General features: G+C 45.3%; 60 protein-coding genes (1 of these 60 only partly in view). 7 read left to right on the forward strand and 53 right to left on the reverse strand.

Going from position 1 to position 56,826, the window contains the following annotated elements:
- Nucleotides 1-209: 209 nt before the first annotated feature.
- Nucleotides 210-1,511: a restriction endonuclease subunit S gene (locus C5O23_RS09170; RefSeq protein WP_107032648.1), complete on the forward strand. Its 1,302-nt coding sequence runs from the start codon at nucleotides 210-212 to the stop codon at nucleotides 1,509-1,511.
- On the opposite strand, the gene C5O23_RS09175 is transcribed toward C5O23_RS09170, so the two are convergent.
- The 3 genes from C5O23_RS09175 to C5O23_RS09185 form a co-directional block, all read right to left on the reverse strand.
- Nucleotides 1,471-2,043 carry a restriction endonuclease subunit S gene (locus tag C5O23_RS09175; protein WP_107032649.1) on the reverse strand — a complete coding sequence of 191 codons (573 nt, stop codon included), beginning with the start codon at nucleotides 2,041-2,043 and terminating at the stop codon, nucleotides 1,471-1,473. The two genes, C5O23_RS09170 and C5O23_RS09175, sit on opposite strands and share 41 nt — an antisense overlap.
- Nucleotides 2,044-2,096: 53 nt before the next feature.
- Nucleotides 2,097-3,089 carry a site-specific tyrosine recombinase/integron integrase gene (xerA, locus tag C5O23_RS09180; RefSeq protein ID WP_107032650.1) on the reverse strand — a complete coding sequence of 331 codons (993 nt, stop codon included), beginning with the start codon at nucleotides 3,087-3,089 and terminating at the stop codon, nucleotides 2,097-2,099.
- A gap of 73 nt (nucleotides 3,090-3,162) precedes the next feature.
- Nucleotides 3,163-4,053, reverse strand: a complete 891-nt coding sequence (locus C5O23_RS09185) for a DUF2971 domain-containing protein (protein ID WP_107032651.1) — start codon at nucleotides 4,051-4,053, stop codon at nucleotides 3,163-3,165.
- A gap of 55 nt (nucleotides 4,054-4,108) precedes the next feature.
- On the opposite strand from C5O23_RS09185, the gene C5O23_RS14315 reads away from it, so the two are divergent.
- A complete protein-coding gene (locus tag C5O23_RS14315; RefSeq protein WP_161553584.1) occupies nucleotides 4,109-4,870 on the forward strand; it encodes a restriction endonuclease subunit S in 762 nt (253 codons plus the stop codon).
- Here C5O23_RS14315 and C5O23_RS09195 read toward each other — a convergent pair.
- The 11 genes from C5O23_RS09195 to C5O23_RS09245 all read right to left on the reverse strand — a co-directional run bounded on the left by C5O23_RS09195 (nucleotide 4,799) and on the right by C5O23_RS09245 (nucleotide 14,846).
- On the reverse strand, nucleotides 4,799-6,394 hold the full coding sequence (locus C5O23_RS09195; protein ID WP_161553585.1) for a DUF6119 family protein: 1,596 nt from the start codon (nucleotides 6,392-6,394) through the stop codon (nucleotides 4,799-4,801). The two genes, C5O23_RS14315 and C5O23_RS09195, sit on opposite strands and share 72 nt — an antisense overlap.
- A gap of 344 nt (nucleotides 6,395-6,738) precedes the next feature.
- Nucleotides 6,739-7,140, reverse strand: a complete 402-nt coding sequence (locus C5O23_RS09200) for a hypothetical protein (RefSeq protein ID WP_107032653.1) — start codon at nucleotides 7,138-7,140, stop codon at nucleotides 6,739-6,741.
- 14 nt (nucleotides 7,141-7,154) lie between these two features.
- Nucleotides 7,155-7,574, reverse strand: coding sequence for a hypothetical protein (locus tag C5O23_RS09205; protein WP_107032654.1), 420 nt, complete (start codon nucleotides 7,572-7,574; stop codon nucleotides 7,155-7,157).
- 25 nt (nucleotides 7,575-7,599) lie between these two features.
- The gene (locus C5O23_RS09210; protein ID WP_107032655.1) at nucleotides 7,600-8,391 is read right to left on the reverse strand and encodes a hypothetical protein; all 792 of its coding nucleotides are present in this window, start codon (nucleotides 8,389-8,391) and stop codon (nucleotides 7,600-7,602) included.
- Nucleotides 8,391-9,338, reverse strand: a complete 948-nt coding sequence (locus C5O23_RS09215; RefSeq protein WP_107032656.1) for a relaxase/mobilization nuclease domain-containing protein — start codon at nucleotides 9,336-9,338, stop codon at nucleotides 8,391-8,393. Before C5O23_RS09215 ends, C5O23_RS09210 begins: the two co-directional genes overlap by 1 nt.
- Nucleotides 9,335-9,721, reverse strand: a complete 387-nt coding sequence (locus C5O23_RS09220) for a plasmid mobilization protein (protein WP_107032657.1) — start codon at nucleotides 9,719-9,721, stop codon at nucleotides 9,335-9,337. The genes C5O23_RS09215 and C5O23_RS09220 overlap by 4 nt, the downstream gene beginning before the upstream one ends.
- Nucleotides 9,722-10,020: 299 nt before the next feature.
- The gene (locus C5O23_RS09225; RefSeq protein WP_161553586.1) at nucleotides 10,021-10,383 is read right to left on the reverse strand and encodes a DUF3408 domain-containing protein; all 363 of its coding nucleotides are present in this window, start codon (nucleotides 10,381-10,383) and stop codon (nucleotides 10,021-10,023) included.
- A 95-nt stretch (nucleotides 10,384-10,478) separates the two neighbouring features.
- Nucleotides 10,479-11,561 carry a DUF6371 domain-containing protein gene (locus C5O23_RS09230; protein WP_107032659.1) on the reverse strand — a complete coding sequence of 361 codons (1,083 nt, stop codon included), beginning with the start codon at nucleotides 11,559-11,561 and terminating at the stop codon, nucleotides 10,479-10,481.
- Between the two features lie 89 nt (nucleotides 11,562-11,650).
- Nucleotides 11,651-13,018 (reverse strand): DUF3987 domain-containing protein, encoded by a 1,368-nt coding sequence (locus tag C5O23_RS09235; RefSeq protein WP_107032660.1) that lies wholly within the window; start codon nucleotides 13,016-13,018, stop codon nucleotides 11,651-11,653.
- Nucleotides 13,019-13,021: 3 nt separating this feature from the next.
- Complete coding sequence (locus C5O23_RS09240) at nucleotides 13,022-13,405, reverse strand: helix-turn-helix domain-containing protein (protein WP_107032661.1); 384 nt, start codon at nucleotides 13,403-13,405, stop codon at nucleotides 13,022-13,024.
- A gap of 187 nt (nucleotides 13,406-13,592) precedes the next feature.
- Entirely contained in the window at nucleotides 13,593-14,846 is a 1,254-nt protein-coding gene (locus C5O23_RS09245) for a hypothetical protein (RefSeq protein WP_107032662.1), read from the reverse strand.
- Between the two features lie 162 nt (nucleotides 14,847-15,008).
- On the opposite strand from C5O23_RS09245, the gene C5O23_RS14170 reads away from it, so the two are divergent.
- Nucleotides 15,009-15,263 (forward strand): toxin-antitoxin system protein, encoded by a 255-nt coding sequence (locus tag C5O23_RS14170; RefSeq protein ID WP_205743441.1) that lies wholly within the window; start codon nucleotides 15,009-15,011, stop codon nucleotides 15,261-15,263.
- Nucleotides 15,264-15,334: 71 nt separating this feature from the next.
- Here the strand turns inward: C5O23_RS14170 and C5O23_RS09255 are convergent, their stop codons facing one another.
- The 25 genes from C5O23_RS09255 to C5O23_RS09375 all read right to left on the reverse strand — a co-directional run bounded on the left by C5O23_RS09255 (nucleotide 15,335) and on the right by C5O23_RS09375 (nucleotide 40,908).
- Nucleotides 15,335-16,447, reverse strand: a complete 1,113-nt coding sequence (locus tag C5O23_RS09255; RefSeq protein WP_107032663.1) for a site-specific integrase — start codon at nucleotides 16,445-16,447, stop codon at nucleotides 15,335-15,337.
- Between the two features lie 112 nt (nucleotides 16,448-16,559).
- Complete coding sequence (locus tag C5O23_RS09260) at nucleotides 16,560-17,459, reverse strand: helix-turn-helix domain-containing protein (protein ID WP_107032664.1); 900 nt, start codon at nucleotides 17,457-17,459, stop codon at nucleotides 16,560-16,562.
- A 664-nt stretch (nucleotides 17,460-18,123) separates the two neighbouring features.
- Entirely contained in the window at nucleotides 18,124-19,620 is a 1,497-nt protein-coding gene (locus tag C5O23_RS09265) for a type II toxin-antitoxin system HipA family toxin (RefSeq protein ID WP_107032665.1), read from the reverse strand.
- Nucleotides 19,621-19,628: 8 nt separating this feature from the next.
- The gene (locus C5O23_RS09270) at nucleotides 19,629-19,949 is read right to left on the reverse strand and encodes a helix-turn-helix domain-containing protein (RefSeq protein WP_107032666.1); all 321 of its coding nucleotides are present in this window, start codon (nucleotides 19,947-19,949) and stop codon (nucleotides 19,629-19,631) included.
- 199 nt (nucleotides 19,950-20,148) lie between these two features.
- Nucleotides 20,149-21,402, reverse strand: a complete 1,254-nt coding sequence (locus tag C5O23_RS09275; RefSeq protein ID WP_107032667.1) for a type II toxin-antitoxin system HipA family toxin — start codon at nucleotides 21,400-21,402, stop codon at nucleotides 20,149-20,151.
- Nucleotides 21,403-21,405: 3 nt separating this feature from the next.
- The gene (locus C5O23_RS09280) at nucleotides 21,406-21,726 is read right to left on the reverse strand and encodes a helix-turn-helix transcriptional regulator (RefSeq protein WP_016411820.1); all 321 of its coding nucleotides are present in this window, start codon (nucleotides 21,724-21,726) and stop codon (nucleotides 21,406-21,408) included.
- Between the two features lie 154 nt (nucleotides 21,727-21,880).
- Nucleotides 21,881-22,924, reverse strand: a complete 1,044-nt coding sequence (locus tag C5O23_RS09285; RefSeq protein WP_107032668.1) for a Fic family protein — start codon at nucleotides 22,922-22,924, stop codon at nucleotides 21,881-21,883.
- Nucleotides 22,908-24,011 carry a Fic family protein gene (locus C5O23_RS09290; protein ID WP_107032669.1) on the reverse strand — a complete coding sequence of 368 codons (1,104 nt, stop codon included), beginning with the start codon at nucleotides 24,009-24,011 and terminating at the stop codon, nucleotides 22,908-22,910. The genes C5O23_RS09285 and C5O23_RS09290 overlap by 17 nt, the downstream gene beginning before the upstream one ends.
- A gap of 39 nt (nucleotides 24,012-24,050) precedes the next feature.
- A complete protein-coding gene (locus C5O23_RS09295; protein ID WP_107032670.1) occupies nucleotides 24,051-24,407 on the reverse strand; it encodes a hypothetical protein in 357 nt (118 codons plus the stop codon).
- On the reverse strand, nucleotides 24,404-24,754 hold the full coding sequence (locus C5O23_RS09300) for a hypothetical protein (protein ID WP_107032671.1): 351 nt from the start codon (nucleotides 24,752-24,754) through the stop codon (nucleotides 24,404-24,406). Before C5O23_RS09300 ends, C5O23_RS09295 begins: the two co-directional genes overlap by 4 nt.
- Nucleotide 24,755: 1 nt before the next feature.
- A complete protein-coding gene (locus tag C5O23_RS09305; protein WP_133166539.1) occupies nucleotides 24,756-24,986 on the reverse strand; it encodes a hypothetical protein in 231 nt (76 codons plus the stop codon).
- Between the two features lie 8 nt (nucleotides 24,987-24,994).
- Nucleotides 24,995-26,362 (reverse strand): hypothetical protein, encoded by a 1,368-nt coding sequence (locus C5O23_RS09310; protein WP_107032673.1) that lies wholly within the window; start codon nucleotides 26,360-26,362, stop codon nucleotides 24,995-24,997.
- A 9-nt stretch (nucleotides 26,363-26,371) separates the two neighbouring features.
- On the reverse strand, nucleotides 26,372-29,506 hold the full coding sequence (locus C5O23_RS09315) for a type I restriction endonuclease subunit R (protein WP_107032674.1): 3,135 nt from the start codon (nucleotides 29,504-29,506) through the stop codon (nucleotides 26,372-26,374).
- Between the two features lie 3 nt (nucleotides 29,507-29,509).
- Nucleotides 29,510-30,730, reverse strand: a complete 1,221-nt coding sequence (locus C5O23_RS09320; protein WP_107032675.1) for a restriction endonuclease subunit S — start codon at nucleotides 30,728-30,730, stop codon at nucleotides 29,510-29,512.
- Complete coding sequence (locus C5O23_RS09325) at nucleotides 30,720-33,323, reverse strand: type I restriction-modification system subunit M (RefSeq protein WP_107032676.1); 2,604 nt, start codon at nucleotides 33,321-33,323, stop codon at nucleotides 30,720-30,722. The genes C5O23_RS09320 and C5O23_RS09325 overlap by 11 nt, the downstream gene beginning before the upstream one ends.
- 3 nt (nucleotides 33,324-33,326) lie before the next feature.
- Complete coding sequence (locus C5O23_RS09330) at nucleotides 33,327-34,409, reverse strand: ImmA/IrrE family metallo-endopeptidase (protein WP_107032677.1); 1,083 nt, start codon at nucleotides 34,407-34,409, stop codon at nucleotides 33,327-33,329.
- A gap of 6 nt (nucleotides 34,410-34,415) precedes the next feature.
- On the reverse strand, nucleotides 34,416-35,009 hold the full coding sequence (locus C5O23_RS09335; RefSeq protein WP_133166540.1) for a hypothetical protein: 594 nt from the start codon (nucleotides 35,007-35,009) through the stop codon (nucleotides 34,416-34,418).
- 197 nt (nucleotides 35,010-35,206) lie between these two features.
- A complete protein-coding gene (locus C5O23_RS09340; RefSeq protein WP_107032679.1) occupies nucleotides 35,207-35,719 on the reverse strand; it encodes a hypothetical protein in 513 nt (170 codons plus the stop codon).
- Nucleotides 35,716-36,396 carry a hypothetical protein gene (locus C5O23_RS09345; RefSeq protein WP_107032680.1) on the reverse strand — a complete coding sequence of 227 codons (681 nt, stop codon included), beginning with the start codon at nucleotides 36,394-36,396 and terminating at the stop codon, nucleotides 35,716-35,718. Before C5O23_RS09345 ends, C5O23_RS09340 begins: the two co-directional genes overlap by 4 nt.
- 18 nt (nucleotides 36,397-36,414) lie before the next feature.
- Nucleotides 36,415-37,389: a relaxase/mobilization nuclease domain-containing protein gene (locus tag C5O23_RS09350; protein WP_107032681.1), complete on the reverse strand. Its 975-nt coding sequence runs from the start codon at nucleotides 37,387-37,389 to the stop codon at nucleotides 36,415-36,417.
- Nucleotides 37,370-37,735: a plasmid mobilization protein gene (locus tag C5O23_RS09355; protein ID WP_107032682.1), complete on the reverse strand. Its 366-nt coding sequence runs from the start codon at nucleotides 37,733-37,735 to the stop codon at nucleotides 37,370-37,372. The genes C5O23_RS09350 and C5O23_RS09355 overlap by 20 nt, the downstream gene beginning before the upstream one ends.
- A gap of 185 nt (nucleotides 37,736-37,920) precedes the next feature.
- Nucleotides 37,921-38,331, reverse strand: a complete 411-nt coding sequence (locus C5O23_RS09360) for a DUF3408 domain-containing protein (protein WP_107032683.1) — start codon at nucleotides 38,329-38,331, stop codon at nucleotides 37,921-37,923.
- Nucleotide 38,332: 1 nt separating this feature from the next.
- Nucleotides 38,333-39,118 carry a DUF6371 domain-containing protein gene (locus C5O23_RS09365; protein ID WP_107032684.1) on the reverse strand — a complete coding sequence of 262 codons (786 nt, stop codon included), beginning with the start codon at nucleotides 39,116-39,118 and terminating at the stop codon, nucleotides 38,333-38,335.
- On the reverse strand, nucleotides 39,105-40,517 hold the full coding sequence (locus tag C5O23_RS09370) for a DUF3987 domain-containing protein (protein ID WP_107032685.1): 1,413 nt from the start codon (nucleotides 40,515-40,517) through the stop codon (nucleotides 39,105-39,107). Before C5O23_RS09370 ends, C5O23_RS09365 begins: the two co-directional genes overlap by 14 nt.
- 4 nt (nucleotides 40,518-40,521) lie before the next feature.
- Nucleotides 40,522-40,908, reverse strand: coding sequence for a helix-turn-helix transcriptional regulator (locus C5O23_RS09375; protein WP_107032686.1), 387 nt, complete (start codon nucleotides 40,906-40,908; stop codon nucleotides 40,522-40,524).
- 272 nt (nucleotides 40,909-41,180) lie between these two features.
- Between C5O23_RS09375 and C5O23_RS09380 the strand changes: the two genes are divergently transcribed.
- Nucleotides 41,181-41,597, forward strand: a complete 417-nt coding sequence (locus tag C5O23_RS09380) for a hypothetical protein (RefSeq protein ID WP_107032687.1) — start codon at nucleotides 41,181-41,183, stop codon at nucleotides 41,595-41,597.
- Nucleotides 41,598-41,667: 70 nt separating this feature from the next.
- On the opposite strand, the gene C5O23_RS09385 is transcribed toward C5O23_RS09380, so the two are convergent.
- From C5O23_RS09385 to C5O23_RS09445, 14 genes are all read right to left on the reverse strand, one after another.
- On the reverse strand, nucleotides 41,668-42,816 hold the full coding sequence (locus tag C5O23_RS09385; protein ID WP_161553587.1) for a hypothetical protein: 1,149 nt from the start codon (nucleotides 42,814-42,816) through the stop codon (nucleotides 41,668-41,670).
- Between the two features lie 378 nt (nucleotides 42,817-43,194).
- Entirely contained in the window at nucleotides 43,195-43,860 is a 666-nt protein-coding gene (locus tag C5O23_RS09390) for a CatB-related O-acetyltransferase (RefSeq protein ID WP_107032689.1), read from the reverse strand.
- A gap of 31 nt (nucleotides 43,861-43,891) precedes the next feature.
- A complete protein-coding gene (locus C5O23_RS09395; RefSeq protein ID WP_107032690.1) occupies nucleotides 43,892-45,172 on the reverse strand; it encodes a type II toxin-antitoxin system HipA family toxin in 1,281 nt (426 codons plus the stop codon).
- A complete protein-coding gene (locus C5O23_RS09400) occupies nucleotides 45,166-45,504 on the reverse strand; it encodes a helix-turn-helix domain-containing protein (protein WP_161553588.1) in 339 nt (112 codons plus the stop codon). Before C5O23_RS09400 ends, C5O23_RS09395 begins: the two co-directional genes overlap by 7 nt.
- A gap of 119 nt (nucleotides 45,505-45,623) precedes the next feature.
- Nucleotides 45,624-45,800, reverse strand: coding sequence for a helix-turn-helix domain-containing protein (locus C5O23_RS14550; protein WP_240597777.1), 177 nt, complete (start codon nucleotides 45,798-45,800; stop codon nucleotides 45,624-45,626).
- 401 nt (nucleotides 45,801-46,201) lie between these two features.
- The gene (locus tag C5O23_RS14585; RefSeq protein ID WP_262497263.1) at nucleotides 46,202-46,333 is read right to left on the reverse strand and encodes a hypothetical protein; all 132 of its coding nucleotides are present in this window, start codon (nucleotides 46,331-46,333) and stop codon (nucleotides 46,202-46,204) included.
- Nucleotides 46,334-46,391: 58 nt separating this feature from the next.
- Complete coding sequence (locus C5O23_RS09410) at nucleotides 46,392-46,766, reverse strand: hypothetical protein (protein WP_107032693.1); 375 nt, start codon at nucleotides 46,764-46,766, stop codon at nucleotides 46,392-46,394.
- A complete protein-coding gene (locus C5O23_RS09415; RefSeq protein WP_107032694.1) occupies nucleotides 46,766-47,158 on the reverse strand; it encodes a hypothetical protein in 393 nt (130 codons plus the stop codon). The genes C5O23_RS09410 and C5O23_RS09415 overlap by 1 nt, the downstream gene beginning before the upstream one ends.
- Nucleotides 47,159-47,337: 179 nt before the next feature.
- Complete coding sequence (locus tag C5O23_RS09420; RefSeq protein WP_107032695.1) at nucleotides 47,338-47,649, reverse strand: helix-turn-helix domain-containing protein; 312 nt, start codon at nucleotides 47,647-47,649, stop codon at nucleotides 47,338-47,340.
- A complete protein-coding gene (locus C5O23_RS09425) occupies nucleotides 47,642-47,986 on the reverse strand; it encodes a type II toxin-antitoxin system RelE/ParE family toxin (RefSeq protein WP_107032696.1) in 345 nt (114 codons plus the stop codon). The genes C5O23_RS09420 and C5O23_RS09425 overlap by 8 nt, the downstream gene beginning before the upstream one ends.
- A gap of 199 nt (nucleotides 47,987-48,185) precedes the next feature.
- On the reverse strand, nucleotides 48,186-49,292 hold the full coding sequence (locus C5O23_RS09430; RefSeq protein ID WP_107032697.1) for a tyrosine-type recombinase/integrase: 1,107 nt from the start codon (nucleotides 49,290-49,292) through the stop codon (nucleotides 48,186-48,188).
- Between the two features lie 68 nt (nucleotides 49,293-49,360).
- Nucleotides 49,361-50,272 (reverse strand): helix-turn-helix domain-containing protein, encoded by a 912-nt coding sequence (locus tag C5O23_RS09435; RefSeq protein ID WP_107032698.1) that lies wholly within the window; start codon nucleotides 50,270-50,272, stop codon nucleotides 49,361-49,363.
- A 248-nt stretch (nucleotides 50,273-50,520) separates the two neighbouring features.
- Nucleotides 50,521-51,993: a tRNA uridine-5-carboxymethylaminomethyl(34) synthesis GTPase MnmE gene (mnmE, locus tag C5O23_RS09440; protein WP_240597779.1), complete on the reverse strand. Its 1,473-nt coding sequence runs from the start codon at nucleotides 51,991-51,993 to the stop codon at nucleotides 50,521-50,523.
- A gap of 185 nt (nucleotides 51,994-52,178) precedes the next feature.
- Nucleotides 52,179-54,338 carry an elongation factor G gene (locus C5O23_RS09445; RefSeq protein ID WP_107032699.1) on the reverse strand — a complete coding sequence of 720 codons (2,160 nt, stop codon included), beginning with the start codon at nucleotides 54,336-54,338 and terminating at the stop codon, nucleotides 52,179-52,181.
- 180 nt (nucleotides 54,339-54,518) lie between these two features.
- Between C5O23_RS09445 and C5O23_RS09450 the strand changes: the two genes are divergently transcribed.
- The 3 genes from C5O23_RS09450 to C5O23_RS09460 form a co-directional block, all read left to right on the forward strand.
- A complete protein-coding gene (locus C5O23_RS09450; protein WP_107032700.1) occupies nucleotides 54,519-54,944 on the forward strand; it encodes a sugar 3,4-ketoisomerase in 426 nt (141 codons plus the stop codon).
- A complete protein-coding gene (locus C5O23_RS09455; protein ID WP_107032701.1) occupies nucleotides 54,941-56,080 on the forward strand; it encodes a DegT/DnrJ/EryC1/StrS family aminotransferase in 1,140 nt (379 codons plus the stop codon). The genes C5O23_RS09450 and C5O23_RS09455 overlap by 4 nt, the downstream gene beginning before the upstream one ends.
- A gap of 74 nt (nucleotides 56,081-56,154) precedes the next feature.
- Nucleotides 56,155-56,826 carry the 5' portion of a DNA/RNA non-specific endonuclease gene (locus C5O23_RS09460; RefSeq protein ID WP_160630640.1) on the forward strand. Its footprint extends 138 nt past the window's final position, so only the first 672 of its 810 coding nucleotides appear in the window; the start codon lies at nucleotides 56,155-56,157; its stop codon lies beyond the right edge, outside the window.

The following is a 56,826-nucleotide window of genomic DNA, read 5'->3' on the forward strand; positions in this document are numbered from 1 at the left end:
TGTCAGATACATAATTCTTTGGTTTTGTTTCTGGTTATTCATTTATTTAAACAATCACCAAAGCATAAATGCCTGAAATATTGACTGATGCTTATTTATTATTCACATTTGTTTTTAAACAAGCTCTTAATCGACTATTGGCAAAACGTAAAGAAGTAGAGATTAATATTACTCTTATTCAAGATTATATAAACAAGGCAACACGATAAATGGATCTAAAGAAATATAAACTTGGCGATGTTGGCAAAATAATTACAGGCAAAACCCCTCCAACAAATAATTCAAATAATTATGGAGGAGAGATTCCTTTTTTGACACCATCTGACGACCTTTCAACTGTTTATGTTGAATCGACAGCCAAAATGTTATCTAATCTCGGTGTAAGGAGTGTAAAAAAATGCTTACTGCCACCACGATCAGTATGTGTTAGCTGTATTGGTTCTGATTTAGGGCGTGTAATTCTAACAAAAGTGGAAACAGTAACAAATCAGCAGTTTAATGCAATAATTCCTCATAGTGAATTTAATTCCGAATATCTCTACTATTATCTTACATCACTGGAAAAATATTTCAAGGAATTGAGTGCATCCTCCACATCTGTACCAATAATAAACAAGTCTCAATTTTCTCAGATAGAGATTTCGCTACCCAAATTATCGGAGCAGGAAGTAATAGCACAGTGCCTTTCAGTGATAGATCGAAAGATTGCACTTAATCGTGAGATAAATCGCAATTTAGAAGCTATGGCACGTCAGCTTTACGACTATTGGTTCGTGCAGTTCGACTTCCCCGACGAGAATGGACGGCCCTACAAGGCTTCCGGTGGCAGGATGGTATTCAATGAATCTTTAGGTATTAATATTCCATTAGATTGGGATGTCAAACGCTTGGATTATTATATTGAATCCAATAATACAGGCGATTGGGGCTATGATGAGCCCTCCGAAAATAGAGTTCCAGTAGGATGCGTCAGAGGTGCTGATATTGTTAAACTGAACGATGTTCCACTAAGGTACGTCAAGAAATCGAATACTCATAAACTTCTAACCCCGTACGATATTGTTATAGAAGTATCAGGTGGTAGCCCTGTTCAAGCAACGGGAAGATGTGCCTATATTACTCCCGGAGTCATTGAGAGAAACTATGGCAGGATGACGTGTTCAAACTTCTGTCATGCTTTCCGATTGAAAAATATTGAAGACTCCGCGTATTTCTATTTCTTATGGAAGACTCTGTACGACAACAATATTATGTTTAATTTTGAAGGTAAGACGAGTGGCATAAAAAACTTTATGACTGAGACGTTCCTTGCCAATAAGTGGTATTTTGCGCCAAAAGATATTCAAAAATTATTCTTTGATAGAGTGTCAAATATTTATAGTATTATTGATTCTAACGTAAGTGAAATCAATTTGCTCGTGAAGCAACGCGACGAATTGCTCCTACTTCTGATGAACGGACAGGTATCGGTCATGCCGACAGCGGTAAATTGCGATTTATCTCACGATTAAGAGCAATTTTGGTTTCTATTTTCGATAGGGTTTCCACAATACTATCCTGCATAGTTTTCGGGAAGTCTGGAATCTCTATCGAATTTAGAGCGTTGTCCAGTTGCAGATTCTTCAACCCGGATGTTTTGCCTTCAAAGTTGAAGAAAACACCCACACTATATGTGTATTTCCAAAAATAGTATACGAATTTAGGGTTCCATACCTTTTTTATTCGAATGGCACAACAAAAGTTTGAACAAAGTACATGTGATTTGCACTTGATCAAAGCTTCAGATATATAAGAAACTCTTCCAGTGGATTGTGTGGGACTACCTCCAGATTTCTCAATAACAATATCTCCGACTTCTAATGCGCGTGATTTCAATGATTTCTCGGACACATATCGTTTGGGAATGCCGTCAAAATTACTATTCTCAATAGGCACAATATCAGCACCCCGTACACAACATATGGCACAGGGCGTTTCATCTAAATATTGCTCATTTCCCCAGTCTCCGGAAATTGTCTTTTCAATTATGTCTTTGAGTTTCATTCTTTGCAGGCGTTTTTAGACTGCAAAGTTAATGAAAATCGCTGATATTCGGGTTATCCGAGGAACTTGCGATGGGCGATTTTAACGTTGTTCTGATTGACCATAGCATAATGAAGCGTCGTGTCAATCTTGCAATGACCGAGAAGCCGTTGCACCTGCTCTATTGGCATACCCTTGTCGATTGCCATTGTCGCCAGTGTGCGACGAAACTTATGAGGATGTAATCTGCCGACCTTTGCCATTTTGCCTAATTCTCTGAGACGATTCTCCACCCCGCTTATAGTCAGTCTATTGTTCGGACGAGACAACGAGACGAAAAGGGCGGCATCGGAATCAGTGCGAGTGGCAAGATAGTTTTGCAGATGCACCTTGGCACGGGCGTTGAAATAAACCGTTCGCTCCTTATTACCTTTGCCGAGGACAACGCATTGACGCTCATTGAAATTGATGTCGGAGATATTGATATTGACCAACTCGCCGACACGCACTCCGGTTGAGACAAGAAAATCTATCATCGCCAAGTCGCGAAGTTCAGTGCATGAGTCGCGGAGTGTCTCTAACTGCTCATCGCTGATTGTTTCCTTTACTGTAATTTCCGACCGCACTTTATGGATGCGTCTTACGGGGCTTTTTACTATATAATCCTCATCTTCAAGCCATGAGAAGAAACTGGAGAAAATACGACGGATATTATCAATCGTTGTTTTGCTCGAATTGTTTTTAGCCTGAAATTCCGAAAGATAACGACGTATGTCGTTAGTAGTAACTTCCCTAAGCTCCATGTTGATAGTCACCAGCCAAGCACTGATTGTATTCTGATAGTAATTCAACGTTTTCTCCGAGCAGCCTTCGATTCTTTTGGCTGAGATAAAGCTGCCGAGCAGTTCCTCATTAGCCTGTTTAGTGCGCTCCTTCTGACAAGGAGCCACCACAATCTCATAGCCGCTCAACTCCTGTTCAAGCGTCCTGCGCAGCTCATACAACTGCGCAGGTGTCAAACTATCGCTCATCTTAGCGATAGTATTATCCAATAGTTTGCCTTTCATCTTATTTAAGTTTTTAACAAACTATTATACTCAAAAAACTCTATATAGAGTCTAACGTCACAGAATTCTAACTCTAAGCCATTACTTCTATCGGGATATGACTCAATCCTCTTTTTCTTAAAATGTCTTCTACCTCGTGCTTTTGTTTGTCTCCTTTGACATATATCCGCTTTAACACAGAGATGGGCATAAAGATTTCACGGAAGAAATTTTTGTTATCCGGTCGCTGTTTTTCACAATCAACAAATTTCTTTACCTCAGTTACGATATTTTCGATTACAGCCGGACACTGCGCATTGTCCAATAGATTGTTATATTCTTTCTTGGGAGAAGAAATAATAATTCGGGTCTCCTCTTCTTCTATAAATTCATCTTTCTTGAATCGTGGAGCGACGAATGCCAAAAGATACATGGCAATAAACCGAACGAATACTGAAGGATTATCTCTCAAAAGAGTGATAGCGAGTTCTTTGTTGCTTTTCAGCATTATACCGGCCATCTCAAAATATTTATCCTTAACAAGTTGATATAGCTCTTCATTGGTTATTTTAGAATCATATATACATGATTCAATTGAAAACATTGCTGCATCATAAGTTCCTTGGGGATTATTAAACCCAAGCTCCATTACAACACCATGGCTGTTATCCGCATAATGTTTCCACATATATTCGTTGTCTTTGCGAGCCGAAATCGAAATGACATATGGTACTGGCAATCCTAATGCTCGTTCAACATCTGTTGGATCGAAAAATGGAGCAATTTTTCTATCATCTTGAATGCTTGACTGAACTTCAAAATTGTCAAGAGCGGGATATATTTTTGCGATACCATGTTTATATTCTGTCTTATCTCTAAAACAGTCATAACGAGTAGCCCAAAAGCAAATCTCTTTGTCCTTAGTCGGATTCTCTTGAAGAATACCTGAAAAAGCCTTCAGCGTTGTATAATGATAGTATATCATACCCAAAGTTAGTAAAATTTCTGCTGATAGCCAAATAAATCGCAATTTAGAGGCGATGGCCCGTCAGCTCTACGACTACTGGTTCGTTCAGTTTGACTTCCCGGACGAAAACGGACGGCCATACAAGTCTTCCGGTGGCAATATGGTATGGAATGAGAAGTTAAAACGAGCAATTCCTGAGAAATGGGGTGCTGCTTTGATGAAAGATTTCCTTGTTATAGGAAATGGCAGAGACCACAAGGATTTAAAGACTGGAATTTATCCTGTATATGGATCTGGCGGACTCATGCGCTATGTAAACGATTTCCTATTCTCTGGAGAATCAGTATTGTTACCACGTAAAGGAAGTCTATCAAATTTTATGTATGTCAATGAGTCTTTTTGGACTGTTGACACAATGTTTTATACTAAAGAGAAACTAAAAGGCGCAGCAAAGTTTATATTTTATTCATTACGATATGTAGACATTACTCGTTATGATTCGGGAACTGGTGTGCCGAGCATGACATCCATATCATATTATGCGATGCCTTTTATTAAACCGACAAATGACATTATCAAATTATTTGATGAAAATATATCGCCGTGGCTTGTACAGATAAAGCGCAATGAAGCTGAAATAAAGGTTTTAACTATACAACGTGACGAATTACTTCCGTTGCTGATGAATGGTCAGGTGTCGGTCATGCCGACAGCGGTAAATTGCGATTTATATTCCTCCAAAACCGCAATCAAATGCGTTCAATTAGTCGTCATTCAGATGCTTTCGATCTACATTATCTTTGATGAGATATACAGAAACAGGTACTCTCATTAACTTTAGATTCCTTACACAGCGCAAAAGACTTATGCGGGAGAAAATGGGCAGGGCATCTGACTTCATATCTCGTCGTTTATTTGAAATAATTCCATATGTGACGTGAAAGTTGTCTCGATTAATACGTTCTCTCAAATTTTCACTTTCAACTAAGTCGTTGAGCTTTACTTTCGACTCGTTGTTTTGCATTAGTAGGATTACAGAGTTCACGCCTTGATTAAATAAGTGGCTTAGCATAGAAGAACGAGTAGATATTTTATTATGCATCAATTCTGCATTTTCCCCATTCAACGCGATTAAATCACATGGTTCCACATCTTTCTGCCCCTGTGGTGCTATGGATGTTTTATCTAAACAGCAAACTTCTAGTTCTGCTGAAGCTAAATTTGAGGCTTCTATGTTATAATCTCCTTCTAACTTCTTATTACATTCGCACAGGACATCATGATGGTCAATAAAAACTGGATCCAATTCTGCTTTAAGTTTGGCCATAAAGTCAGAACTAATCTCATACCATGAACCTTCACAGAGGTGATAAGTTTTCCCATTTAGAGTACAATCGAATAATAGAGATTTATATATTGAATATGACCGTAAGAGTTGGCCATTTTCATCAAACACATTCAATGTGTGTTTATTGAATAATGACACGTCATTTACTTCAACGCCTCGCTCAGTGAGGTAATTTCGATAGTTCCCAATAAAAACATCATCGTATTCTTCTGACATACGTGATGCTCCACGATACTTAAATTTGTAATTAGTTGTATAGTCAACGATTTCAGGGATTGCTAACGTCAGATTGGGAGTACAATCCCGATACTCTTCAAGAAGCTTTGTTTCAAGTGAGGCTATTAAATCCGGATCTTTAATTGGTGTAATATTCTGTAGATCGGGGAAAGATTCTTCGTAGTCTGTTCGGGAGTAAATTTCAAGAAGACGCGAACACAAGTCAATAAGTTCATCAGGTTCGCATACTGTAGCAAAACGAAGATTACTCGAACCAGTAGCATTACGAATTAAATCGGCGTACTCATCTTTTACCGCACCTGTTAACCTCTTAACTATGGACTCATCTTTATTGAAATCAAAATACGTTAAGTTTGACGCGTTCGGAATTTGAATCCGTTGCCTCTTCGCCGTCTCGGGTATAAGTAAATCTGTGGATTTGATTTTTTCAGGATCCAAGCTATTTAATGTCGTTCTTATACCGAAGTCATATTCATAGGCTTTTTCCTTGAGGTTATGATAACTTGCGCCGAAAGTTATAGCAAACCAGCGGTCATTAACGGGCAGAAAAACTATAGCGCTAGCTGATGACTGTTTAAGTTCTTGGTTAATCCCCCAATATTCTTTCCACCATGGTTGTTTAATTGGACTTTGCCCAACGTACATCACTCCGCCTTCAGGAATTTTTGTATCATTTTCTGTAAGGCGTGTAAGGTTGATTTCGTCCTTCAATGCGTTATCAGCATTGAATTCTCGCTTCAAAAGATAGACTGAAAAATTTCTGCTTTTTGCCATGATTGAAGTATGAATAAGAAAAGGGGTTAGAACATGCTTTGAACTAAGCAAATAGCGTGCCAAATATGGTATAGATGTCAATTTGTCAGTTTGATGTATCCCTCTTGAACGAACCATTATGCCTAGCTTGAGAGGGAGCACTATAGTCCTTCATTATTTCGTAATCAAAATTAGCCGAAGTATACTTTCATAGTTGATATCTTCTCCAATATCTAACATTGCAGAAAATTAAATTGGCTATTGCTTAGTATAAAAGGTAATAAGAACAAAAAGACACCCTGGCAAGAGGGTTAGTCTTGTCGGGGTGCCGGGGATGGGATTATAGGGGCTTTAGCGGAGTGGTATCAGAGGCGGTAGCAGGCGATGCGGCAGCCGAGGACTTGATCGGTGGCGAGGGGACCGTGGTTTTCGTCGGCGAAATGGCGGAAGCCGTTGATTTTGGAGGTCTGCTGGAGCCAGTGGACGAAGGCTGTCATCTCAGAGTGGATGGTATCGGCTGAGCCTCGGAAGCTGATGTTGATGATGATAAGGGTCATGTCAGGGATTCCGAGGTGACCGTCAGAGTGTTCCCACAGACGGAACTGGATGTTGCAGCGGTTGTCGAAGTAGTGGATACAGGCTCCGACTGCGTTCCAGTCAAGGGTTACGTCATCGTGGTTGCCGCCGAATACATCGGCGATATAGGCACGCACGTTAAGGTAAATATCCAAGATGGCGTTGCGGGTTGAAAACTTCAGTTCTTTCATTGGCGTATAGGGCGTTAAAGGGTTAAACATGCGATTTTGCATTCGGGCACCTGATTGTCGGCGGCTTCGGGTCGTTCATCGGGATTGGCGATATGACGAAAGCCGTTGGCTTTAGCTGTATCGCGTAACCAGAGCGATACGGCCACTGCTTCCGATTCCGCATCAGGAATCAGTCCGGAGATGTGGAAGACATGGATGATAACGGTCATGTTGGGAATCCCAAGATAACCGTCAGAGCGTTCCCAGAGACGGACCTCAAAAGCACGGTTCTGTCCGTGGTAACGGGCGGTGGCGCCGACACAGTTCCAGTCGAGTGTGAGCTCGTCGGGAGTTGCAGAATAGTTCTCTACCATAAATTCACAAAAATCATAGTAGAAGGCCTTTATGCTCATTTGAGCACCTGCCGAGATTGGGTTGATGCAATTTGCTTTCATTTGTTCTGAATTTGAAATTTGAAAATTACCAAAGTAGATTGCCTGATTCCGGTGTCCATGAGTCAGAGGGCCGGAAATAGACGTGGGTACGCTCGGCGTGTTTGCGGCGTTCAAGCTGGATTGTCATAGTCTTGATGCTATCCTGTTCCTGCTTGTCGCCGACCATCATGGCTTCTTCTCGGAGCATCATGTTACGGATGCCGTCAGCGTCATAGCTGACTCGCTCGAAGCGGTAGAGCCATTCGACTTTCTGAAGATGGGCGTTCTCCTGATTGAGATTGTAGCACCAGATACCAAGCCCGACGGCAATGCCGAGAATGGCTATGACTGCGGCATACGCCCACTTGGGTATTGCCGCCCATACAGCACCGTTGACGATGCTATACATTCGGTCTGCAAGTCTCTTTGCAGATTCATTAAGTCCATTTATCTGACTTGTGAACTCATTGCGTACACCGGCATGAAGAGCCTTTGTAACGTTCTTGTCAAGTCCATCCTTGAACAGTTCGGCAAAGGCGGAAGCTATGTCTTTTGACATACCAGAGAAATCGAGTGTTTTGCCAACATCGATTTTCTGCTGCTTGAGGGCCGCTTCAACAACGGTTTTTACAGACTCATTGGTGGCGACATTACTGGGCAACTCAACCTGAATCTTCTGAGGCGCAGAGGTGTCGGACGTTGCCGATTGCGTCGGAGCTGGAGCTGATGCCAATCGGGTATCAATCCCCACAAGCATATCCTTATTCTCTTTCGTGATTTTGAGAATATCGTCAATCTTCTCATCTTGTTTCTTGACGATGGAATACATATCTGCCATTACTGTGATATTCCTTTCTTCTTTTTGGGTTTTCTTTTCATTCTGCGTTCAAACTCCGCTTCATCGGGATTATAGCCAGGCCCGACTTGGAACAGCCCGCCCAGAGCCTGACATCCAGTTTCGATTACATTCTCGACCACATTCGCAATCGGGGACTCCTTGATCTTTGCGGTGACTGAAATCGGAGTCGGTTGCTGTGGCTGCGCTTCTCTGATTCCGGCGTTCTTGGCAAAGAATTTGTCAAGACGACCGTATGAGAACGCACGGTCAATCTTCGAGCCGTTGAAGGTAAATTCTCCGTCTGAGAACCGTATGCCCTGCGGCTTGCCGGTGTCTCGGTCGTTGTAAAACTGAACGGTTATTCCTGCCGGAGCAAGGCGACGCTTGAACTCGTCCCACGATTTGCAGCGGTACATCGCCGCCTGAATCCTGGGCTTCATCTCGGCGATTGCATCTTCATACAGCTTCTTTTTCGGCGAAAAAGTAAGCCCATATTTTAGTTTTATGGCCTTGGTCGCCTTATGGCTCTTGTCGAAATTGTTGCTTTCGTCAATGGCCTTGCCATGAAGATTCACGCGGTTATACACGATATGGAAGTGTGGGCTGTCGGTTTCGAGGTGGCGCACAACTAAATATTGTGTGTCCTTGATACCCATTCGTTCCATATATTCTTTTGCCAGAAGTACCATGAAATCATCGGTCAGACGTGGCAAATCAGCCTTGTCGAAACTCACCGAAATGTGTCCGATGGGTTTGCTGATTTTCCTGTTTAGGCTTGTGCCGATGTCGAAACTGTCCACAATTCGTCGGTAGTCGTTGCCGAGAATCCCGTCGGAATCTATCACTCGCCAAGTGTCGGCGGTGTACTTTTCCTTGTCATGGAACTCTCGCATAACATAGCCTACAATGTCGGAGGCGAAGCCTTTTGCGAGTATTTTTGCTATCATAATAATGTAGAATTTTGAGTTTTCAACTTACCAAGAATCGCTAAAATCCCATCGAGACAAGCCTCGGCTTTGCGCTTTGTCGAGGGCCATGCGTTAGCCTGACAAGCCCTGACTTGGTCATTGAGATTCTTTCCTTGATACATTAGTTCGCGTATCGCCTCACGCTCGAAGTCGGTGAGACGTTCAACAATCGAGAGTCTGAAAGCACTGATGCGGAGCAACTCGGTAATGCTGATGCCGGCTGCTGATGCCTTTGCTTTCACCTCGCGTTCCTCGTCCTCCGTGAAATTCACGGAGACTTTCCGGTCGCGCTTATCACTCGATTCTTTCTTTGGACGCCCACGGAGTTTTACGCCGGGTGCGTCAGAATTGTACTTCCTCATGTTGCTTGTTGGGGATGGTGACCGCAGGGAACAGAGAGCGTCCCGGCGGGGATGCGAGGGGTTTCGGTGTGGTAATTATTTACCTCCCGAAACATACCCTTGCATCCCCAACTAATCCACTGTCGTTTCTTAGTTGTGCGCTGACGATAACCGCTCCCTGCGGTCGGGTTAATACTTACGTTATATGGTACTGAATGAGGTACCGAAGTACCAAAGTACCTTAGGTCGAAAGACCGAACTACCTGACGGTCTAAGGGTGAAACGGACATTCGACCTATGTGATGTCGGGACTAAATTCTTCATAGCTTACGCCAGATTTCGATGTCGTTGGCATAGAGATTGAGATGCTCCAAGAGGACGGCGTTGATGTAACTGCCGACGGTGGTGTCTCGGTCGCCGAGGATACGGGCGATGCGTTCGAGCTTCTCCCATACGCTGTCCTCGATGTTGACCGGGTGACGCTTCATCAGCTTGGACGGAGTGAGATAGGTAGCCTTGAAATCAGCGTAATCCGATTTGCGCTGCTGCTTGCCGACGCGCTGTTGTCTCGGCTGCTCGGTAGTGTTGGTTGCCGTCTGCTCGTTGTCAAACAGATTATCCGTGTTGGCAGCTTTGTCGCTGTTTACTGCATTGGTGGAGTTGATTGAGTTATCTGATTTCATAGAGTTATCAGGATTAAAGGTTGATACTATTGTTTGGGGTACATCAGTCAACTGAGTTGACTTGGATGCGGTTGTTGACGGAGTTTTCTTCGCTGTCATTGTTTTTCGGTTTTTGAGGGTTTGTGAATAGTGTCAGTATCCGGGTTATACCGTTCAACTGATACGAGAGTAAGTTGTAGTTCATCGATGAGCGTCTGTAAAATCGGGTTACGGCGTATCATGGCTTGCAGTATTGCTTGGTTGGGCTCGATTTGCAGCAGATAATCCGCTATGTCAAGTCCTGCTGTTCGCTCGTCATCGGTGGCAACTTCTTCAAGGAAGTTGAATAGGATTGCTTCGATGCCGAGACTGCGTAACAAACTCAGTTTCTGCCGCCACTGGTCGGTCGCGCCAATGTCGGGATACAGGATAACCTGACAGCCACGGAGAACACGAAGTGCGTCGGCATTGATGCATCCGTTTTTACCACCTGTTGCCAGCCACACATATTCCGGCAGGTAATATGCCGCTACAAGAGCGGTCTTCTCGCTCTCGACAATGGCAACCGGTTTGCCTCGGTTCATCGGCAAGAGGTGTTCGCCGAAAAAGCACTGACGCAGATTGAAGTCGGGCATCTTTAACAGCGAGTGAACCCATGTCACATGATTGAATGGCTCTTTGATACGCTTGCCGTTTTCGGCATTGTAGAGCATGACCTTTCCTGTGCAGGTGTCTCCATTGGCATCGGTCTGCCAGAACACGCATGACCCCGGCCAGTGCTTCGATGTGCCTACTCGGTAATCCTTCATCAGACGGAGCGCGTCCTCGGCTCCAAACTTGGAGCGGAGGAACAGATAGAGATTGTTCTTCTCATATCCGTGCAGAGTCTGTGAAACAGTCTCTGTCGCAACAAAGGATGTCAGCTTTCGCTGCTCGGTCGGTTTGGCTCGCCATGCTGACGGAGTTGCGAAATCACAGTGCAAGGGCTTCGCCTGTGGATTACGCTCGAAATATTCCTTCGGCGAAAGATGATAGCCGCAGCTCAGTTCGTGGTCACACCTGCCGACATCATCAGGAAACGATATTTGTTTCTCAGTGTCAATATACCGGCTAAAACAACGTTTCTTGTGACAGGCGGGGCAACAGTGACGGCTTCCAACCCCTTTATAGGGCTGGAGAATGAATCTATGATTACTCATTGTCGAATTATGGGATTAAGATGGTGCAGTTCTTGCAGTTTCCGCAGTTTGCTGATTGAAACTGCGGAAACTGCGGATAATGCACGGTGTCAAAGTTTGATGTATTTGCCATGCGAGGACTTCTGGAACAGTTTACCGAGATTATTTTTCAGAAATTCCATAAATGTGCGTTCTGCCATCCCGTTCTCCATAGCTACGGCGATACCTCCCCCTGTCTCAAATTCTTGGGGCAATGCGGAGACGATGGCCAACTGCTGGGCAGTGAGCGACAACTCCTTCAGGATTGTCTGTACCTTTACTGCGGATTCCTTGAAATACTCGGCGAGACTGATAGCACGTTCTACCGATATGAGGTCAATCATATCTTTGCCGGCATCATTGCATGCCCAGCGTGCCATCTGAATTATCAGACAGAATCGTATGGCGTAGATCTGTAGTTTGCAGTATATACCGACAAGGGTCTCGTTAGGCTCGCAGTCGCAGATGTCCGACAGCTTATGTTGCCACTCGAACAGTCGGCTCATGGCTTCATCAGAGAACGGTATGGAGACAGGCATAATATCGTTATTCTGGTCAACTGCGCATTCCAGCTCCATAAGTCGGGAGAGTATGCACTGCCATTCTGCGGCCACATCGAATGTCGGTTGCTTCATCGACCACCGGGTAGATTTTTCGTGGCGGAGCAGGACAAACAGAATGCGGTCAATAAAACCGTTGGCGGAGCGTTCCCCTTTGGCAAGTTCGGAAAGAATGCGTTTCTGCATTGTGCCGATTACCGATATAAACGGACGCTTGATGAAGATAGAGTTGCGCGAGCTTTTGCGGTCGGACATGGTGGGCTTTGCGCTGAACACCGACAGCCAGAATTGTTCCTCAGAGCCGTTGTTGTAACGGTTGAAGTTCTTGACCCATGCCGACAGTTCATCGGACAGCAGACACAGACCACGGCGATTCTGCGAATGAACGAGGCTCAGACCTTCCGGAGTAATATCAGACACAAGAAAACGGCGGCGGACAGGTTCACGGGGACAGACCTCAATACCTTTTTCTGCACGTTCCTTCCGGCTCATTTCAAGTTGCTCCAGATATTCCAGATACTGTTTCTCGTAAATCCGGTTCTGTTCGTAGTCGTGTTCCACAAACGGACGCATTGCAAAACTCAACGGATGGCTCTTGTTGGCGCCGGGTCTTCCGATGAGAGCCATATATAGAATGGCGCTCTCGTCCCAGCCTTCTTTCATCCGCGCGAGATGCGTGTTGCCTATCGCTACCGATACCGCCGCCAGCATTGCCGCCGCCACATAATCGACAGGAAATCCATAGCAGTCGTTCACCTCCCTGATGATACGTTGTATTTTGGAGGGATAGAGGCTAATGGGAAAACCGCCGCCTGTGATTGCGGTGCAATGGTCAATGGCCTTGTCGAGCACGAGCTGAGGAGTAATCTTATCGCTCATAGGCTAACGGCTCAAAAAGTTTCGTCCGCCTGGGCGCAGACCTTTGTTCATCTCGGCAACCATTTCATCATACTTCTCCTGCTGAGATTTGGGCTTGCCGGATGCCATGTATTCGAGAAGCTCGCTCTTAATGAACCTCCACGACTTGCCGCCGGGATTCTTGTATGCCGGTATGATTCCGGCGCGAGCCTTTTCATAGAGAGTGTTCTTGCACTCTCCGAGTAGTTGACAGGCCTCCTTTGTGGTGATGAAAGGAGAACTGTCTTTTGATGGTGGAGCAAGCGCGTTGCGCAGCTCCCGTAGCTCATCTTGCAAGGCTGAGACTCGCTCGATGAGATAGACAACCGCTTCGGGCAGTCTGTCGAAAGTCACGGGTGTTGTGAACATGATGCAACCGAAACCTTAGGAAACCGTCATGCCAACGCGGCACGTCCGGGCTAAGATTTCGGTTGCAAATGTATAAGGAGAAAAAACAGAGAACAATGAGGTCTAATCCCTCTCAAAACGTTCTCCAAAACGTCTCCAAAGCCTCTCCTACTGGAGATATATGATTCTCCAATAGGAGATTGAAGTTTTATCCGGCAATAAGGTCGCCACAGTCAAGACTTCTTGAATCCTTACCACGTTCCATAGAGCGTTGAACGAACGCTGCCCACTCTTCGTCATCCATAGGCTCATCGTTGTCATTATCCATATCTCTATCCTCATCGTAGTCGTTAAGATCATCGTAATCGTCGCGTTCTTCATCTGCTGGTTCTTGGGCCTCCTCTGATTCGTCAATTTTCGATTTTTCTTCGGTAGAGATTGGAGGATTGGGTTTATAAGATATGGGAGCAGCCGTTTTAGGGATTGTTTCCTTAACGACCTTTTCAGTGGCAGGCTCAATATTTGATGCTTCTGTATTTGCGGAAGTGGTTGTATACTCCTCGATATTATAATCCGCTATTGTTAGACCTTTGTCAAAACGTTCCTCAATTTTGATTACGCCTTGAAGAGGATTTTGCTTGAGCTTCTTTGGTAGTTGATTATCTGAAAGACCATCAAGGTGGTAATGGAACGTGGTCTTTAGAAAATGGTTAATAAAATTATTAGGTTTGCCAAATAGTCTTCCCATGTTCCAGCCAAAATGCAATAATGCCCACTTCTCTATCGGTGATGCGACCTCGATTCTTGCAGCCGGTATATTAGCCTCGATTTCCTCCGGAGTACGTGAATCCCAGTTTGGAGACGATGCTCTTTGAAACAATCCCAAACGGAAAAACAGCTTTTCCAAATCACAAGGTTTGACATATGGACCTAGTTTCTCGGCGGTGTATTCGCAGGCAAACCGATATTTGGCGTCTTCCTGCGACTGTACCAGAGATGCGGCTGATTCCTTCATGTCATTTATGTTGAAGGATACGACTCCGGTCTCATCATGTTTCTTTAATGATGCTTCCGGCGGGATTGCCGTTTCTTGCCGCAATTTAGTTACAACATTAAGCATCATATCCTCAAAATCACCACGAGATAAGGGCCTTTCTTTGGACTGTGGAGTGGATGAATTGATGTCAATAACCGGTTGCGATACAGGAATCTGCTGTACAATCTTCGCTTCCTTTTCTTCTGTTTCGCCGATTAGCGGCATATCTTTGCCTGAAAGAAATTCGACGAGCAAAGCATATAGTGCAAGTCCGGCGACAATGACAATTAAAAAGAAAACGTTAGCATTGAACTCTGATTCTCCTTTTGATAAAATAGAGTGGCGGATGGTCAGTGCTGAAAAAATATCAACAGCAATCACCAGCACAAGCAACCATGGATGATGGCCTTTGAATAGGTCTTTCATTCGCGTAATTGTTTAATCGTATAGCCTTAAAAAATGATGAGTTATGCAAACAAGGTTAAAACACGGGAACACTTTCGATTGTTCATTCTCCGAAAATTGAATCAGCATTGTTGGTTGGAGATATGCTTGATTCGTTGTACCTTTGCACTCAAAAATAACATAATGGCGACATCAGCTCAAAAGAAAATAATTACGTTCTCTCTGAGAGTAGATCTCATAGAACGTCTTAAAGATATGGCTAAACAAGAGCATTGTAGCCTTGACAATTTGGTTGAGAGCATATTGTTTGAAGCTGCTTATAATGAGCCTAATGAGATAACAAAGGCCGCTCTTGAGGAAGCTATTAGTGGAAAATTGAGGACTAAACCTCCCATTGATACATCATCTGTAGAGGCTATGTTTAAGTCAATCGATTAGACACTATAATAGCAATATAATTATAGACCGAGACAATGCTGACAAGGCAATCATCCCGGTCTATCTTATTATTATTTCAGAGAGATGGCGTTGGATGCCTCGCGCTTTTTCTCACTGACCACGTCGGCGTAAATTTGAGTAGTTCTTACGCTACGATGGGTTAACATCTTTGATACCACGTATACGTCGATGCCCAACGAGATAAGGAGTGTGGCAAACGAGTGACGAAGACAATGGAACGACAGTTTTTTCTCGATTCCGGCTGCCTTTACCCATTTCTTGAATGGCTGTTGTGCCATTGAGCGGCGGAAGCCTTTGAAGATAAGTCCTTCACCACGCTCCCCACAATATTTCAGAGCCTCTTCACTTACCGGTAATGTCGCTTCTGTCTCGGTTTTCTCGGTACATAGGCGTATGCAGTGGCCACCGTCCGGGCTTCGCTCAATATTATCCCATCGGAGCTGCAATAGGTCGCTAAGTCGTAGTCCGGTAAACAGCCCGAACATAGATGCTTGTTTGAGGATAGGCACCTCACACTCGGTAGCATCAAGGATTTTCATCTCGTCGAGCGTCAGATACTCCTTCTTTACCTCCTGCCATTTGATGCCTTCAAGAAAGTCGTTGACGTTCTCGGTGATATATTTTTCCTTATATGCCATTTTTAGCAGACAGCGGAATGTTGACCAATAGCCTGACGCAGAGTTGTTGGATAATGGCATCTTTTTGTCAGGGTGGCGCAGACTATGTGCATAGAGAAGATACTCCCGGAATTCTTCGCACAGTTCCGTAGTAATATCGCCGAATGTGCATCGGCCACCGCAGAATTTTTTGAAATGGAGATAGACGCTCATCCATTTGTCATACTTGCTTTTCGCCTTCTTCTCGAAGTAGGCAAGAAAGTCCATCTTCTGTTTAGTCTTGTCAAGGAATCCGAACTGTTCGTTTATGAGGCTCTGATAACGGATGCAACGGATGGCCTCGGCTTTCTCCTCCATTTCCTGATTGAAACGGCGTTGTATCTCGTTGGCTGGTTCGGCAAAGATGACTATGCCGAGAGTTTCGCGGCGGGTCATCTTGTTTGTGTGGGGATTGCGTATCGCGGGATAATAATCTAGATAGAGCGATACCTTACCTCCGGCATACGGGCGACGACGGAGGAACACTTTGGTGCAGGTGTTTGTCATTGCTTTATGGGGTTTGAGGGTTTGAAAATCAGATACAAAAGTAGCGGGAGAAGCATGAGAGAACAATGAGTTCTCCAGCAGTCCCAAGGCTTCTCCAAAGTCTCTCTGGAGATTAAATCTCCGGAGAACCGAGGAGAGAATCAAGTTCCGAGCAGAGTATGAGAGTGTATTTTCCTTTCTTCACACGAGTGATGTTGTGGTATTTCAGATAGTGGTGGAGTTGGTCGCGTGTCAGCCCATACTTCTCCATTGCCTCTGGATAGGTGTAATATTCCGGCTCCTTTGGCGCGGTCGTACCCTTCGCCAAATCGAAGTGATACTTTGAATACATCACATAGTTGCCATGCTTTTTTTTCGGGATTCCCTCCTTTGATACGAGAGTATAGATTGCCGATAGCGTCATTCCATAGGCGGCTTGAATATCAGCCGCGGTGTACCACTCGTTGATTTCCTCTTTCGGCTGCTGATTGGCAAAGTAGCGGTCAACATGGCTTCGGCTCCAAAGAGTCTTTCCTCGGCTCTGAGTCTTCGGCCAGCCCTCACGTTCCGCAATCTTATACATCCCGGAGTTTGACACGCCATATTTCTCCTGAACCTCTTTCGAGGTGTAGAACTCGGTGATTGGTTCTCGTGCCGGCTTCTCTCGTTTGAGATACTTATGACCATTCTCAAATAATTGGTCAATGTCCTGCCGACGTACCAGTGTCTTTCCTTTGAACTGCACAGTTGCTATAGCGTTGTCGGCAAAGTATCGGTATACAGTAGCCCGGCTGACTCCAAGCAATCGGCATACCTGAGAGGGGGAAAGGAACTCAAGTTTCTCAATTTCTATCTTACCTTCAATCTGGGTTGAGTATTCCGCCTTGAACTCGCTGAGTTTCGCTTGCCGTTTTCTCTCCTTATAGGCGAGCCCGGAACATCTGTGGCTACAGTATTCCGTGGTAGTCTTTCGTGCGACAAATTCTTTGCCACACCACTTACATTTTTTGATGATTTCAATATTACTGCTCATATTCGCTTTTATTGGTGGTTATTTCGCCAGTTATTTCGCCGAAAGTGTCTCATCGCGTCTCACAGCGTCTCATGGTGTCTCAAAAGTCCACGACCTTGCGACACGATGTGACGGGATTGACCGACTTGCTACAAATCGGGTACAAAAACACAGGTAAAAAGGGGTGAAAAGCGGTTATATTGCGGTATGAAGACGAAAAAAGCCGCCCGATAACGAGCGACTTTTCAATATTTTACACCAAATGGCACCAGTTGTCACCAATAGGCTACTTTCCGATGCAGAAGCGGTTAATTTATTGATACACAGATGGATACAAACCTAATCCGTACAAGTGACGTGAATTTTCTACGTTTGTAAGTGGTTAACCGTCTGCTATTTAATTCCTTACAAGCCGCATTTGCCAAACCGACAACAGTGACTCAACGCAAAGGTAACTATAATATCCCGATTATCAAAGGAATATAGCATCTTTAACTTTTGGCGGCATACAGATGCGCGTACAAATCCACTGATTTTTACTCTGTCGATATGTGTCTGCCGCAGTCTTATCCATAGAAGAGTTTTATCCTGTTTATCGGCTCAAATTTTAAGCTATATCCATGAAAAATGGTTTCAGATTGAGCCGATTTCCCCAATGTTTTAGCCGGATTTGAGCCGATAGGCTCTATTTCGGAGGGAACAGGATTTCAGCCAATCGGATTTTCTCATCGGCTGGAAGATTATAAATGTCCTGTTTTGTCAGGTCGGTATAGAGGTCCATATTGGGTCTGACGAATCGTCGATGACGCTGTCCGTCAATTATCACAACTACTTCATAATGCCCTTTGGAATTGACTGATACCGAAAAATCAGTGATAGTTCTTCCGTGCATATCGCACAAGGATTTTTCGATACCATCGTCTTTGGAGATATAACCGAAAGCGATAAGATTGTCGTTCAGTGTCTTTTGGATTATACCACGCCATGGTTGAGTGATATGGCACCGCTCGGCGTATTCGCCGAATTTTGAAATTACCTCTGCTACACGGTTTATGATTGCGTTGGCATTCTTTATATCATGCTGTTTTGCAAAATCGAGTAGGTCTGTCTTGGAAATCTCACTTATTTCTCCTCCAATACTCAATCTACGCTCGATATTGGGGCCTGTGCCTTTTGTGTTGAATATAAATGTCGTATCGTATGACGGTGACATCCGCCATTTCCCATCCTCTTCAAGTAGGAATGAGAAGTTTTTGTTATGGTCATCAGTATTGTTGGCCATGACATTAAAAACCATCCGTGCGAAGAGCTGCTCAATCTCAGACTCGGAGATTGACAGTTCGCGACAGGTCGCAACGAGGTCTTCATAGCTTCGTGCCTCGGGGTTTATGGCAGCCAAAGTCTGAACATGAACCTTTTGGCCGTTTTTCCTATCGAAACGTTTGGTGAGAAAATGGTTGATGCCGTCTATGGGCAATAACCGACATTCCTCCATTTCGATTCCGGCTGCAACTGCCATGTTGTAATATGCAGTTTCAATTTCGGCAATAGGCATGGATTTGTCACCAAACTTCAAGATATAATATTCATAACCGTCAAGTCCATCTGTCTGACCCGACCGGATTTCTCCGGTCGCTTTGTCAATGGCGATAATCGCCTTCATCTGGCGACCTCCGGCTGACGTACCCACGGCAAGCAATGCCTGCAGCGTCAGTTCCTCGTTGGCATTCAGTACAATGTCGTCTCGGTCTTCAAGAATTTTGAGAGAAATATCGTATAGCGATTTGATGTCGATTGTGCGAGTATGGGTAAGGTCTGCAGCGTAAGGCTCATATTCCAAAGCTCCCATACCTCGTGTGCCAATGAACATCAGTTTATACAGTGGCGTAACTTTATTGCGTGGTATTTTATTGTCCTTTGCCCATTTGTCAAATAGAGTGTTACCCCAGGAATCCGGCAACGAATCAGCTATAAACGGAGGAAGCCCCTGGTAGATAGGCCGATCATCCCCATATATAGGCAAAAGAAAGTTCCGGTTCTTCGCAGGAGAAATTAGCGGAGCAATGTCAGGAATCCTGTCTTTCAGCTTAGGGTTATATGTAAAATATGTACGTCTCGTGGCTGAGTCCCACACGAGCCGTCCGATTTCCTGTCCCCATAGATTGACTTTCAAGTATTTCATGCCCGTAATTATTTTTTCGCGGAATGGCGAACACGTTGTGCCTTTTTCTCATTGTCGTTATACATATAAGGTGATTCGGGCAATTCTGGCAGCAGTGTATCCCAGTTCTCTCCAAGACCAATTGTCTTTAATAGTCTCAGAAGAGTACTGAACGAAATGTCAGTCATATTGCCGGACTCAAATCTATAGAGTGTGGTCATGCCGATAGATGCCGCTTCGGAAACCTCCTTACGGGTCATGCGCAACCGCAACCTGTAATCACGAAACCTCATGCCGAGATTCCTGATTACATCAGGCGTAGCCAATGATTTGTTCGTAAATGTCACCATAATGATATTTATACCTAATATATTAGTATAACACTCCGCAGAATGATATTTACAAAGTTAGGCATAAAATCCCATACGACCAAATTTATTGCGCTTTATTGCGGATTTCCGGATTGATGGAGAGTGGTAAAATTGGTATATTTAAAGTTCATCCTAATGCACTGACGATGTGATTTGAACCGATGTATATCATTACAGGCTATTCAATCCATTTATCAAATCGGGGTGCAAACATGTCTATGTCGCGCTGTGGTAGTCCTAGTCTGCTGGCTTCTGTGCGCCACGATTTCATGGCAGATTTTACTTTGTTGATAATACACTTGGCTTTGTCAGCTGAAAGCATATATTCTCCAGCGGATGCCAATAGGATAGTGAGGTCGGATTCGCTTGTGGAGCGGTTAATCAGCAGGCTTTGATTATTGGCGAGGGTCGGGTTGATGTCGTATGCCGGGGAAAGTTCCCAGCCTTTGCGTGTCAGGAGAAATCCGTGATTGCGGAAATGGTCGTCGGAGTTACCAACAATGATGTAGAATGCCACACGACGATATAGTTCCTCTAAGTTTCGCTCTACATTGCTGCCGTGCTGAACTATGAAATCGACAATGTCAGTGTAGCCATATCCGGTTGAAGCGTTGTCGCCGTCGGTCAATCCGAGCAATGTCAATGCGGAAGCGAAATGCATTCGTCTGCCGTCGCTGTTTCTATCGAAACGCTTTGAGAGAAGGGTGTGGTAATCTTCGCCGTTGATTGTTCGTGTCTCGGCAACATTCAGTCCGGCTTTGCGCCCCATTATATGGCAGAAATGCTCCCATTGGGCGACGTCATAATCATCCTTGCGCGATGGAAATTTCGCGACTGTCAGACTGCCATCCTCATCAATGACAGAAGCCTTCGGTCTGGCACCACCGAGGGACGTTCCAGGATGCAACAGTTGCGCCAGCCATTTCTTTGACGGCAATAGATGTTTCTCCTCGCTAAGTTCAATTTCATGTGCTGCCCGCATCAATTCCCTGACATTCGCCAATGGCGGCACACGGAGACTTTCCTCACAGTTGATGAACTTTCCCCCGGGCGTTTCGGCAAATCGGAAACCACCCATGCGTGAAGCATCATCAATTCCCATCAGATAATCAAAAGAAGTCAATCTGCGCACGGCTCTCTTTTCATCGGCGGCTGCAATCTGCTCCCGACGGTTCAGCAATGTGCGTCCCCATCGGTCGGGTAGAGCATCCGAGAAACAAGCGAAAATATCGCGCTCCGGTCGGGTGTATTGGATGCCGGTATAATTCTGCAAATCCTCACTGAGAAAAACATCGCCATATTTGGCAAGCCACTCTTTATCATACGAAAAGCCGTATGTCTCGCTGCCGCGCACCGAGTCGCAGGAAAGCTCGCCGATCAGTTGGGGCGTATCAAGCCAATCAAAGTCGGCATAAATACATAATTTCTTCATGGCTTATTCCTTTTTTGATGCTCGTTGGCGATGTTTAAGGCTTAAATCTTGTAGGTTTCTGCCAAGTGTGTCTTCTTTGGCAATCAAAAGAAGATCGTCATCAAGTTGCAAGGCATAAAGAACACGTGCATAGATGCCGATCGAAACTGTCGGAGAGCCTTTCTCAATGCGATTCACAGTGAGAGGCGAACAAGTCGCACGTTCCGCAACCTGCGCAATCGAGAGGTTACGACGCAACCTAGCGAGCTTAATCTGCTCACCCATAAGAGCCATTTTCTGCTCCAGTTTCCGGGGCAACTTTGTCCCCATAGTGTTCTTTGCCATACTCAATCTATCTTATGATACCGCAAAGATAGTAAAAATATTTATTATATGATATATTGAATGACGAATAATGTACCTGTCTTAGTCACTTATCTCTCTAACTATGACTTTAATACCGTGTTACTATGCCGACAAAGTTACTTGAGAACAGGTATTATTTCATGATAACCCACCTGCCGGTTTTGTCAGACCCTTCTCTCGCAATGTAGCCAAGTTTTTTAAGGTCTCTGGTAGCTCGTTTAGCTGTGGATTCTGAAATATGAAGAGTCTCCATTATTTCAGAATGTGTAATCTCCGGATTGTTTAGAATGACCGTATAAACTTTTTGCAAGGATTTCTTTAGTCCTTTTACAGTGTCATTATTTGCGTTTGCGGTATCATTTACAGTGTCACTTTGGGCATTTACAGTGTCATTTTCTTGATACTGCAAAATTCGGCGGTTGATATTCGCGATATGGTGACGGAGCATAACGTCCTGTGCGATTGTCGAATCGTCATTCTCACGGCTGTCAACTAATGACTGGATATATTCTCCTTTGTCTTCCTTTCTGACGATGGAAGGAATTAGTCCTAACTGACGCTGAATCATATTCATGACCAATCGGGTCGTTCTACCATTACCGTCAACCCACGGATGAATGGTTACCAGCAGGAAGTGTGCTTCAAAACTCAGACGATAACATGCCACGATGTTTTCCCTATCCGCAGTGGCAATTTCTTCATTTAGCCAACTACAGAAATCGTCCACGGCGCGTGAAACCTTATTATATGCAAGATAACTCCTGCCGCCAATACCGGCACTGACATTACATAGGCGAAACTCTCCCTTCGATGAATCGAAATGTCCGGCAATAGTAGAGTATTCGCTTCCGGTACGGCGCATAACGAGGGCTGACAGTTGTTGCAATAATTGAGGCGTATATGTAGGATTATCAGTCGCTAACTTGAAAGCATAAAGATAAGCGTCCTTCAGGTCGACATTCATCATCTGCTCGGTCAGTGATCTTCCTTTTGCGGCAATTCCCTCATCGAAAAGAAGCTGGTTTTCTATTTCGGTGACAGTAGAGCCCTCAATCGCCGTGGAGTGGGTCACGATGGAATAGAGGTAGAACTTCTGATAGTCCACCTGCTCCTCGACTCCCGAAGCCCGATAAGCCTTCAGAGTCTTCTCTATCTGTTTGTCAAGATTCTGAGCCATAATTTATTACCCATTTGGCGTTATTTTTAGCACCGACGCGGGTCAGCAATCCTTTCTCTTTGAGTGCGCGGATTATGCGATCGATTGTGCTTTTGGAGAGACGAGTGTTGGCTGCTATGACTGTAATGGATATGTTTGGATTGTCCTGAATTTGACGTATCACAGCCATCTCTTTCAGCGAAAGCAGTGCGGATAGTGACGTTTTCAAAACGTCATTTTGAGGTTTAGAGACTTCGTTTTGAGGTTTAGCCCCATCCCAACGGATATGCAACGTGCGGTTGCGGAGATCAGCGGGGATACCGAAAACTGCGAAATTCATAAATCGCTCCAGCGGCTCGAAAGTGCGGTGAATACCTTTGGGGATATTCTCGTATTGTGAGCGGACGAGAGCATTGCGGAAGAACCAGGAATGTTTCTCAAAACTCTCGTTATTTACCTCAAAGCCAAAACTTCTTAGATACTTGATAAGGAACACCGCAGTCGTGCGGGTGTTGCCTTCGCTAAATGCATGAATCTGCCAGATTCCTGAAATGAACCGTACGATATGCCCGATGGCCTCGGAAGAAGAAACAGTACTGTAATCAAACTTTTTCTCCTCGCCGAAGTCATAATTAAGAAGTTCCGACAAAGACCCTGCACTACCATAACTGATTGTATCTCCATCAAGAATCCACTGATTCTTAGTGATGTTATATGTGCGGAACTGCCCGGCATGAGACAGTACATCTTTGAAAAGAAATCCATGAATACGCGACAGTTCCATCGGAGAGAATGTAAAAGCCTTCTCTGCCAAAAGAAGATTGATGCGGTCGGCCACTCTGTCAGCCTCAAAAGTACCGTCAGTTTCCGCTTTCTCTCGAACCGACCTCTGGCTATAATACTCCTCCAGACGCTTGCCGACCTCCTCGCTAGAAATTCTTCCCTCGATATTGGCTTTAGCCTGTTCAAGCAGAAACTCCGACGGCTTCAACCGGTCAACATCCTGCAAACCGATAGCCATCGACCAGTTACGCGCACGCTCCTCCACTCCCGGTTCCACGGAAGCAAGGTACTGCTCAAACTCCTTATATCTGTCTTCGTATGCCATAATCCCAAGACTATTGAATTTTAATAATAGATTGGGAAATTATTTGGAGAAATCCGGTCGTACCATTCTGTCAGTATATATGTGATACCTATTGTAATAATTCTCAATAGCCCCAGCGTATTGAGACATCAGTAATAAGGCATCGCTTGTAGATGGGATAGTCTCTTCATCTATAAGATCAAGGAAATCTGATGTCGCCTCATTTTTGAGAAATGTTTTAACTCTCTCTAATATCCGATTTAACATTCTAACTTTCATCAGGCTCAGGGAGTCTTTGGGCGACTTCTTAGACATATCGCGTAGCTCAACATAAGCAGATTTAAGCATAGCGAAGAGAAGATTATACTCATCCTTAATGTCTAAAGATGAAGCCGAAACTTTTTTAGGTTGTTTCATTTCTTTTTAGATTTGGTTATTTTCCACTCTCGTTCTAGGTCCCAGTTACCATGTGTAGTATTATTTAACCAGTACCGTTTGAACGCTTCAAGATAAAGTTCAAGAATTAGCAGTGCATCACTATTGGATGGTAGTTCATCCTCTGCAAAAGTGTCAAAATCACTATATGGCTTGACATCCTGAAGTAAGGAATTTGCTTGCTGCAAAAGTATGTTGATGCGCCGAATCTTAAAAAGATTAAGATGTTCATCCGGTTTTTTTGATGAGAGCACTTTAACTGTGTCTCGGACTGATGTGATTTTGGGCTTCAGTTCTTCGTAAATGTCAATTTCTTTTTGTGTAGGCATATTAAAAACAGTCTTGGTATAATGCTAAAACAAAAAGTACATCACTATTTGTTGGCAATGTGTCTGTATTGAATTGAGAGAAACCTTCTATTGGAGATCGTCCCAATTCTTTATTCGCTTCAGCCAATATTTTGTTTACGATATTCAGTTTGAATTCATTTACTGCGTCGTTCGGTTTCTTCTCCGAAAGGCGACGAAACTCAAATGTGAGTGTTGCTAAAGTTTTATCCATAGACATAATTATTGAGGGCATAAACGATGAAACTCTACCAGAAGTTTTTTTATTACTTCATAAGGTTTACGCTGTTTGTTTTCGTATAAATCTACCATCAATTGAAGTTCTTCATCAGTTATAATCAAGATACATTTTCTTTGGCCAGACCATAAATCTATCAGATGGCGTTTTATTTTTGATGATGGTCGATTTCGAGTTACAATCACGCCGAATTTACCAAAGTTCTCATTAAGATACCTATTGACCTGTGCAATATGTTCGCGTGAGATTTCCTTTACATTTTTGAGCTCAAAAACTAATTGATAAGATGAATACTTATCAAATATTTCTTTAAAAATCGGTTCCGAACAGTTATTGTAAAAAACGAGATCTCTAATCTGACATCCGCTCTCAGTTCGACTTTGTGTTTGGGCAAAATCTAACTGAGGATAAAGCAATGTTGCTAATAAGCGACATACTTTTTCCTCATAAATCTTATCAGATTTATCCTGATTTCCTGTGGATAGCTTTTTTATATCCGCAATGGTTCGTTTTGCGCTTGCTACAGGTATTTGCTTGAACAAAGGATCGCTCTTTAGCTCTTCTGCCGATGCTTCCTTTTGCTTGGTGTAACCTTCGACCTGCAGATAATTCAATCTATTATAGTCGATTATTTCTGGACGCGACAGTTTTATTTGGGGATTTGCAGATGGTAAGTACCTATTGAAGAAATCATCTGGATTCATCCAAGGCATTTGGCGCAGCCAGCGTTTTGGAATTAGCCAAATCGGGCAGTTCGTTTTAGGGTTTATAGGCAATTCTTTAGATAGCCTAATAAATTTTTTCTTTTGGGTACTAAATATTTCTGTTTCAACCATTGTCATTGGAATGCCATGACGAACACACTGGTCTTGAGTATAATCTACTAAAAAGCTAGATAACAAAGAACATGAGATGTCGCTAATTCTGTCTTTTGATATTCCCTCTACTAAAAGTTGTATCTCCTCAAAATGCGTAAAACCACATTCTTTTAGTTGAGGTATGTCTGTAAATAGATTAAGAATTTGGGTTGCTGATGTTTTCCCAATCCTTTTACCCATTTTGTTTGAAGATGTACCTAACCCAACTTCACTGCACTCTGATGCGGAAATAAGAATATCGGTAGCCTGAGCTTCTTTTCCTTGAGAATAAAGCGCTCCCAAATAATTGAAAGAATCAACCAAAGCTCCGTGAAGACTTGTATCAAGAGATATGTCGGATTTCCAAAGTAAGAACGGGTCCACATATAATGGAAGATCTTCATCTAGAAATGGAATGAAGAAATCGGTTCTCCCTTGATTAAGGAGAATTTTATGATAGTCATTTAAGCGGGGTCTTAAAATTAGATCTTCCATATTTCTTGATTATTCGATTTCGCCATGTAGAATGAAATTACGCAGGAGAGCGTCGAGTTTCATTCTTATTTTGGGCGGGGTTAATATTGCGCCTTCGCGCTGTTGGAAATAAGCTTTGGCAAGCACTGGGCTGACGGATGCTTTCAGCCGAGTGTATCGTCCAAACTCATCGATGTTGTTCTCATTGAGGCGAGCATTGGCCATCTCTTTCAGCAACTCGGCATCTAATCCGAAATTCTGAGCAAGAGTACGGATTTTGCCCTCCTGCGCCTTATTCATATAATCAATGATGTAGTCGTGGAATGACTTGCAGATGTTATATTTAAGATTGCCCGACTGAACATCTATTAGGAATTGATTGGCATAGCGTTGCTCTTCTTGCGATAGGAAGGCAAACGATTTATGCACTTCGTCAAGCAACTTCTGAAGTCTTTCCTCGTCTAAAACATCTTTGCGCAATTCCTTGAGATATTTCTCAAAGCGACTATTCATATAGTCATAGTCGATTGCTCCGGTCTCAATTTCTGTGAGATGGGTATCTATCTCATAAGGCAGATTCCCGGGAGAAGAACTACCAGAGCTATCTTCATACAATTCCCGATAACGGGCTTGAAGTGTCTGGAAATCTTCTTGAGTCAGTACAAGGGAAATTACATCACCATCTTCCGTCTCGTAATTTGATTTATCCCAAGAAAAACCTTGCAATCTTGCTGCGCTAATATGATCAGATAGAGCCTTGAACAACTTGGCGAATCGTCCTTTTTCGGCATCAATAGAAGGCAGGTGGCTAAAGTTCGCGATATCGGCTGATTCAAACAGCTCTTTTATCTCTATGAAAATGTCGTTTATTCGATGAAGATTGTGTGGTAGCCTGTCAACGAACACACCGAACGGTCTACCTCCGGAATACATCCTGATAGCATCATCTATGTTACGCTTCATTGAATGCACCTTTCGATAGTAACGTATCGTACCGAAGGGTTTCTCCCGCTTGTCCTGCGGACGATTGGTCCGGGATATTGCCTGAATCAAGTCATGAGCCTGTTCCGGCTTGTAATATTTATCGAGATATAGTGTATTTACCCATTTCGAGTCAAAGCCCGTAAGCATCTGGTTGACCACTATCAGAATGTCTATCTGCTGGCCCGGTTCAAGATGCTTATAAGCCTCTTTATGAGCAAGACGGTTAGACATATCCTTTTTCATGGCAGCATAGATAGCCACTTCATATTTTTTGCCAAATGTGGTATTGTATTCGCCAATTATCAATTTAAGCGCAGCCTCTTTATCAAAGCCGTTTCCACTTTCATCAATATTTGGGTCAAAAAGTGAAGTGACATTGAGTTGGGGAGCCTTTGCACGAAGTAGTTTGAAATACTCCACAGCTTCCTCTATGCGGCTTGTGGCAAGAATAGCATGGTACTTGCGATTGCGGCTTAATAGAGTAAATCTCTTTATGATGTTATCAACGACTTTCTCTCGATGCTCCGGTCGATCATACTGAGTGCGCGAAAGATAGTCTTCGATACCTTTGCTTAACTCTCCATTGGATTGCATCTCACCGGCCATCGGAACATCGTCCATGTATTTCAAATAAATCGTCTTCTTGTCATCATCACCTAGTGCTTCTTCCTCTGTATGTGCCTTTGCTTTTTCAAGAGCAACAGCTTTTCGCAAATCTATGTCATCATAAGTGGGACACATCACTGGATTAAATCCCAGCACATTGCCGTCCCTGATACCGTCGGGCATAACATATCGGTGCAGTTCGTCGCCGAATAGAGAGACAGTGGTGTTCATGTTCTTTTCATATTCCGGCATAATCGGTGTACCGGTAAATCCGAAGAACAGTGCCATCGGGAAAGTTTCTCTGATGGTTGGATACATCTCTCCGAAAACAGAGCGGTGTGCTTCGTCAACGATAAACACAATCTTCTTAGCCCGAATCTGCTCCAGCTCGTTTTTTCGCTGTTGCATATTCTCCTCATTGACACGGCTCATCTTCTGAATGGACGTGACAATAAGTTTATCCTTTGAATCGGAGCTTTTCAGTTTGGCGATTAGCTTGTTGGTGTTGCTGGTGTCCTGAACGGTATCTTCCTCGGCAAAGCCCGAATATTCTTTGTAGCTTTGGTCTCCGAGTTCAATGCGGTCAACGAGGAACACCACTTTTTCAGCGTCATCATTAGATTGGGCTATCAGCTGAGCACTCTTGAAACTGGTCAATGTCTTGCCGCTGCCTGTGGTATGCCATATATGTCCGCCAAGCTGGTCTGACACCTTCCAGTTATGTTGCTGAACCTTTTGAAATATGCTTCTTGCGGCGTAATACTGGTAACTGCGCATGACCTTCAATATGCCGTCGCCTTTGTCCGGGACAGTGTAATATCCTATGAGCTGATGTGCCATAGGAATAGACAACAGAGTCTCTGCAATATCGGGCCAATCATTTATCAATTCGTTATTGAAGTCTGCCCAATGAAAGAAGAAATCTGGATTGAATTTGCCATCTGGTCCGGGATTTGCAAAATACAGTGTCTCTTCCGGATTCATCGCGACAAATATCTGGACGAGAGAGAATATACCATCGAATACGCCCGTCCGCATATATCTTTCAATCTGGTTGCAAGCATTTCTGACTGGAACTCCTGAGCGTTTCAACTCCACATGGATTAACGGCATACCGTTTATGAGCAGCGTGAAATCGCCCCGTCGTTCGCCCAATATCTGGGAATTGGTTGTAAACTTAGGCTGACGGGCTATTTGATAAACCGTATCATTAGAACCGATTTTTTGCTTATCATATACGATAAGGCTGACAGTTTTACCATTATGTAGTGTATCATTGGCGTTATCGCGGATAATCGACACGCTTTTGCCATTGATAAATTCGCTATTCAGACGCAATGGTGTACGGAGGTCCATCACTTGCTGAAGAACCTGCTGCATCTCTCCATCAGTTAAAGGACAGCCATTCAGACAGTCTATGCCATTATTTATTTTTGAGAGTATCTGCCGCCAGTTCTCAATAAGATCTGCTTCCGTGGGGTACATCAATACGGGTTGTTGCCCCCAACCCTTACGGCGGAGAGCCTCAACCAATGCCACCTCAAATGGGGTCTCTTTATTAAATTTCTCTGCCATAACTTATACAAACATTTTATCGAGCATAGCTTGTTTCAAATTTCGCAACTTATCCAACTTTTGCTCGTTAAGCTGGATAAGTCGGTCATATCCTGATAAGATGTCTGAAATTGCTTTTTGCTCTTTCTCGGCTGGAACAAGCATTTTATATTCGAGCATCTTGTCAATTTTTAGCACTCTGTTACGTCCGGCACTTCCTGGAGATGCCAGTGTTAGATGCTTCCTAAATCGATTGTTAATTAAGGCATAGCGAAAGAATATCGGCACATTCTTCTCTTTAAATGAAAATTGTGGGAAACGATGGGACACTAATTTCCCCTCATCGGATGGTTCCGTTATGGCAACGGCTAACTCCCATCCGAAAGTAATGTTTACAATCAGATTGTTAGGACGTACTACACCCATCTGTGCAGTTTCAAGTTCTGCTCCTTTCGGTACGTAACTGTGAAATGTACCTTTGCCATGACTCCTTATGCCTAACCGGTCATAACCATCATGAGGGGTTTCTACAATTTCTTTATAAGGAGTAATGATTTCATCAAGACTTTTTTCTGTCCATGCTTCAGTAAATCCATCTAATCTAACACGAGGCTTAGTTTCTTCTCCTTGAGGTAAAAGAGATGTGAGCAATGCAGCTCTTAAGTTGCGTAATTTTTCACAAACATCCACTTGATGAGAAATCAGCGCATCAATATTTTTGAATGATTCCGTTATCTTAACCTGTTCATCTCTCTTCGGGAAAATTACATTCCCTAATATTGCCTCATCATCTCCGACATTGAGAGTATTCTTAGCTCCTTTGTGAACAAGTGGGCGAAGATAATCATTCAGACGTTTATCTTTATCAAAGAATGTCTGAATGAAATCAGGCTCAATATTGTCGTTTGGATGATATATAGCATAGAGCGCAGACACAATTCCAGGAACACCTTTGTTGGTTTTAATAATTCCGTATGGTTGATCTCTCAAGGGTGATTTGGTATATATAATGTCATTTGTTTCCGCAATACCATAGCCAGTTACGGAAGCACCGGCAAATGAACGTCCTTGGTATTCTATCTGGTTGATAACACCAAATTCACGAGATACAGACAACACATCTTCTTTACCAAACGTATTGTCTCGGTTTTTAGCTTTGGACGTTGTCAGATATTCGGACAAAGGCAATTTGTCCCAATCCCCTTCAAATCCGGCAAAACGTATTTCAGGAACTTTACTTGCCATGATTAAGGAGATTTTTAAATGATTCCAATGCCTTCATGTCAAAGTCGTTTCCCCGCAAAGAGACTACCATATCCGAAAGTTTTGATTCCGATTCAGATATTGATTTTTCTACATCATTGAGAGTAACAGCATATTTGACAACGAGAGCCTCAACCTTATCAATGAGGGAAGTGATGACGTTGGTGTGCTCTGCCTTAACCGCATCAACCACGGGCATAATCCATTTTAGGCGAAGAAGTTCGCGTATTTGCTCTTCCGTGAGTGACTCGATTGTAAATATCGTCTTTTCTTCAAGCTCTCGTAAAGCATCCTTTACTTCTGCCTTCAGCCTCTTTTGCTCATCTGCATTTTTGGTAAGAGTTACAACGTGAGCCTCTATGCTCCCTTCCGGAAAGTCTGGTAAATCAGTATATTTCCGCTTCTTATACTCTTTGAGCATGAGTTTGAGTTGGACTTTAACCTTTTTATTATCAAATGCATCTCCGTCTTCATTGAGGATTTCAGCATCATCTTCTCCTGTTTCTTCTAACAGGGCTGATACTTCACCAACGGTCTCTGCAAGTTGTTCCTGCAATTCATTGACTCTATCGAGATATTCGGGGAGAAGAGTCTTCTGTACAAGTTTAAAGGGCATGATGCGTCCTTTCCACCCTTTCTGGATCTCGTCCTCATCTTCGCCATTCTTGACCATGACCATGTTGGGTTCAATCTTTCTAAGGACTTCTCGCCCTTCTGTCTGGATGATTTCAATATCTGTTGCCGTCTGTTCCCAGCAATCGCTAAGTGCCTGAAATGCCGCATAGCGGTCGAGCAACGGAACGGAGGAAAGACGATTGAAAAGGTCCTCGCCGAGAATGTCAACCTCTTTGGCAACATTGAGTGTCATCATCCCATAAATGAGTTGGGCGATGAGATATTGTTCGTAATCGCCAAAAGCAGAATTATACGCTGCTTGGAATTTCTTTATATCATCATGATTCCGAATGGTGTCACCAACATTGTCTGACAGACATTCCACATATTCACCTTCAGGGAACAAAGTGGATTTCAAGGCAGGCATTACCTCCCAATAATCTTTGAGTAGTTCGATTTCAGTACGAGGCACACCGCCGAGAAGCGAAGAGTATAAATCCCATTTCTCAACAGCGTCAGAGGAATCGACATATTTGGGTATATTGAGGTCGTATTCGTTTTCGAGAATCTCTTTCAGGCTCACGAGACGTGCGAATTTATCAATGGAGGCAGGGCGGGTGGTTACGGCATCAAAAATTCGCTTAATATCAGAAGCTTGGAGTTTCTTTTTCTTACCATCCTTAGAAGCATATTTTGAGGCATCAATAAAAAGCACGTCTGTGTTATCACGATTGGCTTTCAGCACCATAACAATAGTGGCAATCGGAGTCCCGAAGAAAATATCAGCCGGGAGTCCAATTATTGCCTCAATTTTGTTCTGCTCAATTAGATTCCTTCGGATTTCGGCTTCATCACCGGGTCTGAACAGTACACCATGAGGCAACACGATAGCCATAATACCATCGGATTTTAGGTGGTAGAGATCGTGAAGCAGAAAAGCATAGTCTGCTTTCTTTTTCGGGGCTAATCCATAATCCTTATATCTGGGGTCGGAATCCTTATCGGATGGCCTATCCCATTCCTGAGAATAAGGCGGATTGCTGACCACGGCATCCATCGGACGGTATTCGTAAGAGGTTTCCTTGTCATCGTCCTCAAACATAGGCCAATCACTACCATGCTCCAGAGTGTCGCCGTTGCGGGTGATGATGTTGTTTGGTTTAATGCCGCGCATCACCAAGTTCATGCGCGTGAGGTTGTAGGTGTTGCGCTTCAACTCCTGTGCGTAATATTTGATATTGTCCGGACTGTCGTTGTGTTTCGCAACGGCACGTCCAATTGTAATGAGCAGGGAGCCGGAACCACTTGTTGGGTCATAAATCTCAATCTTCTCTCTGTCGCGCAGATGATGAGCCACAATCTCGGCCATGAGTACAGATACCTCGTGTGGAGTATAGAACTCTCCAGCTTTCTTACCGGCCGAAGCCGCGAAATTGCTGATGAGATATTCGTATATGTAACCAAGGACATCATATCCCTGATTGCCATCCATCGGAATGTCTTTAATAAGCTGTATCAGTTTGCTGATTGCCGAGGAACGGGTAGTATCGGAATCACCAAGATTTTTCAGCCCTGTCTCAAGAGTGTCGAAAATGCCGGAGAATACTTTCTTGTGTGTCGGATAAATCAGACGGTTGAAAGCAGACAAGGCTTCCGAAACATCCTTCACGCCAAAGTCATTTCCCTTATTCAGCCATGTGCTGAACAGATTCTTGTAGCCGATGAAATATCCACGATTCTTGCGGACATACTCCGTATATTCCGGGTCAATATCTTCTTCGAGTGACGGCATATCTTCGTCGCTCCAGCCTTCAGTGCGATAGAAATTTTCAATCTCAGTGCTCAGATAGCGATAGAAAATGAAGCCCAGAATATAGTCCTTATATTCGTTGGCCTCAATCTTCGAGCGCATCTTGTTGGCCGAAGCCCATATTTTAGAAGCGAGTTGCTGCTTATTCATGATTTAGTCTCTTCTGAAAGTTTGAAAAGAAGGATTGAAGGCGAAGATTGGTGAATTGTTAAGTATAAACCAGCGTTTGAAGTCCTCAGGTAAAAGCTTGGCTATTGTGGACAAATCTTCTTCTGAATATCCTAGTTCCGTTTTGTATAATTCTACCACATCATGAACCATATTACTCCTTTCGTAAGGGAGATTTATTGGTTCACGCTTGTTGTAACCTTTTTTTGAGAAAATGATTTGATAATTACGATATACCTTATCGTCTATCATTTGTAGGTCTCTCGCTCTTCTGATTAATGCTCGCATGGAGACCCCCCATTGTTGTTTGAGGGTTCCGAGTATAGGCAAGGTTAGTCGCTTTAACAGAGGTTTTATTTCTTTTTCAGGCATTAAAAACTCTGATGCAAATTCATTTGCTTCATCTTCTACATCTGCGGCTTCTGACGGGATGAAATAATAGTGCATTATAAGATGTCCTAATTCATGAGCCAGTGAAAAACGCATTCGGTCGTTTGGCATCCGAGTATTTAAGAAAATGACCTTCCGACCATTATCTGTAACAGAAGTAAGACCGTCCATTTTCTCCGTGCCGAAATCCATTTTCTGTACAATTATACCATGGTCTTCTAAAAGCACAGTTAAATTGGGTATAGCGCCACGGTGTATGCCTAATACATATTTGATTTGTCTTGCAATATCGGCAGGAGAATTTGTTTCAGTTGGTTGAATTCTAGGCCAATCAAAATCCGGCAATTCTATGGCTTCGAACATCTGGTCTATAGCCATTTTCTGTACTCGAATCTGTGCGTCGAGCGCATCTTGTAACTTAGCTGGAACAGAAACTTGCTTTCTGTAATACAGATGGCCTATCTGAGATTTATCAGTCTGCTGATGGAAGAATGATAAGGGTAAGTTATATACGTCGGGTAAGCGTAAAATGATTTCAGAGGGGAGAGGTTGGAGTCCTTTTTCCGCTTTGGATAATTTGCCCTGAGACACACCTAAGAGTTCTGCAGCTTCTTTCTGCGTAAACTGTCTTAAGTGGCGAGCCAATTCCAAAAATTGCGGATTCAAAATCTCACTCATATCTCATTATATTGCATCATTTTTCTTAATTTTGAGTTTCGGCTTAACGTGCTCGCCTTCGGTAGGAAGAATAGTAGAAGGAGTGTGCGAAATACCCCACCCATCTTCAGGTGTGATAGTAAAACTGTATTCTACGGCATTCCCACGAAGATATTGCACGAATATTCGTGCCACCTCTATTCCCAGAGGATCTGTTTCATAGGAAATGGTGATAACGTGTTTAGAGACGTTCTGCTCTCTAATATTTCTGCTTATCCCTGTTGGATTAGTCGGAGCATCTTTCTTTTTTAAGATGAATATGTAGTCTCCTTTCGTGAAGAATGACCTTTTATTGCCTGCTGAATCTGAGACGAATTCAAACCCTAATGGAGAAAGTTCGGATTCTAAGTAGTAGTATGTACAGTCATGCGTAATACCCGCCGTCGTGATGGACGTACATTTCCCCTTCAATTGAAGTGCATCACCAAACCCCTTTTGATGTGCAACAAAGATTCCCCTCTGGAATTCAGGAGAGATAATCTCGTCTTGAAAATCAGATGCTTCAAAAGGCGGCTTGAACTCGTCAAAGAGAGAATTCGATAAAATATCTGTTCTTACCATAGTTGAAACGGTGTTAATTATGACAACAAAGGTATGAAAAATATTCCTATTCACAAAACAAAATTGGCTAAAAATATTCTTGATCATTAGTCTGATGGAATCGAATTTTGCGTAATATTCAAAAGCACAGTATCATACAAGAATAAACGCCCCGGCAAGAGGGTGAAGCTTGTCGGGGCGTTGGGAGGGAGCAGGGATTAGTAGAGGCGGATGCAGGTTACATCGGCTTCTTTAACGATGGCTGGGTTGTCAGGTTTGTCCTTGGAGAAGGCGAAGGCGAGGTGCTGGATGCGGTGTGTTGTGCCGAGTTCTCTTAGGAACACGATGAGTTTGCCGAGCTCTTCGGTGAGCCAGTCTGTGTCGTTGGTCGAAGTGACTGCCACGAGTAGCATCACGTTGTCGGGGAGGTTGTAGAGTCCATCCGGCTCTGTGAGGATGGCGAGCGACAGGGCGAATATCGAGTCTTCCGAGATGAGGGTGGCACCGTTGGTGTAGTCCTGATAGCGTAGTTTGGCTACTGGAGTGCCGTAATTGTCGGTGAGATATTTCTCGATGTCGGCGAAGGCTGCTCTGAGGCGAGGGTCGCTTACGGATGCGATGCCGGTGGGCGGCTCTGCCTCAAGTGGGCTGTTGGCTGCCGAGGTCGCCTTGCGGCCAAAGATGGTTTTTACACGCGAGAGAAGTTGGTTGAGGTTGTTGGATGCTTTCATTTTCTGTTGGGTTTGGGATTTGTTTTTGAGTTGAGTTCGTTGATTTTTTCTTCGAGGCGGTGTTTCTGGTCGAGGGCGCGGGCGGTTTCCTGCACACGGTCTTCGTAGTCTTTCACCTCTTTTTCGATTTGCTTGACACGTTCAGGGTCGCGGAACCAGCTCTGAATGCTGTCAAGTCCTTCGGAGTTGACTCCTCCGTGCATCAGGATGTAGTGATACTTGATGTCGGAGATGCGGGCCTTTTCGATGCGAGCTTCCTGCCATATCGTAGTTGCGCCAAAGAAGATGAACGTGAATACCGCGATGAACATGGCGAGATAGACCTGCCATGATTCCGGGGCGATACGGATTGTCTTTTCAATCTTCTGCACCGGCGGATTGGCGGTGAAGTCATCAATTCTATTGGTGATTTCGGTCTTCAGGTCGTTGACTTCGGTTGTCAGATTACTTCCTATTTCGCTGACCGTCTGCGTCTGGGTTTCGATGGATGTCTGCATCTCATCGACTTTCTCGGTGACGGCTGACGTTATGGTTGTACCCATATTGTTCAGGTCGTCGGAGGTGGCGCAGTTGAGCTGCGACTCCTTGATTTCGGTACAGGTACCGCTGATGCTGCTGAGGTCATCAGCGATGTTCTGGAGATAGTTCTCCTGAGAATTTTCAAAATTTTCTTTCATGCTTTTTCGTTTTTGAAATTACAGACTTCTGCCTCTTTTTCTCTTTTGACGGCGTTTCATCTCGTTGATGAACGCTTCTTCTTCCGGATCGTAGGCAGGTCCGACTTGGAAGATGCCGCCGATTGCAGTGCCGATTCCTTCGGTAAGGTCGGCTCCGGCTTCAAGCACTTTGCTGATTGCACTCGGTTCCTGTTTCGACTGCTGTCGCATCGGTTTCGGTGCCGGCGATGCGGGTTGTGACTGTCGATTCTTGTTACGGTCGAGAGCCTTGCAGATATTGTCGTAGGAACATCTGCCGTCTCGGTCAACCTGCGAAGCCTTGAACTTCTGACCATCCTTGATGAAGGATAATCCATCGACTTCGGTAGTGCCGCGTCGGAATTTCTTCCTTACCGTGACACCTTTCTGAGCTAGTTCTCGCTGAAAAGTGATCCAGTCTTTTGCCGATTTCTTGGCGGCTTGAACGGCGAGATAAATCTCCTGACGGGTCTTTGCGCGACCTTTAAGACGGTCGACTTTCACCTTGTCTTTGTTCTCGCCGAAGGTCAGACCATACTTCTTTTTTAGCTCCTTGCAGATGGCATTACTGCGGTAATACTCGAAACTGTCGCTCACACATTTGCCATTATTGTCGACACGGTTATACACGATATGACAGTGCGGATGCTCCTTATCAAGGTGCCGGACGATAATGAACTGGGTATTCTTGATGCCCATTTTCTCCATATATTCCAGCGCGAGTTCCACCATTGCTGCATCTGAAAGCCGTGCCGAATCCTCCGGCGAATAGGATAGAGAAATGTGTCCACACCAGTGCTGGACGCGACTGTTGAGATGCCGCTGACACTCAAATCCGTCGACAATATCCTTTGGCGTATCGGTCAACAGACCCTCTGAGTGGAGCAGACGGGCCTCTTTGTTTTTCTCTTTCAGAGCGAGAGCATACTCCACGCAGCCCGAAAAACCGCTTCCTTTAGTGATGCTTCCAATCATGCGACAGTTTGGAATAAAGTGATTTTATCTCCTTGCTCAGCGAGTCGAGCGACCATTGCACGAGCTTGAATCCCGCTTCGTTGGCTTTCTTGGCAAGCTGATTGAGATTATTTGCCATGCTCCCGATCTGGCGCAGAAGTGCCATGTCTTCGGGTCTGGCAACCTGTATTACCTCGGCGTTGAGCAGGGCGCAACGCCAATAGTCGGATAACTTTCTGCCGGATTTACGACAGTTCTCCTGCACGGTCTGATACTGTTCTTCATTGAGCCGGACACTGACAACGTATGACTTGCCGGACATCTCGGTTGCTCCCGGAAGAGCCTTCTTTCTTTTTGTGAAAGTCATTGTCTTGGGATTTTGGAATTTGACATTGTGACCATCGGGAACGGACTCCAGCCGCCCGGTAACGGAGGATGCAAGGTCGGAAATGTTTACATTGCCACTACCTTGCTATCCTCCTATTCTTGACAGAATATCCGGATACCGGCGCTGCCGATGGCTTCGCCATTTTCACTGCCGAGGGGCAGTGGTCAGAACGATTTACTGATTAGAGTGAACCAGCCTTCATAGTTGGCAGCGTTGTTATCGAGATGCTCATTGATGATGTGCTCGATGAAGTTGCTGACGCTGTAACCGGGACCGCCAAAGAATCGGGCGATGCGTTCCACGCGGTCAAACGTGTCGTTGCTGATTGCAACCTGATGCTTGTTGTCCTTGCCGAGTTTAATCGGGGCAAAGAAAGCGGTGCGGTAATCTTCGAGTTCGCTCTTGCGCTGCTTGGCGGTGGGGCGGGTTGACTTGGGCTGAGCGGTTTCATTCTGTTCAGCGACCGGCTGAACTTCGGGGTTGGTAGGATTTTCCATAGTTTCAGAGAAAATTGAATTGTTAGACATACCAGTCATTTCGGATGACTGAGGATTTGAGATTTTTGATTGTGCCATTTTATTCAGATTTTAGTGAGCTTTCGCTCGGTTTGTATTCTTCGATGCCTACGAGTTCCAGCTGTAGCGCGTCAACGAGTTGTTGCAATGCCGGATTTCGTTGCATCATTTGTTCAAGGATGCCGTGTGGAGTTTGTTCGGCTATCAGGAAGTCCGCAATGTCGAGACCTTGTTCACGCTGCTCATCGGTAGCCATCTGTTCAAGCGATTCAAACAGAGTTGCCTTTATTCCCGAATCATCGAATAGCGTCAGTTTCTTGCGCCAATCGTCGGTAGCGTTAAGGTCGGGCACAAGCATCACCTCTCTGCCTCGAAGTGCCTTGATTGCCTCGCGGTTGAGACAACTGCACTTGCCGCCTGTGGCGAGCCACAGATATTGCGGGAGGTAATGGGTTGCGAGTATTGCCGTCTTTTCACTCTCCACAATGGCAACCGGCTTGTCGCGGATGTATGGAAGCAGATGCTCACCGAAGAAACATTGGGTTAATTTGAAGTCGGGCAGTCTCAACACCGAGTGTACCCAGTTGATGTGTGGGAACGGCTCTTGCACACGATGTCCGGTCAATCGGTCATACAGCATAATCTTACCACCACGGACGTTACCGTCAGCCGAGATTTGCCAGAACACCGTGGCACCTTGCCAATGCTTCGATGTGCCTACGCGATACATTTCCATCAACCGCTGTGCTTCTTCACTTCCGATTATCGCCGCCACGAAAGCGAACAGATTGTTCCGGTCGTAGCCACGCATGGTGGCCGCTACCATTGCATCATCAATCCTGTTCATCGGAAGTAACTTTGTTAGTGGAGTAACAAGACAGCTTCTTATACCACCCTTGGCGTACACGACGGAAGAGAGTGTTGAGATTGCGGGTGAGGAACATCTTGAATGTATGGTCTTTCATCCCGAACCGCTCGGCTATACGGATACCGTCGGCGGTTGAAAATTCCTCGGTGAGATGCTCATACACGGTGCGGTGCAGTTCATTCAATTTCTCCTCGCTGATGCAGGTGAGTACGCTGAGCGCATTGCTTCGGAAATATTCAGCCAATTCTATCGCTCCTGCCACGTCGTCATCTTCAATGTATGAGGGGCGCGGCTCTTTATCACTGACAGCCCAGCGAACCAATCGGAGTATAAGGCAGAATCGGAGCACATAGATTTCGAGTTTGCAGAAGAAGCTGACCACATTATCGCTCATCTCGTTGTCGCATAGTGCGGCATTCTCATGTTGCCATTCATAGAGTCTGCGCTTGGCATCCGCAGTGAACCGCATGACAGTGGGAATTGGCTCCTTTTCCTCGTTGACCACACACTCCACCGAAAGAAGTCGGTTGAGTATGCGCTCCCATTCACGGTCGAGATCGTCGCGCACTTCGTCCTCGTTCCATCTCGGCTTGCCGTTGCTCTTGGTCATTGCAAAGAGTATGCGGTCAATAAACCCGTTGGCGGCTCTCTCACCGTTGGCAAGTTCGGTGAGCAGACGTTTTTGGATTGTTCCGACCACCGAGATGAACGGACGCTTGATGAAGATGGAGTTCTGACAATTCTTGCGGTCCGACATTGTTGTGCTGCCGTTGAAAGCCGAAAGCCAGAATTGTTCTTCCGAGCCGGTGTTGTAGCGGGTGAAGTTCTTGAACCATGCCGACAGTTCATCAACCCAAAGGCATAATCCACGAGGATTATGGGAGTGGATGGCACTGAGACCCTCCTGCGTCACGTCCGACACGAGGTAACGCAGACGCTTAGGCTCTTTCGGAAATTCTTCCAGTCCGGCACTGATTCGTTCCTTTCGGCTCATCGCTATAGCCTGCTGATACTCGCAATGTTTTTTCTGAAACTCCTGATTGTTTTTCCAGTCGGCATTGACGAGCGGACGCATTACGAATGTAAGCGGGTGGGATTTGCAGTCTCCGGGGCGTCCGACAATCGCGATATACACGATTGCCGACTCCTGCCAGTTGCGTTTCACTTCTACGCGGTGGGTATTGCCGATTGCCACAGATATTGCAGCGAGCATAGCCGATGCCGTGTAGTCAATCGGAAATCCGCAGGTGGTGTTGAGTTCGAGAATAATCCTTTGCATCTTGGCGGGGAACACATGTACCGGGAAATCACTGTCGGATGTCTTAGCGTGATTCATCAACGCGCTGATTACAGAGTCCGGGATAATATTCTTTTCCATAGGCTCAGAAATTATATCCTCCTCGGGGACGGCGTTTCATTCCGGCAGTCATTGCCGCTGCTGTTTCTGCGAGAGACGGAGCGACGGAATGTTTGCGTCCTCCCTCAATCCATGCGTACAGTTCATCCTCATAGAAATAGAGGAGTTTGCCGCGCTTATAGCTCGGAATGGGGTCATTCGGAGCTTTTATGCCGCGGTAGAGACTCGAAAGTGACTTGCCTATTATCTGGCAAGCCTCTTTCGTATACACGAGTCTGCGCGAGGGCTTGGACTGTTTGGAGTGGCCGGTGAAGCCTGCCTTTTCAAGCAGTTCAAGTACTCGGTCGAGTTTCTCAGAGAGACCGCCTACCACGTTGGGCAGTTGGTCGAAGGTGATTGTGGGTGCTTCCATTTTATTTTGCGTTTTAGAAGTTATTCTGAAATTGTAACGCAAAGTAAAGCAGTGAGTTAGCGGTTATCAAATTAACCATTTTCACTGCATCAAAATAACCACAAAACAAGTGTTAACCCACTGAGAGACAATACTAAAAAGACGAAATATTTTGTGTGGTGAAAATTTGAGGAATGAGGTGATTTTGTGGTGATTTTTGATTATCTCTTCTAATTGTAATTGTGATGACAATAGATAGTGATAAAGTCCGTAAAAAGAGCTAAATTTGCATAATGAAAACATCGTCTAATAATCATACCAATAAGCACTGGCTCGTTTTTGCAAATGCGAAACGATGCAATCATTATGCTTCTTTAGCTGAAACAGGCTTTATAAGTTGGAAAAAAGAGCGAAATAATTTTGCTATTGGTGATATTGTATATGTGTTTAGTTCAGCGGAACGTAGAATTATTTTCAAGACCGTGGTAACCGGCATTGAAGAAAGATCTGACAGTGAATACTGGGTTGAAAGTGCGCCTAATGATATAACTTGGCGATTAGAGGCAATTCAGGAATATAATGGGGATGCCTTGGATGAGGATTTATTGAAGAAGCACGGTTTCAAAGGTGGCCGGAGCCTTCAACATCCCATGTGCAATAATCCTGATTTGTTTGAATATATAGAAAATCAGTTTAATATTCAGTCGTGATAATGAAAAAGCGGATAACTCCGGCGATTGCGCCATTGTTATCCGCTGAAATGACAGAATAGAGCTATCTTCAGGCTCTGTTAAGTATGTCGAGGTTTATGTTGCCGTAACGTTGGAAATGCTTGAACAGCTTTTCCATTTGGTCACGGGTATGGATGGGGATTCTTTCTTTTGTGGATTTGCTCTCCCGTAGTTTCTGCTCGATGGTTCGGATCTGTGTGCTCTCAAAAGGCTTCTCGAAAACCTTCTTGACAAAGCGGGCGATGACACCGCCTTGGAGTCTGAGGAATTTGCCGACGTTGTAGCCGAGATGCTTTAGATCCTCCTTCGTCAGATGGTTACTGCGAAGATTCACCGGTGTGAACGGTGGCATGGCATGAACCGTCCAGATTTTGGCGTTGTGGTGGAGCTTCTGCAATTCGTCGGCTTCCATATAGGGGTGCATCATGTGGGTGATGTAAGCGCAAAGAAACTCAATCTGAGCCATGCTGAATTTCATGTCTTCCTCTTTGAGTTCCTTGTGGGCTGCGTCGCACTGTTCATGCTGCGAGAGAAGTCTCATCTGGAGTTCTGACTGTTCCTTGTCTGATTTCAAAGCCTTTATAGCGGCCTCCAGTTGATCGGAGTAATAGACATCGCCATCGGCAGAGATATACGCTTCCTCCTCCCATTCCTCAATGCGGATATTGCCGTTATCTTCCTTGATGCGTTTTTCTTTCGCCGTCTTCGTGAAACAGCCGATACTGTCGTTGGACTCCGGATAGGCGCGTACGCGATATATGCCGAGTTCCAGCTCTTTCTTGATATGCTTGGGCTGGAGACTTACCCATTCATTATAAAGGGCATCCGACTCCAGAACCTCATCAAGTCCGTGGCCACACATATAATCCTCGAAATAAGGATATTCGCCGCGCAGTTCTATACGCTCCTGCAAACTGTTGTATTCACGGATGTTATGTTCGAGTTCTACGAACACGACATCATCAACGTCAATAGGACCTTCATATACTTTTTTGCCATCCATCAGGACATATCGGGCTTCATCAGGTTCTTTATCCTCAACGATTTCGCCGCCGCTGTAATCTTCCGGATAATCATCGTCGGTAAAATATGGCTCTTCTTCCACAGCCGTTTTTTCAACGGGCGCGGAAAACTCCATTTTGTTCTGAGGGTCATCGACAACTGTGACCTCAATTTCTTCTCCGGCAGGTGTGCTCATTATGGCAACACTCTCCTTTTTACGGAAGATACGGTCAAACAGACTTTCGATTGCCGACTGGAATCCGCAATATAGACCGATTGTGAGGACAAAGAAAACGGCAAATAGAACATTGCCGGTAAATTCGTCAGTGCCAAAACGGTGAATGGCGGCATGGCGACCAAGTAAAGCAATAATACCGCATCCGGCAATCACGGCACTCCAGATAAAAATTTTGTCCCGGGTAGGGGGAGCAAAGCTCCTCAAGCGCTGGGGCGTTTCTTGCTCCGCAAGCGGCTTTTGGCCGATTACCTTCATAAACAAATAGTGGATTAAAGATTTTTACGTCTTTATAGACAATTTAACCCACTGTTTTGTTCGTTCAGGTAAGGCCACAATTTAATCGTATTGAATGCGGAGATATTCCGCTATATCAATTTTTGCCTGGGCTATATCAGGATTTGAGAGTATAGGAATCAATTTATCAACCTCTTCAATGGGCCGGTTCCACCATTGTAGGCGCTCCAGCAAGTCTATCATTTCATCGTCAAATCTGCGGCGTATGACTTTTGCCGGATTGCCCACGGCTATCGAGAAAGGCGGAATGTCGGAGGCAACCGTGGCATTTGTGCCGATTATGGCTCCGTCGCCAATATGCACGCCGGGCATGATTGTCACATTTTGTCCGATCCACACATCATTGCCGATGACTGTGTCACCTTTGAGAGGCAATTCATCCATTACAGGAGCAATCGCACCTCCCCAATCTCCTCCCATTATGTAGAAAGGATAGGTGGTGGCGCAATCCATCCGATGATTGGCGCCGTTCATAATAAAAGCAACTCCCTTAGCAATGGCGCAAAAGTTACCGATTATCAGCTTATCACCGATGAACTCATAGAAATGTGTAACGTGTTCCTCAAATCTGTCGGCTCCGTCTATATCATCGTAATATGTATAATCTCCGATAATGATTCTCGGATTCTTCACCACATTCTTTATGTAGCAAAGACTTGGAATCGCAGGATTAGGAAATGCTTTGTCTTTGTCAGGATATATTTTCATGATTATAGAAATCTTTGCGAAGAAGGATGTATTATATAGAGAGCTTCAAATTCGGCATAATGGCATCTATCATGGGCTGGGGAACTTCACATTCCCTTGCCAAGAGAGGCCAGCGTGAAGACACTTCGGCAATACGGTCAATTATTTCAGTAGCTTCCTTTATATTGTTGTGTCTCGCAAATTCCAAAAGGTCTTGGCGGGTGATGTCGTCAAACTTTCCGTTTATTGACATCTGGTGCTGTGCTGTCCAGCCACCCTTCGGATTATAGGCAAATCCCATGTCGTATGCCGGCGAAAGAGTCCATTTCCCTTGTCTGTCCATGAGGAAGGATATGTTTTTTGTGTGGTCATCCTGATTGCGGATTACAACATTGAATACCATGCGACGATACATTTCCTGCGCCTGTGAGTATGGCAGTCTCAATGCTCTCATCACGTTGAACGCCTGCTCGTAAGAGTATGAACGGAGATTACGATAATCATAATGCGCTATACCACAGAGTGTCTGCATATGAATTTTCTCACCATTCCGGCGGTCAAAACGCTTGGTGAGAAAATGGGCGCGTCCATTCTCTTCTATCAGACTGCAATCCGACATTTCTATGCCGCATTCCTTTACAAGCCGATAGAAAGAGTATTCCAGTCGGCCGAAATTCTGAGTTTCCCTGAATCCGGCTTCAGCGGTTACACCGTCGAGTTTTATCAGATAATAGTCAAAGCCTTCCGGAGCTTCAATCTGTCCTGAACGAACTTCCCCGGTCGATGGATTGTAGGCTATGATAGCTTTGGCCCGCTGTCCTCCTGCAGAGGTGCCCAGTCTCACTATTTCGGCTATCGCCGCCTTCTTGTCATCTTCAAGATTAGCTCCAAATTCTTCCTTTTCCGACAGTGCTTCGCTTGCCACTTCAACAAGGGAATCAAGTTCTATTCTGACATCGGGACCATAGGGCGCATCCATGGCCGGTTCAAACTCCAACGCTCCCATACAGCGTTTTCCAAGAAAACATAGCGTCTCCACAGCGTTCCCGCTGCTACGCCCGGTCAGAGCAAGCCAGCGGTCGAACAATGCTCGTCCGTAAGTATCGGGCAATGAATCGGCAAGCATACCGGGAAGCCCCTTGAACGTCTCACGACCTATCTCGGAGAATGTATATATCCTTCCCTGACGTACAGGCATTAGAATCGGCGAGGGTTCAAGACCTTTGCCTATGAAGCTTTCGGCATACTCGAACTTTGCCAGCTGGCGGTTGTTGTCCCATCGGAATGTCCCGACGGGTTGACCATATAAGTTAACTCTTGCTATATCTACCATTCTGATTCCTGGGTATTAGGTTGTGTGTTGGTCTTGTTGTTACCACTTGCGCGTTTGCGCTGCTTCTTGCTTGCTTCGACAAACTCGAAATATTCATTGGGACTCATCTCATCTTCCTTAATGAGTGACGAGAACACATCCAGTTCGCCAAGTATGCGAAGCACGCGCATCAGGGAATCGAAATAGCTTATATCGCCTTTCTCGATTCTCTTTAGTGTCGTCAATGAGACTTGCGCCTGTTCTGCGAGTGATGTCTGAGTGAAGTTCTGTCGGAGTCGCAGATGCCTTATTTTTTGTCCCAGCCGACGGCGGATTTCACTGTCAGGTAACATGTATATATTCTCTTCCATAGTCGTACTTGCGTCTATTAGGTTGCAAATATAGCAATAATAGCTCAAACTACGACTATTTTGTGCGATTTTTTTGAGCCAGTCTGAAGATTATTGTCTATTTACAGGATGGTCAAAGATACCCTTCTGCCAAGACCCTCAAAGATTCGGAAGAGGGTGTTGAGCTGAACATCGGATTTGCCGTTTTCCAGACGGGAGATATAGGTTTTCTTCGTACCGATACGCTCGGCGAGCTGCTGTTGGGTTAGTCCGGCCTTGAGACGTTCTTCTTTTAACATAGTAGTTAAACAGAATATTTGAGTGTCTTTTTCAAACTCATTGCGTTTGTATGTTCCGTTTTCGCCATACTCCACTGTAAGAAGCTCATCGAAAGTAAAGCCATGATGCCGCAACCGGCAACCACGGCACTCTAGATAAAAATTTTGTCCCGGGTAGGGGGAGCGAGGCTCCTCAAGCGCTGGGGCGTTTCTTGCTCCGCAAGCGGCTTTTGGCCGATTACTTACATAAACAAATAGTGGATTTTGAAATTATTGTCGCTGTTATAGACAATTTAACCCACTGAATTGTTCGCTCTGCCAACGGTAGATTCCATATCTAATAATTATCTCATAGTCGTACTTGCGACTATTAACCCGAAATTAAGGCAATAATAGTTCAAACTACGACTGTTTAGTTACCGCTATTCTATCGGTATGATGTCAACGTCTTCGCGGAACACTGATGCAGAGTTGACAGTGAATGCGGCGCGGGATTCATAGCCCGTCAGCGTCTTGATGGAGTTGTAGTTGAGGTTAAAAACAGATAAGCCCATAACTTTTGGTTGTTTCCCACAAAGTTGTGGACCGTATGCAGTGCCAGAAAAGACGCGGTTAATCGTCTTTGTAGCTATTGTTGACAACCTGTTCTAATTCTTCATCTGTTACATCCTTAGAGAAGATGTAGTAGACTTTAGTATTTGTGGAGCTTGCGCCTCCATAAGCTCCAACATAACCGCTGCCAGAAGTTACAGATTTAGTATCTACTAACTCCCAACCTTGTAATGACATATAGTTTAGTGCTCCTATAAGGGAGGTAAATTTCAAATCTTTACCGTCCTTATCCTTTAACGCTTGTCGCTTTTTATTTGAACCGTCGTCAAGTTTTATGGAATTTTTGTGAAATTCCATCTCGACGAACAATTTCTTCGCTTGTAAATTTAAGCAAGCAAAGAACGCTAACATAAATAGTAAGAAAATCTTTTTCATTAGAATATTGAACGAATTGGGATTATACCACGGTTTTCTGCTTCTTGAGACCATTGTACATGCCAAACATCTCCATTGATTGTATCAAGGAGAAGGAAAGTCCAGTTATTAGTAGTAGGATATAACGCGAATTGTCCGGGTTTACCTGCGGTGACTAACTCACGAGAATTGAGAACCAATTCAAATTCGTTATCATCCATTGAATATTGAACTTGCCAAATTTTACCATTCCTCGTATCGAGTTTGAGGAAAGTATAAATGTTAGTTGTAGGATAAAGTAGATAATTGTTTACAGCGTTTGTTGCTGGAGCAACAATAGTAGCAGGTTCAGCCGCGTTTGCATAACCCACATAACCCAAGATGAGAAAAAGTAGGAGTAATAATCTTTTCATGATTAGTAGATTTAGTTGATGCAAAGTTAAGCAATTTCAGTGAAATAGGCGTATGTAGTATTAAAAATACATCGCAGTCTTTGACGCGGAAGATGCGGCAGTCTCGTTTCTTGCAGCACGTGCCGGAGGAAAGTATCATTACATTCCTCCAGTCTCCGTAAAAATTTTATCTCAGAAATTTACAGGATTGTCAAAGATACACGTCGTCCGAGACCCTCGAAGATTCGGAAGAGGGTATTGAGCTGAACGTCGGCTTTCCCGTTTTCCAGACGGGATATATAGGTTTTCTTTGTGCCGATACGCTCTGCAAGCTGTTCTTGTGTCAGTCCAGCTTTAAGACGTTCTGCTTTGAGCGTCTCAGCCAGACAAAAGGCAGTTGCGTCGGCATCAAATTGTTCACGCTTCGGGGTGCCGGCTTTGCCGTATTCTGCATCAAGAAGCTCGTCGAATGTACGCGCGTTCATGATGGCTTCTTTCTTTGCTTTATCCATTATCTTTATCGTTAAAGTATTCTTTCATCAATTTTTTAGCTCGTTCGATTTGCTGCTTGGGAGTCTTCTGCGTCTTCTTCTGAAAACCGTTGAAGAGAATTACAAGAGAACCTTCGTCAAAACAACAGAAGATGCGGAATATATTGTTCCCGACTTCAATGCGGATTTCATATAACCCGTCGGCATCTTCCATATTCTTCAGAATGGTCTTTGGAACTCTATCCACAGTCCTGACAACATTGATACAGTAGTTTATCTTACGTCTCACCGCATCTGTCTGAGACACGTAGAACTCTTTGAAGTAATCCTTGTATAGCTTTATGGTTCTATTTGCCATATCTTATTATGTAACCGCAAAGTTAACTAAAAAGTTTACTTTGGCAAAATTATTTATGAGTTTATTTCAGAGAGATTGAATTGGTGGTATTGCTTTTTTCTGCGTACACAGATTATGATTGATTCCAAACTAATCGGTGTTTTTGTGGTGTTTTGATCGGTGTTTTTGCGGTGCCTGCTTTGAGCTTTAACCTTATCAATCATTTGAGGGTGATTGAGTTGGCAGCATCACGCTTCTTCTGGCTGATGACCTCTGCATATATCTGAGTCGTGGCCACGTTTTTATGCGTGAGCATCTTGCTGACGGTGTAGATGTCAGTACCGTTGGTTATCAGCAAGGTAGCGTAGGTGTGACGCAGCCCGTGGAAGGTGATTTTCTTTTTGATGCCGGCATCTTTGAGCCATTTCTTGAATGGTTCACGCGTATGGGCGCGGCTCAGACCTCTGAATACCATTCCACGACCAGGCTCTCCGCAATACGACAACGCTTCATCGCTTAGCGGCAATGTCGCCTGTGTCTTGGTCTTCTGTGTCCGGATGCGCATACAGTAGCCGCCGTCGGGAGACATTTCGATATTCTCCCATCGGAGCTGAAGAATATCGCTGATGCGTAACCCGGTCATACAGGCGAAGAGCGATGCACGTTTCAGTACCTCAACTTTGCACGGGGTGGCGGCAAGGCGTTTCACCTCCTCGATTTCGAGATAGTTGATTTTGGGGTCTTCCCATTCGATGCTGTCGAGATAGTCGTTGACGTTCTCCTTCAGCCAGCCCTCCTTATACGCTATCTTCAGCAGGGCGCGGAATGTCGACCAATATCCCGCGGCAGAGTTTCGTGATATGATATTCCCGGATTGCTTGACACGGATTTTGAGGATATAGGAACGGAAGTCGTTGCAGAGACCAATGGTGACGTCTTTCATCAGGCAGCGGCCATTGCAGAAATCCTTGAAATGCTTGTAGACAATCTCCCATTTCTGATATTTTTCCTTTGTCTTTGCCTCAAAATATGCCAGAAAGTCGGCATGTTTCTTGGTGCGGTCGAGGAAACCGAACTCCTCGTTGATGATAGCCAGCTCACGGGTGGCTCGTATGCCACGGGCTTTGAGCATGATTTCCTCGTTGTAATCAAGCTCGAACTTGTCTTTTGGTTTACCGATGAGATAGAGGCCGAGGAACTCGCGCCGCGACATCTTCTTGATGTGCGGATTCCAGATGGGTGGGTAATAGTCGAGGTAGAGCGACAGTTTGCCGCTACGCAGTTTCTCCTGACGGAGTGTCACTTTGGTGATGGTTGCTGATTCCATATTATGCTGTTTTAGAATTATAAGGTGCAAAGGTAAATGGTGGTTGCCGGGTGAGAAAAATCACCGGATTATAACTGAATCTCGGGGTTGAACAATGCTTCTAACTCTTTGGCGTTCAGCTTGACATGCTTGCCGCAACGGAGCTTGGTTATCTTGTATGTCTTGACGTAGTGATACAGCTGGTCGCGTGTCAGCGAGTATTTTCCCATGGCTTCGGGCACTGAAATAAACTCCACATCCTCGGCTGACTTGGCACCTTTCGCCACATCGAAGTGATACTTGGAATAATAGACCTTCGGCCCCTCCTTGCGTTTCGGGATTCCGATTTTAGAGACCAGAGTGTAAATTGCCGAGAGGGTCATGCCGTATTTTTCATGAATCTCCTCAACCGAATACCATTCCGTGATTTCTGGATTTTCCTTCCTCGATGAGAACAGCCGGTCGATATGACTCTTGCTGAAATAAGCCTTGCCACGAATAATAGTCTTCGGCACATTATTCTCAGCAACCACTTTGTAAATCCACGAGTCTTTGACCCCGAATTTCTCCCGAATCTCAGCGAGTGTGTAAAACTCGGATATAGATTTTCCTTTTTTCTCAGAGGCTTCTACTGGTTCACTTTCTTTCGGCGAAAGAAAATCGAACATCGCCTGAATGTCAGCTTTGCTGATTAGCGTCTTTCGCTCGAATCTTACGACCTTGATTTTACCATTGCGGATATAGCGATAAATCGACATTCTACCGATGCCTAACAGCTCCGCCGCTTGCGTCGGTGTCAGGAAGTCTTTATCTCGCCATTTATTGTAGGTGGCATTTGCGGCGGTTTCCTGATTTGCCACTGCCATCTTCTTCTGACGGAATCGCTCTTTATAGGAGCGTTCCGAGCACCGCTTCGAGCAGAAGCGTGTGACTGTGGTCTGTGCGATAAACTTCTTTCCGCACCATTCGCAGATTCTCTCGACTTTGATGTTGCTGCTCATGTCTACGTGTTAATTTCGTAAATAATCGTATCATGGCGTATCACGACGTACCGTGACGTACCACTTTCTCCACCACCTTGCTGACGCTTGGGGTGAAATGAGTCGCTGTCGTACAAAATCCGTACAAAATAGTGCATAAAAACGCCCGACACTGACAGTTATCAGCATCAGGCGTTCTTGTAAGAGTTAAGTTTTATCGGTCAGTATCAGTCAATTGCTGTCAATGTAAAGCATTGATAATCAACTAATTACTTGCCGATGCAGAAGTTCTGGAAGATGGAGGTGAGGAGGTCGGTGGTGGTGATTGTGCCGGTGATGGCGGAGAGGTGGTGGATGGTTTCGCGGAGGTCCTGGGCGATGAAGTCGCCTGAGAGGTTTGCTCGAAGGCCGTCAAGGACGCGGGCTAATGATTCTGCGGCGAGTGTCAGGGCTTCGTAGTGGCGCGCGTTTGTAACCATGAGGTCTGCTCCCGCAGAATCATTGGTTCCTGATAGGGTGTGGAGTGCTTGGGTGAGCCGGTCTATGTTGTGGCCTGTCGATGCAGAGATCAATATAGGCCTTTGTGTCGATTTTTCTGTTGTGACAGGCTCTTGTGATTCAGTGAAAATGTTCTGCAAAGGGTGGGGGAGATCGGTCGGTGAGGCAAGTAGGTCTGTTTTATTCAGAACTGTAAGGAGGGTTGCTCCTTCTGCCAGATGTTTTTTTATTTCGGTATGCAGTTCGGTCAGTTTCTCCTGACTGATGTCTGGTGTTACGAGCCATATGACTATGCGTGCGCGTTCGATGGCTTCAAATGAGCGGCCGATGCCGAGGTTTTCTACGTGATCTGAAGTTTCGCGTAAGCCGGCTGTGTCGATGAATCGATACATGACGCCGTCGATCTCTATTGTGTCCTCGACGGTGTCTCTTGTGGTTCCAGGTATGTCGCTGACGATGGCGCGTGACTCATTCAGCAAGGCGTTGAGCAGGGTCGATTTGCCTGCGTTTGGTTCGCCTACGATCGCTACCGGGATGCCGTTTTTAAGTGCACTGCCTGTTGAGAATGTAGCGGCAAGGCTGCTGATTTCAGTGTGGAGGTTTTTGGCCAGTTCTGCCAGGTGGATGCGCGAGGCGAATTCAACGTCTTCTTCTGAAAAATCGAGTTCGAGTTCGAGCAAAGAGGCTATTTCGATCAGTTTTTCTCTGAGTGTTCCGATCCGTTTTGAAAAATCGCCTCTCATCTGGGATGACGCAAGGCGGTGGGCGCTTCGGGAGGTGGCGGCAATTACATCGGCCACGGCTTCGGCCTGGGCAAGGTCGAGTTTGCCGTTGGCGAATGCGCGACGTGTAAATTCTCCGGGCTGAGCCAGACGGCATCCTGTGCGTATAAGCAGATTGATCAGTTCGCGCTGTATCCATACGGAGCCGTGGACCGAGATTTCAACTACGTCTTCGCCTGTGAATGTTCCGGGAGCGCGAAACACTGTGGCCACTCCGCTGTCAAGCGGTTCTGTCGGGTTTTCAGGGTCTGTTATTGTGCCCAGGTGGGCGGTATGTGTGCCGACTGATGAGAGAGGTTTTCCGCGCCAGATTTTATTGATGATGCTGATTGCATCGGGTCCGCTCACGCGGATTACTGCTATGCCTCCACAGCCGGGGGCGGTGGATATGGCGCATATGGTGTCTGAATCGTTATACTGATACATAAGTAATTCTTCGAAATTGAACGATACAATGATCATCGGGAACTCTTTCAGTGGATTGTTCCTGGAGTCTACCTATCTGCAAAATTAGCAATTTATTCCCAAGACGCAAAACAGGCTATCGCGATGGAGAGGTGCGATAGCCTGCGGTCAAAGATATTAAGGTAGAAGAATGTCAGATTTGCAGTCTGATCACCGGAGTGCGGTCAGGCAAACGGGGTAGATCAGTCTTCAGATTGTGACTTTTCGGCATATTCTTTCAGGAGCTTTTCCTGAACGTCTGCCGGTACGAGCTCATAGGATGCGAATTTCATTGTGAAAGCCGAGCGTCCGCCGGTGATTGAGGATAATGCGGTCGAGTATGACGACATTTCTTTCAGAGGTACTCTGGCTGAGATTTTTTCAAAGCCATTGTCGCTTGACATGCCCATGATTATTGCTCTACGGCCCTGCAGGTCGCTCATGACATCGCCCATGACATCACCGGGCACCATGACTTCGACATCATAGACCGGTTCAAGCACTTTTGGATTGGCGTTGCGGAAGGCTTCGCTGAAGGCGTTTCGGCCGGCCAGGCGGAATGAGATTTCGTTTGAGTCAACCGGGTGCATTTTACCGTCGTAGATGCAGACTCTTACGTCGCGGGCATAGCTTCCGGTCAGCGGTCCCTGTTCCATGCGGTCCATGAGGCCTTTGACGATGGCCGGGATGAATCGTGCGTCAATCGCACCGCCGACAATGCAGTTGTGGACCACGAGTTTTCCGCCCCATGAGAGTGGTAGTTCCTGAGTGTCGCGGACGCTCATCTTGTATTCCTGATTGCCGAATTTATAGGTGTCCGGTGCAGGCATGCCTTCTGTATAGGGTTCGATAATGAGGTGTACTTCGCCGAACTGGCCTGCGCCGCCTGACTGTTTCTTGTGTCGGTAGTCTGCGCGGGCTGCTTTTGTGATTGTCTCGCGATAGGGGATACGCGGTTCATCGAAGATGATCGGGAGTTTGTCATTGTTTTCAACGCGCCATTTGAGAGTGCGAAGATGGAATTCTCCCTGGCCTGACAGGATGATCTGTTTCAGTTCCTTCGACTGTTCGATTACCCATGTAGGATCTTCCTCGTGCATACGTGTGAGGATGCCCATGAGCTTTTCTGAATCGCTCTCTGTCACGGGGCGGATCGCACGGCGGTATTTCGGCTCAGGGAAGCGGATGAAATCAAAGCTGTATTCGCAGTCCTTACCGTCAAGAGTGTTGCCGGTGCGTACATCTTTCAGTTTCACGGTTGCGCCGATGTCTCCTGCGCAGAGTTTATCGACCTGAGTCTTGATGTTGCCGCAGACGCAATAGATCTGAGCGATTCTTTCGCGTGAACCGCGTGTGATATTTTCGAGGTCTACGCCAGGAGTCAGTGTGCCGGACATGACTTTGAAGTAGCTGACTTCACCGATGTGCGGTTCTACAGTGGTCTTGAAGAAGTAGAGTGAGAGCGGACCGTTGCTGTCAGGCTTCACTTCCAATCCTTCTACTGTCTCAGGAGCCGGCATGTCTTCAACAAACGGCACTACGTTGCCGAGGAATTCCATCATTCGGCGTACACCCATGTCCTTAGCTGCGCTTACGCAGAACACCGGATAGATCGAGCGGTCAATCAGGCCCTTACGTATGCCTTCGCGCATTTCGTCTTCGCTGAGATGGCCCTGGTCGAAGAATTTTTCCATCAGAGTCTCGTCATTTTCAGCCGCAGCCTCTACGAGGGCCTGGTGGAGTTCTTTGGCGCGTTCCATTTCTTCGGCCGGAATCTCTTCGATGGTCGGAGTGCCACCGTCAGGGCCCCAGGAGTATTTCTTCATAAGCAGCACGTCAATCATGGCATTGAAGCCGGCTCCGCACTGCAGAGGATATTGTATAGCCACGATCTTATTGCCGAAATGCTCGCGCATCTGCTCCATGACGTTTTCATAGTCGGCCTTGTCGCCGTCAAGCTGGTTGAGAGCGAAAATCACTGGCTTTTTCAGAGACTGGGTTGTACGGAAGATGTTCTGTGTGCCTACCTCCACGCCATATTGCGAGTTGATCAGTATGACACCGGTGTCGGTCACATTGAGTGCGGTGATCGCATTTCCGACAAAGTCATCGGCTCCGGGGCAGTCTATCACATTAAGCTTCTTCCCAAGGAATTCCGCATAAAAAACTGTCGAGAATACGCTGTAGCCATACTCTTTCTCAACAGGGAACGAATCACTTACAGTGTTTTTTCCTTCAATGGTGCCGCGGCGTTTTATAACTCCACACTCGTAAAGCATAGCTTCGGCGAGTGTGGTTTTACCAGAGCCTTTGCTCCCAAGCAAGGCGATGTTTTTAATCTCGTTTGTTTGATAGACCTTCATATTTAATTTAGGTTTTAGTTTTAGGTAAGAAGAAAACGTCCGCAAAATAGTAATAAATTTTCGTTTTCGGTGCGCAAAAAAATGTGTTTTACAACATACTGACGTTTTTTACTCTCTCGATGCTCCAACGTCACCATAATATTATTACCTTTGCGTGTATTATTTCCAAAGAAAATGCCTATGGATATAACAAAACCTTGCATCATTCCTCTTCCACGTATATATGACCCCCGCGGGAGTCTCACTTTTGTCCAGGACAATGATCAGATACCGTTTGAGATCGCCCGGTGTTACTGGACCTATGATGTCCCGGCTGGAGAGGCCCGTGGCGGACATTCCCACAAGGAGGCTAAATCGCTGCTGGTGGCTGTCAACGGATGCTTCAATGTGAATCTCTTTGACGGTGACACCTGGATGACCTATACGCTTAACCGCCCGTATGAAGGGCTGTATATCCCCCCAGGCTATTGGCGTACGCTCGATAATTTTGCCTCCGGAAGTGTGTGTGTGGTCATGACTTCAATCCTCTATGATCCGGATGAATACATCCGTGATTACGAAGAATTCAAGCAACTGGCCTCACGGCAGAAAGGACCCTATTTATGAAATATCCTTTCCTGGATCTTGGCTGTGTGAATGAACCGTATGCCGACAGCCTTGTAGCCGCGGCAGAGCGTGTGATACGCAGCGGCCGTTATATCGGAGGCCCTGAAGTGGAGGCATTTGAATCGCGCCTTGGCGAAATGCTTGCCTCTCCGTTTGTGATAGGTGTCAGCAATGGTCTCGATGCTTTGCGGCTTATCCTGAGAGCCTATTGTGAGAACGGAGTTTTCAGTTATGGCGATGAAATCATCTATCCGGCCAATACCTTTATAGCTTCAGTGCTTGCCATCAGCGATGCCGGGCTTGTTCCGGTTGCGGTAGATATAGATGAGAAGACCATGAATCTTGACACATCTCTCCTTGAGGCTGCCATCACGCCGCGCACTCGTGGAATAATGGCAGTGCATCTCTACGGGCGTGTTGTCTGGGATGCGGCTCTTACAGACTGTGCCGGAAAGCATGGGCTGAAAATAATTGAAGACTGCGCGCAGGCTCTCGGCGCCCGCACTCTGGCTGAGGGCCTTCACGCATCGCCGTTTGCCGGTGCGCTTGGCGATGCCGCGGGAATCAGTTTCTATCCCACCAAGAATGTCGGAGCTTTGGGCGACGGAGGTGCGGTTGTTACTCATGACGCCGGTCTGGCCAAAACTGTGAGAGCACTGGCTAATTATGGCACAGAGTCGCGTTACAACAACATATTCAAAGGCTTCAACTGTCGTCTTGATCCATTGCAGGCGGCTTTCCTCAGCGTGAAACTTCCGTATCTGGCTCAGGAGAATGCCGACAGATTCGCGAGGGCACTGGCTTATCAGCGCACCATCTCGCATCCTGACATAGTGTTGCCATATATGTCATCAGAAGTCACAGACCACGTATGGCATCAGTATGTGATAAGGGTCACAGGCGGAAAACGGGATCAGTTCCGGCAGAAACTTGCCGAAAGGGGAGTGGACACTGACATCCATTACGCCGTGCCCCCGCATTGTCAGCCTTGTTATGCAGATCTGGCACATGGCCCGCTGCCGGTCACAGAGCGCCTTGCCGGAGAGATAGTAAGTCTTCCTATAGCCACCGGTACATCCGTGGCCGATGCGGCCGAAATAGCCAGTATTATCAATCAGGCTGACCTTGGCGGCTGAAAAATCATTCATAATATATGGCAAAATCAAGAAGGAGAACAAGAAAGAAAAAAGTAGGAAAAAGTATCAGAAATATGTGGCGAGGACTTATAGCGGTAATCCTTATGGCTGGATGTGGTTATCTTGCCTCACATCTTAGCGGTCAGGAAACAAATGAACAGGTGCTGTCCGCACATTCTGGGGACTATGGAAATCTTCTCGAAGTCAAAACAAGGCCTGGAACACCTTCGGTGCTCAAAAGTTACCGTGGGATGGATCTGTCATTCAACCCGCAATGCCATATACCCAACTGGGTTTCATGGGAATTGACCGCCGAGGAGACAAGCGGCTCCGCATCGAGGACAAATAAATTTGCGTCAGACCCTGACGTTGAAGGCTGTGCCGATACCTGGGACTATAGTTATTCCGGTTATGACCGCGGGCACATGGCGCCTGCGGGCGATATGAAATGGAGCGCTGAAGCAATGGCCGAGACATTTCTGCTTACCAATATATGTCCTCAGGCAAAGAGCCTTAATGCCGGCTCATGGAAAGGGCTTGAAGAAAAATGCCGGCAGTGGGCAGAGGCTGACAGTGCCATCTATATAGTCTGCGGGCCGGTTATAGACGGAAATCCGATTGAATATATAGGTGACTCGCGCGTCTATGTTCCGAGAAAATTTTTCAAGGCTATTATCTCACCTTATTCTGTACCGGCGAGAGGTATCGGATTTATCATGCCGAATGAAAAAGTCAAAGGCGGCATG

This window comes from Duncaniella muris, from assembly GCF_003024805.1.
GTDB lineage: Bacteria > Bacteroidota > Bacteroidia > Bacteroidales > Muribaculaceae > Duncaniella > Duncaniella muris.

Coding starts and splice junctions, on each gene's coding strand:
- C5O23_RS09170 (WP_107032648.1), top strand. CDS start 210: ATGGATCTAAAGAAATATAAACTTGGCGATGTTGGCAAAATAATTACA.
- C5O23_RS09175 (WP_107032649.1), bottom strand. CDS start 2,043: ATGAAACTCAAAGACATAATTGAAAAGACAATTTCCGGAGACTGGGGA.
- xerA (WP_107032650.1), bottom strand. CDS start 3,089: ATGAAAGGCAAACTATTGGATAATACTATCGCTAAGATGAGCGATAGT.
- C5O23_RS09185 (WP_107032651.1), bottom strand. CDS start 4,053: ATGATATACTATCATTATACAACGCTGAAGGCTTTTTCAGGTATTCTT.
- C5O23_RS14315 (WP_161553584.1), top strand. CDS start 4,109: ATGGCCCGTCAGCTCTACGACTACTGGTTCGTTCAGTTTGACTTCCCG.
- C5O23_RS09195 (WP_161553585.1), bottom strand. CDS start 6,394: ATGGCAAAAAGCAGAAATTTTTCAGTCTATCTTTTGAAGCGAGAATTC.
- C5O23_RS09200 (WP_107032653.1), bottom strand. CDS start 7,140: ATGAAAGAACTGAAGTTTTCAACCCGCAACGCCATCTTGGATATTTAC.
- C5O23_RS09205 (WP_107032654.1), bottom strand. CDS start 7,574: ATGAAAGCAAATTGCATCAACCCAATCTCGGCAGGTGCTCAAATGAGC.
- C5O23_RS09210 (WP_107032655.1), bottom strand. CDS start 8,391: ATGGCAGATATGTATTCCATCGTCAAGAAACAAGATGAGAAGATTGAC.
- C5O23_RS09215 (WP_107032656.1), bottom strand. CDS start 9,338: ATGATAGCAAAAATACTCGCAAAAGGCTTCGCCTCCGACATTGTAGGC.
- C5O23_RS09220 (WP_107032657.1), bottom strand. CDS start 9,721: ATGAGGAAGTACAATTCTGACGCACCCGGCGTAAAACTCCGTGGGCGT.
- C5O23_RS09225 (WP_161553586.1), bottom strand. CDS start 10,383: ATGAAATCAGATAACTCAATCAACTCCACCAATGCAGTAAACAGCGAC.
- C5O23_RS09230 (WP_107032659.1), bottom strand. CDS start 11,561: ATGAGTAATCATAGATTCATTCTCCAGCCCTATAAAGGGGTTGGAAGC.
- C5O23_RS09235 (WP_107032660.1), bottom strand. CDS start 13,018: ATGAGCGATAAGATTACTCCTCAGCTCGTGCTCGACAAGGCCATTGAC.
- C5O23_RS09240 (WP_107032661.1), bottom strand. CDS start 13,405: ATGTTCACAACACCCGTGACTTTCGACAGACTGCCCGAAGCGGTTGTC.
- C5O23_RS09245 (WP_107032662.1), bottom strand. CDS start 14,846: ATGAAAGACCTATTCAAAGGCCATCATCCATGGTTGCTTGTGCTGGTG.
- C5O23_RS14170 (WP_205743441.1), top strand. CDS start 15,009: ATGGCGACATCAGCTCAAAAGAAAATAATTACGTTCTCTCTGAGAGTA.
- C5O23_RS09255 (WP_107032663.1), bottom strand. CDS start 16,447: ATGACAAACACCTGCACCAAAGTGTTCCTCCGTCGTCGCCCGTATGCC.
- C5O23_RS09260 (WP_107032664.1), bottom strand. CDS start 17,459: ATGAGCAGTAATATTGAAATCATCAAAAAATGTAAGTGGTGTGGCAAA.
- C5O23_RS09265 (WP_107032665.1), bottom strand. CDS start 19,620: ATGAAATACTTGAAAGTCAATCTATGGGGACAGGAAATCGGACGGCTC.
- C5O23_RS09270 (WP_107032666.1), bottom strand. CDS start 19,949: ATGGTGACATTTACGAACAAATCATTGGCTACGCCTGATGTAATCAGG.
- C5O23_RS09275 (WP_107032667.1), bottom strand. CDS start 21,402: ATGAAGAAATTATGTATTTATGCCGACTTTGATTGGCTTGATACGCCC.
- C5O23_RS09280 (WP_016411820.1), bottom strand. CDS start 21,726: ATGGCAAAGAACACTATGGGGACAAAGTTGCCCCGGAAACTGGAGCAG.
- C5O23_RS09285 (WP_107032668.1), bottom strand. CDS start 22,924: ATGGCTCAGAATCTTGACAAACAGATAGAGAAGACTCTGAAGGCTTAT.
- C5O23_RS09290 (WP_107032669.1), bottom strand. CDS start 24,011: ATGGCATACGAAGACAGATATAAGGAGTTTGAGCAGTACCTTGCTTCC.
- C5O23_RS09295 (WP_107032670.1), bottom strand. CDS start 24,407: ATGAAACAACCTAAAAAAGTTTCGGCTTCATCTTTAGACATTAAGGAT.
- C5O23_RS09300 (WP_107032671.1), bottom strand. CDS start 24,754: ATGCCTACACAAAAAGAAATTGACATTTACGAAGAACTGAAGCCCAAA.
- C5O23_RS09305 (WP_133166539.1), bottom strand. CDS start 24,986: ATGGATAAAACTTTAGCAACACTCACATTTGAGTTTCGTCGCCTTTCG.
- C5O23_RS09310 (WP_107032673.1), bottom strand. CDS start 26,362: ATGGAAGATCTAATTTTAAGACCCCGCTTAAATGACTATCATAAAATT.
- C5O23_RS09315 (WP_107032674.1), bottom strand. CDS start 29,506: ATGGCAGAGAAATTTAATAAAGAGACCCCATTTGAGGTGGCATTGGTT.
- C5O23_RS09320 (WP_107032675.1), bottom strand. CDS start 30,730: ATGGCAAGTAAAGTTCCTGAAATACGTTTTGCCGGATTTGAAGGGGAT.
- C5O23_RS09325 (WP_107032676.1), bottom strand. CDS start 33,323: ATGAATAAGCAGCAACTCGCTTCTAAAATATGGGCTTCGGCCAACAAG.
- C5O23_RS09330 (WP_107032677.1), bottom strand. CDS start 34,409: ATGAGTGAGATTTTGAATCCGCAATTTTTGGAATTGGCTCGCCACTTA.
- C5O23_RS09335 (WP_133166540.1), bottom strand. CDS start 35,009: ATGGTAAGAACAGATATTTTATCGAATTCTCTCTTTGACGAGTTCAAG.
- C5O23_RS09340 (WP_107032679.1), bottom strand. CDS start 35,719: ATGAAAGCATCCAACAACCTCAACCAACTTCTCTCGCGTGTAAAAACC.
- C5O23_RS09345 (WP_107032680.1), bottom strand. CDS start 36,396: ATGAAAGAAAATTTTGAAAATTCTCAGGAGAACTATCTCCAGAACATC.
- C5O23_RS09350 (WP_107032681.1), bottom strand. CDS start 37,389: ATGATTGGAAGCATCACTAAAGGAAGCGGTTTTTCGGGCTGCGTGGAG.
- C5O23_RS09355 (WP_107032682.1), bottom strand. CDS start 37,735: ATGACTTTCACAAAAAGAAAGAAGGCTCTTCCGGGAGCAACCGAGATG.
- C5O23_RS09360 (WP_107032683.1), bottom strand. CDS start 38,331: ATGGCACAATCAAAAATCTCAAATCCTCAGTCATCCGAAATGACTGGT.
- C5O23_RS09365 (WP_107032684.1), bottom strand. CDS start 39,118: ATGAACAGGATTGATGATGCAATGGTAGCGGCCACCATGCGTGGCTAC.
- C5O23_RS09370 (WP_107032685.1), bottom strand. CDS start 40,517: ATGGAAAAGAATATTATCCCGGACTCTGTAATCAGCGCGTTGATGAAT.
- C5O23_RS09375 (WP_107032686.1), bottom strand. CDS start 40,908: ATGGAAGCACCCACAATCACCTTCGACCAACTGCCCAACGTGGTAGGC.
- C5O23_RS09380 (WP_107032687.1), top strand. CDS start 41,181: ATGAAAACATCGTCTAATAATCATACCAATAAGCACTGGCTCGTTTTT.
- C5O23_RS09385 (WP_161553587.1), bottom strand. CDS start 42,816: ATGAGCACACCTGCCGGAGAAGAAATTGAGGTCACAGTTGTCGATGAC.
- C5O23_RS09390 (WP_107032689.1), bottom strand. CDS start 43,860: ATGAAAATATATCCTGACAAAGACAAAGCATTTCCTAATCCTGCGATT.
- C5O23_RS09395 (WP_107032690.1), bottom strand. CDS start 45,172: ATGGTAGATATAGCAAGAGTTAACTTATATGGTCAACCCGTCGGGACA.
- C5O23_RS09400 (WP_161553588.1), bottom strand. CDS start 45,504: ATGTTACCTGACAGTGAAATCCGCCGTCGGCTGGGACAAAAAATAAGG.
- C5O23_RS14550 (WP_240597777.1), bottom strand. CDS start 45,800: ATGTTAAAAGAAGAACGTCTCAAGGCCGGACTAACCCAACAGCAGCTC.
- C5O23_RS14585 (WP_262497263.1), bottom strand. CDS start 46,333: ATGGGCTTATCTGTTTTTAACCTCAACTACAACTCCATCAAGACGCTG.
- C5O23_RS09410 (WP_107032693.1), bottom strand. CDS start 46,766: ATGAAAAAGATTTTCTTACTATTTATGTTAGCGTTCTTTGCTTGCTTA.
- C5O23_RS09415 (WP_107032694.1), bottom strand. CDS start 47,158: ATGAAAAGATTATTACTCCTACTTTTTCTCATCTTGGGTTATGTGGGT.
- C5O23_RS09420 (WP_107032695.1), bottom strand. CDS start 47,649: ATGGATAAAGCAAAGAAAGAAGCCATCATGAACGCGCGTACATTCGAC.
- C5O23_RS09425 (WP_107032696.1), bottom strand. CDS start 47,986: ATGGCAAATAGAACCATAAAGCTATACAAGGATTACTTCAAAGAGTTC.
- C5O23_RS09430 (WP_107032697.1), bottom strand. CDS start 49,292: ATGGAATCAGCAACCATCACCAAAGTGACACTCCGTCAGGAGAAACTG.
- C5O23_RS09435 (WP_107032698.1), bottom strand. CDS start 50,272: ATGAGCAGCAACATCAAAGTCGAGAGAATCTGCGAATGGTGCGGAAAG.
- mnmE (WP_240597779.1), bottom strand. CDS start 51,993: ATGATCATTGTATCGTTCAATTTCGAAGAATTACTTATGTATCAGTAT.
- C5O23_RS09445 (WP_107032699.1), bottom strand. CDS start 54,338: ATGAAGGTCTATCAAACAAACGAGATTAAAAACATCGCCTTGCTTGGG.
- C5O23_RS09450 (WP_107032700.1), top strand. CDS start 54,519: ATGGATATAACAAAACCTTGCATCATTCCTCTTCCACGTATATATGAC.
- C5O23_RS09455 (WP_107032701.1), top strand. CDS start 54,941: ATGAAATATCCTTTCCTGGATCTTGGCTGTGTGAATGAACCGTATGCC.